The organism is Streptomyces sp. NBRC 110035, from assembly GCF_000829695.1.
GTDB lineage: Bacteria > Actinomycetota > Actinomycetes > Streptomycetales > Streptomycetaceae > Streptomyces.
This window is the reverse complement of the sequence record NZ_BBNN01000045.1, coordinates 1-57,174: the sequence shown is the minus strand read 5'-3', so window position 1 is coordinate 57,174 and position 57,174 is coordinate 1. Positions and strand designations below refer to the sequence as shown.

Here is a 57,174-nt window from a genome sequence, read left to right as displayed (position 1 = left end):
GTGTGCGCGAGGACGTACGGGTCCCGGCCGCCTCGCTCCACCGCGACGTGGACGACGGTCGCGACGCGGCAGCGGGCGTCCCGGTCCTTGGCGCCTTCCTCCAGGGCGGGCAGCAGGGTCCCGGCGACGTATCCGGGCGGGGTCATCCAGGTGATGGCGACGTCCGCGACGCCGCCGGCGGTGCGGGCCATGTTGGGGCGCAGCACTCCCACGCCGACCTCCACGCCCGGGTGGTCCATGGGGATCAGCCGCCCCCGCAGCGCGTGGTAGTCGCCCGCGTGGTCGACGATCTCCCCGTCGAGCAGCGAACGGACCGTGCGCAGGTAGTCGGCGGCCATCGTGCGCGGGCTGGGACAGGTCCGTCCGTTGAGGCTGCGCACGAACGCCGGTGCGCCGACGCCGTATCCGGCCACCACCGTCCTCCCGGTCAGCAGGGCGAGGGAGCGGGCCTGCAGGGCGGCCTCGTAGGGATGGCGCAGCGGCATCAGGGTCACGCCGGTGCCGACGGGGACGCGCACCCCGGCGCCGGCGAGGTGGGCGAACGCCTGGTGGGTCTCCACCTTGAGCGACTGGCCCGTCCACAACCGGCGCGCGCCGGTGTCGCGCACCAGTTCGGCGAAGGGCCACAGGGCGTCCGGGGTGTCGGGCATGTTCGGCACGAGCACGCTCGGGAGCACGTCGGTCACAGGTAAGCCTACCTTCCCGTAGCTGTTTCTTGACGAGCTGTTGTGTTAGCACTACATTTCCTCGCATGAGCCCAGTGAGCCATCGCGAGGGAATGCCGATCTACAACCAGCTGAGAGTGCTGCGCGCGGAGCGCGGTCTCAGCAGGGTCGCGCTGGCCGAACTGGTGGAGGTGCACCCGCAGACCATCGGCGCCATCGAGCGGGGCGACTACTTCCCGAGCCTCGATCTGGCCTTCCGCTTCAGCGACGTGTTCGACCTTCCGGTCGAAGCGATCTTCAGTCGTCGACCCTTCACCCCGCTGTCTGCCCAGCTGTACAAAAAGGAGGAACGCACGTGAGCCGGGAAGGTTCCGACGTGACGACGGGCCCGGTCCGCAGCCCCATGCGCCCCGTGGCGCTCTCGCTCTGCGCGCTGAGCGCCGCCATGGTGGTGCTCTCACTGGTCTCGGACGGCAACGCGTTCTCCGACTCGTGGTGGCTCGTGGGATTCGCCCTGTGGCTGCTGCTGTGGGGCGTGCTGCGCTCGATGACCCGGGGCGTGGCCGAACGGCCGGTGGCGGGACTGGACGAACGCGAGCGCGGGCTGCGCGACCGGGTCTCCTTCATCGGGTACCAGTGCGCGATCGCCTCCGGCATGGCCGTCGTTCTGCTCATGGTCGTCTTCCAGAACGCCCCCGGGGTGATCGAGCGGATGCCCGGGCTGCTGACCACGCTGATGCTGACGTCGTCGGCGCTGCCCTCCATCATCCTGGGGCTGTCCGACACGGGCGTCGAGGACTCCGAGTCCTACCAGGACGAGTGAACCGACCGCCGGGAACCGGCGACCCGCTATCGTGCGACAGGGCGGGTGCCCACCGATTGCGGCGGTGGGCACCCGCCCTGCTTCTCAGCGGATCACGCGATTCAGCAGGAGTGGTCGAAGGTGTTGTCGATCGACACCGCCGAGACGGCGGACGCGGCGGAGATGCACGCCTGCGACGAGGTGGTGATGGTGATGGTGGCGCCCGGGGCCTCGACCGCGGGAACGATCTCGTCGGCGGCGGCGTAGGCGGAGTAACCGGCGATGAGGGACTCGGTGTTCATGTTCACTCCCATGGGTGTGAGCGGAATCGGATGGTGACCGGATCGACGATTTCGGTGATCACGTTCTCCGGCCGTGCCAGAACCATTTCCCGGCCGGTGTCGCGATGGCAATGGAGTTGGCCGCATGCGGACACTGGCCGTTATCGGTCAACTCCCGCCGTTGAGTGGGAGGTTGCCTCGGCCTATGCTCGCCCGGGTGATCCGGACTCAGTTGCGCCGCCTGGAATTGGACAATGGTCTGCGGGTACTGCTGGCACCGCATCCCGTCGGCGCCTCGGTCGGCCTCGCGGTGCACTACGGCGTCGGTTTCCGGACCGAGCCCGAGGAGCACACGGGCCTCGCGCACCTCTTCGAGCATCTTGTCTTCCAGGGTGGCCGGGGTGCGGCGCCCGAGGGCTATCTGCCCCGGCTCCAGCGCGCCGGCGGTGTCGGTGACGCCAGAACCCGCCAGGACGTGACGGTCTACTACGCCGCCGCGCCGGCCTCCGCCGTGGAAATGCTGCTCGCGCTCGAAGCGGACCGAATGCGCGCCCCTTGCCTTTCCGCGCGGACCCTGCGCACGCAGACCGCGGTGATCGACGAGGAGATCCGCCTCATGGTGCGTAATCGTCCGTACGGCGCATTCCCCTGGGTGCTGCCGGGCGCCCTGCATTCGCGCCCGGAGAACACCAGGGACGGTTACGGCGAAACCGCCGATCTCGCGGCCGTCGGCATTCCGCGGTGCGAAAGGTTCTTCGCCGACCACTACGGGCCCGGAAACGCCGTGGTGACACTGACCGGCGCGTTCGACCCGGGGTCGGCGGAGCGTCTCGTGCGCGGCCACTTCGCATCCGTGCCGGCGCGTCCGTCGGTGGCCGCGCCGGACACGCACGAGCCGTCACCGGATCGGGAGCGGCGGCTGACGGTCGCCGACCCGCACGCCGGGACGCCCGCCGTGGCGGTGGGTTACCGGATGCCGGACCCGGTGACCGAGCGCGCCGACTACCTCGCGCACCTGGTCCTGGCCGCGCTGCTCGGCCAGGGCAGACAGGCCCTGCTGCGTCGCGGGCCGGCCGCCGCGCAGGTGACGAGCCTCTCGGTGGGCTGCGGCCTCTTCGGGCTGCCGCTGGACACGAAGGGGCCCGATCTGCTGACACTGTTCGCCGTGCACGAGCGCGGCGCCGAGGACGTCCTGGCCGCGCTGGACGGCACGCTGGAGACACTGGCGAAGGACGGGGTCGACCCGGGCCTGCTGCGTGCCACGACCGCGCGCTGGGCCGCGGGGGCGCTGCGCGAACTCGGCGATCCGGGCACCCGGGCACAGCTGCTCGGCCTGCGCGAAGCACTGTTCGGCGAGGCCGAGTTGACGCAGACACTGCCGGAGCTGGTACGGAGCGGGGTGACCGGGGAGCAGGTGAGCCGGGCCGCCGCCCGGCTCGCTTCCTCGCACCGGGCGGTCGTGCGCTTCGTACCGGCCGGGGTACGCGGGAGGGCGGCGTGACCGGGGGCTCGGGGCCGGGCCCCGCGGGCGGGCGGCTGCCGCTGCCCGACGTCGACACCACCCTCCTCAACGGACTGCGTGTGGTGGTCTGTTCGGCCCCCGTCGTCCCCGTCGTGGAGATCCGCCTCACCGTCCCGTACACCGCACGGGAAGCCGGTGAAGTGACCCGGTGCCAGCTGCTGGCCACGACCCTGCTGCGGGGGACCGCGCACCGGGACGCGGACGCCCACGACGCCGCTCTCGCCGCACACGGCGCCACCCTGGACGCCGCCGCGGACGCGCACCGGTTCACCTTCGCCGGGCACACCATGGCCGACGCCCTGCCCGACGTGCTCGCCCTGCTCGCCGAGACCGTCCGCGAGCCGCGGCTGACGGAGGACGCCGTCCGCCCCGGACGCGAGGCGCTGGTACGCCGTATCCGGCTGGCCACCCACCAGCCGGCGGCCCTCGCGCAGCACGCGCTGCTGCGGCGGCGGTACGGCGACGGGACCGCCGCCCTGCGACAGCCGTCACCCGGACCGGCAGCCGCCTGCACACCGGACGACCTGGCCGCACTGCACGCGCGGCATCTGGGCGCCCGGGGCGCGGTGCTCGTGCTGGTCGGTGACCTGCGGCCGAAGGACGCCGTCGCCGCGGTCACGGACGTCTTCGGGTCGTGGGAGCCGGGGCCGGCGGGCGACGGGTCCGACGCGTCGTCGTGGTTCGCGGGCGGACCGCTGCTGTGGGTGGACCGGCCCGGCGCCGTCCAGAGCGTGATCCGGCTCGCCGCCCCCGCGCTGCCCCGCACGGACCCGGGTTACCCGGCCCTGCATCTCGCGCAGTTGGTCTTCGGCGGATCCTTCGCCTCCCGGCTGGTCGCGTGCCTGCGGGAGGAGAAGGGGTACGCCTACCAGCTCGGTTCGGGCGTGGAGTCGGTGCCGGGGGCCTCGACGCTGATGGTCGAGGCCGACACCGCCGCCGAGCACACCGCGCCGGCCCTCGCGGTGATCAGGGCGGAGCTGGAGCGCATGGCGGCCGAGCCGCCGTCGGCGGGGGAGGTGGACGCCGCCCGGAGCTACGCGGTCGGCTCCACCGCTACGGCGATGTCCTCGCCGGGCGCGCTGGCGTCCGGTCTGGCGAACCTGCTGCACGTCGGTGTCGGTTCGGACTGGCTGCACAACTGGGGACCGCTGCTGGGGGGCGTACCGCACGACGCGGTCGTCGAGGCGGCCCACCGGTTCTTTTGCCCCGCCGGTTTCACGGGCGTGGTCGTCGCCGACGAGGCAGCGGTGGCACCGCTGCGCCGGGGTGCCACCGGCGAACTCGGCTTCTGACGGATCGAGGGGGCTGTGCCCGCGCGTGGTCCACGCGCGGGCACAGCCCCCTCGGGGACGTGCGCCGATCGGGCGGGTCAGCCCCGGCTCTTCTTGATCCCCGCGATCACGGCGACGGCGAGGGCGATGGCGATGACGATCCAGAGGGTGGTGCTCATGAGGTACTCCTCAGTTGTCGGATGGCCCGGCGGGCCGGGTGGGTGTGGTGCGAACAGGGGTGGGGGACGAAGAACCGGAGTGGGGGACGAAGGACAGGAGGGGGAGGTGACGGACCGGAGCGGGGAGCGACGGACAGGAGCGGGCGACGGGCAGGAGCGGGCGACGGGCAGGGAGCGACGGACAGGAGGCGACGGGCAGGGGGCGGCCTCCTCAGCGCAGCCTCAGTGCCTCGGCGAGCGGAACCCTGGAGCCGCTGCGCAGCACGCTGTTGGCGTACATCCGCCCGGCGACCCGGGTCATCGCGGCCAGCGCGGCGGCCGCCAGGGCCAGGGAGAGGGCGATCTGCCAGACGGGGGCGGTACCGAGCAGCATGCGGGCCGGCATCAGGATCGGGCTGAGCGGCGGTACGAGCGACAGCCACTCGATCAACGGGTCGTGCGTGTTCTTGCTCAGCAGGGCTATGCCCAGCACGAACGGCGTGGTGATGAGCAGCATCACCGGTTGCACCACCCCCTGGAGGTCCTCCTGCCGTGAGACGCGCGCGGCCGCCGCGGCCAGCATGGCGGCGAAGAGGAAGAAGCCGAGCAGGAACCAGACACCCAGCGTCACCAGGGCCCCGCCCGGGGCGGTCGGCAGGGTGACGGTGCCGGTGCCCTGCGCGAGGGCCACCGCCGCGCCGCCGAGCAGCACGAGCTGGGTGAGACCGGCCACGGCCACCCCGATCAGTTTCCCGGCGAGGAGCTGCCAGGGGCGAATGGTGGAGAGCAGCAGCTCCACGACGCGGCTGGTCTTCTCCTCCACCACGCCCTGCGCCAGCATGATCCCGTAAAAAACGAAGAAGAAGTACAGCAGACCGGTGGAGGCGAGGATCAGCGCGAACTGCTCGGCCGCGCTGTTCTCCGAGGAATCCAGGGCGTCGACCTGCACCGTGGCCGAGGCCACGCGTTGCCTGAACTCCACGGGGTCCACGCCCGCGCGTTCCAGTTCCCTGGTGGCGCGTTCCTCGGCGGCCGCGGCCCGTATCACGGCGAGCAGGTCCTCGTCGGCCTCGTGTTCCACGGACAGGGTGAGCTGCCCGTCGGCTCCGCCGCCGATCACGGCGGAGAGTTCCCCGTCGCGCAGGAGCCGATCGGTGCGGTCGCCCTCGACGGGGACGAACTCGAAGTCACCCGTCTCCTCGGCCACCGCGGCGAGCGCCGGGCGCAGCGCCGAGGCCTCTCGTTCGACACCGACCCTGGCCGGCCCCTCCTGGGCGACGACGACGACCAGGGCGTAGGCGGCGAGCCCGAGCAACAGCCCCAGGGTGCTCAGGACGAAGGACTTCGTCCGCATCCTGCTGCTGATCTCCCGCCGGGCGACCAGGCCGACCGCCCTGCGGGCCGACAGCGCGCCGGGGCCGGCCTGCGGGCCCGCGGTGTTCCGGTCCGAGGCGGGGTTCCGCTCCCCGTCCGGTGTGTCGCGGCCGGTGGCTCCGTCCGGCGTCCGTGTCGTCGCGCTCATCGCTCACCGCCCCCGGGCCGCTCGTCCGTCCCGGTGACCAGGTCGCGGTACAGCTCGGTCAGCGGCGGGTGTTCGGACACGAAGGCGGAGACCGGCCCGGTGGCCAGCGCCGCGTGCAGCACCCGCTGGTCGTCCGCGCCCTTCGCCAGGCGAAGCCGCGTACGGGTGCCCTCGCGGCTCACGACCTCCACGCCCGGCAGTCCCGCGGCCCAGTTCCCGTCCGCCTCCGGGGCGTCGACCAGCAGCCGGCGGCCGGCGTTCTCGCTCAGCTCCCGGACCGTCCCGCAGGCGATCAGCCGCCCGCCGCCGACGATGCCCACCCGGTCACAGACCCGCTCGACCAGCGACAGCTGGTGGCTGGAGAACATGACGGGCACTCCGTCGGCGGCCCGCTCGGCAAGCACCTCGCGCATGACGTCCACCGCCACCGGATCGAGCCCGGAGAACGGTTCGTCGAGCACCAGCACCCTCGGTCCGTGGACCAGCGCGGCGGCCAGCTGCACCCGCTGCTGGTTGCCGAGGCTCAGGTTCTGGACCTCCTCGGACGCGTGGGGGGCGAGCTCCAGCCGCTCGGTCCACCGGTCCGCCGCGACCCGCGCGGCGGCCGGTGACAGGCCGTGCAGCTCCCCGAGGTACCGCAGGTGTTCGCCGACCTTCATCCGGGGGTAGAGGCCCCGCTCCTCCGGCATGTAGCCGAACTGCCTGCGGGCGTCGAAGCCGACCGGGCGGCCGAGCCAGCGCACCTCTCCCGCGTCGGGCGTGAGGACTCCGAGGACGATCCGCATCGTGGTGGTCTTGCCGGCCCCGTTGCTTCCCACGAAGCCGAACAGCTCGCCGGCGCGGATGTCGAAGGACATGCCGTCCACGGCCCGGCGTCTGCCGTAGCTCTTCCGTACGCCATCGACCTCCAGCGTCGGCCCAGCCATGTCACACACCTCCCGATGCAACGCGTTGACTCACTGGAGTATTGCGTTAACACAACATCCCGTCAAGTTAGTCACACGCTTTGGCGCTCCACCACATAGACGTGTTTCTCCGCCCGGTCCGTGACCGGGCTGCGGTCCCAGTCGGCCCAGCGGCCGGTCACCCGCAGTCCCGCGAGCCGGGCCATCACGTCGAACTCGGCGGGCCAGGCGTAGCGGCTGACCTCAGGCACCTTCCGCAGCCGGCCGGACTCCATGATCGTGTGGACGACCAGGACGGACTGGAGCGACTGGTTCACCTGGATCGTGTCGAGCAGCAGCGCGTCCGGCGCCGGATGGCCGACCCGGGTCGTCGCCTCGGTGAGCCGGTGGTAGACCTGCGGGTTGTACGTCTCGAAGACCGCGGCACCGCCGTCCGCGAGCGCGTCGTGGATGCCGCGCAGGCAGTTGATCTGCTGCTCCTGGGTGGGGAGCATGAAGAAGGTGTTGAGCGCGGTGAGGACGAGGTCGTACCGCTCCTGGACAGCCAGCGCGCCGAAGTCGCCCACCGAGGTGGTGACCTCGCCCGTGGGGTCGTTCTCGTGGAGTTTCGCCAGCATCGCCGGGGACGCGTCCACGCCGTGCACCCGGTAGCCGTGCCGGGCCAGCGGGATCGCCAGCCGCCCGGTGCCGACCCCCAGTTCGAGCAGCGACGCGGGGGCGGGGCGCAGCTCCCGCAGGAAGGCGACCAGGGAGTCGACAGCCGGCCCCGAGGCGGGGTAGAGCGAGTCGTAGACGTCCGCCAGCGACTCCCCGTACGCGCTGCTGTCCTCGGAGGCCGCCCGCTGCCGGGTCTGCCGGGGTGTTTCGGTGGTCATGCGTACCTCCGTGAGGTGTCAGGCGGGTGCGTGTTCCTGCTCGGGCCCCGTGCGGCCGCCGGGGTCCGGTGCGTCGAGCGCCGCCCGCAGCCCGTCGGCCGCGGCCAGGACCTCGGGGAAGGACGCGTGCGTCCACGCCTCGCGCTTCCCGCTGGTCGTACTGCGGCCGGGGTGGGGCGGGACGACGACCACGTTGCGGCGCGCCCGGAGCCGGGCGGTGTGGTCCGCGTACGCCGCGCTCTCCGCGCCGCCGGGCGGCAGCGCGGGCGCGAGCGCGATCGCCGCGCGCGTGCACTGAAGCGCGAGGACGGAGGGCGAGTCGCCCAGCCCGGCGGCCAGCCTGGCCAGGTAGTTGAGCGTCGCCGGCAGCACCACGACCGCGTCGGGCCACTGGGCGAGGTCGACGTGCCGGGCCCTCGGCTCGGGCTCGTCGGGCCACCGGTCCGCCAGTACGTCGCAGCCGCCGATGGCGGTCAGCGCGTCCCGGGTGACGAACCTGGTGGCCGCCTTGGTCAGGACGTAGCGCACCTGTGTCCCCGGGTGCCCGGCCTTCAGCCAACTGGCCCAGAAGGGCAGATGCGCGGCGGTCACGGATCCGGTCCCGACCACCAGCAGGCGGCGCGCTCCCACAGGTTCCCCCGCGTCCGCCGTACCGGTCACCGGGACACCGCCCCGGCCACCGGAGCGGACGGCACCGGGCCGCCGGACGGCGCGGCGCCGGGATCCGCCGGGACGGCGCCGGCCGTCCGCCTCGCCGGGTCGCGCAGCGACTGCCCGTGCACCAGTTCCTGGTAGAGCGCGGAGCGCGTCAGCAACTCCTCGTGTGTGCCCCGGTCGACGAGGTGCCCCTCGTCCACGACCACGATCAGATCGGCGTCCTGCACCGTGGAGATGCGGTGCGCGACCACGATCACCGCGCGCTCGGCGGCGAGGGAGCGCATCAGCACCCGCAGCCGTTCCTCGTTCTCGCTGTCGAGCTGTGAGGTCGGTTCGTCGAAGATGACGACGCGGGTGTCCCGCAGCAGGACGCGGGCGGCCGCCAGCCGCTGCCGCTGGCCCCCCGACAGGTCCTCGGCCCGTCCCAGTTCGGTGTCGAGACCCTCCGGCAGCGCTTCGACGGCACCGCGCAGCCCCAGCGTCTGCAGCGCCCGCCACAGGTCCGCGTCCGGCAGGTCCTGGTCCTGTCCGAGCTGGAGGTTCTGCCGCACCGTGCCCTCCACCAGGGTGAAGCTCTGGTCGACGTAGCTGATCTCGCCGCGCAGCTGGTGCAGGGGCCACTGCTCGACGGGCCGCCCGCAGACGGAGATGCGGCCCGACTCCGGCAGGAGGAAGCGCTCGGTGAGCGCGAGCAGTGTCGTCTTTCCCGCTCCCGACGGCCCGACGATGGCGGTGAGCCCCCGTGCGGGGGCCGCGAAGGCGGCCCCGTGGATGAGGGTGCGCCCGCCGTCCGTGTAGGTGACGTCGTCGAACTCCACCGCGGGCGCGGTCGGCGACGGCTCGACCGGGGAGGCCGCCCCGGAGCTCTCCGGGGCGACGGTGAGCACGCTGTTGAGCCGTCCGCGTGCGGCCAGGCCGCTCTGCATCCGGGCCACACCGGAGACCAGCAGGGTCAGCGGCGCGACGAGTTGCAGCAGGTAGACGATGAAGGCGGCGAACTCGCCGATGCCCAGGTCCCCGGAGGCCAGCCGGGCGCCGCTGGTGACCATCACCGCGATGATCGAGAGCTGCTGGCCGAACTGCATCGTGGGTCCGACCAGGGAGGTCACCCGCGCGACCGACACGGCGGCCCGGCGCGCGTCCTCGATGCTGTGGCCCAGCGTGGACGCCACCTGGCGTTCGGCGAGGAACGCCTTGACCGTGGGCAGGGAGAGGACGGCCGCCGTCATCTGCTGCGACATGGTCCCGATGGCGTTCTGCTGGCGCTCCACACCGCTGCGGATCGAGCGGACGCACAGGAAGATGCCGGCACCGGCGACCGAGAAGGTGGCGAGCACGACGAGCAGCAGGACCCAGTCCAGCACCCCCATGGCGATCAGGGTGCCGACGGCCAGGAAGAGCGAGGACGGTATCTGCGCCACCCCGACGTCCACCACGGAACGCAGCTGCGTGCTGTCGGAGTTGGCGCGCGCGACCAGGTTGCCGGCCCCTTCACGCCGGACCCACCGCAGCGGCAGGGTCAGGATGTGCGAGACGATGCGGAAGCGCGCCTCGGAGACCAGGCCCTCGCCGGCACGGGCGAGCAGGTAGGAGGAGAGCGCCGTCGCCAGCCCGGCGCCCACCGCGAGGCCCGCCATCATGAGCAGCGGGCCGACGGGACGTTCGTCCTCGGCCAGAGCCATCACCAGATCGCGGACCTGGAGGGGAAGGACGAGGGTGGCGGCGGCGGACAGGAGGCTCAGCACCACCGCGGCGGCCACGGTGGTCCTCCGGCCCTCCAGGAGCTGGGTGAAGACCCGCAGTTCGTCGGTGCCGTCCGGGCGTGTTTCTCTGGCCATGCTGCTGGACCTCCTGCGGGATGCGGTCGGGTCGGGCCACCGTCGTTCGCGCGTCCGGCGGTTCAGGCCGGCCGGGGGGCCGTGTGCCACGGCCAGTCGCCCGAGTCGAGGTTGCGGGCGGGGTCGGCGGGGTCCACGTTCGCCGCGACGCACGCCGCCGCGAGCCCGGCGGCCGTCGGACGCTCGCGCTGCTGTTCCGCGGCGGCCACGAAGGCCCGCGCGACCACGTGCGCCCGGTGTTCGCCGAAGCTCAGTCCGCGCATGCCCGTACGGTCGTCCTTCGGTTCCCACGCGGCCGTCACCCCGGGCGCGACCTCATGGGCGAACGCGGGGGCGGGTCCCTCCGGCAGACCGGTGGCCAGGGCCTCCTCGGTCACCGCGCCGACGGCGTCCCAGGAGCCCTGGCTCAGGTAGACGACCATGCCGTCGTTGCGCGGCAGGCTCGCCGGATTGGAGATGATCTTCGCTCGGTAGGTGACGGAGCGGCTCTCCAGGGCGCTCAGTACGGCACGCCACAGCTCGGGGGCCGCGTCGGCGTCCGCGACCCGCAGGTAGAGCCGCAGCAGATCACCGCCGCCGGTGCGGCCCGTACCGCTGTCCACGAGGAAGAAGCCGGGCGAGACGAGCGGGCGGGCCGACGGGAGGTTCATCAGCACCACCGGGCGACCGGTGCCGCCCGCCGTGCGCCCGGTCTCCCGCAGCGTCACCGAGTCCGGGACGCCCACCCGCAGACCGTCGATCTCCACGACCCGCCGGCCGGTGGCCGAGCGCCGGTCGGTGAGGATCCCCGCGGCGACCGTCTCCGGATGCGGCGTCGCCTTCGCCAGCCGTGCCTCGTAGCCGGGTGCGCGCAGGGTCCTGGGCGCCTCGCGGTCCTTGACCCCGCGCCCGGTGTGCAGCACCTCGTACAGGGTGCGGGCGAGGGCGAAGCGCATCGCCGACGGGGACTCGGCGGTCACCTCGTCGTCCCGCACCCGGGCCGTCCGGCCGTCCGGCGCGATGTGCACGTCCTCCAGCGCGAGGCGGAGACCGGCCGACAGCACCGGTGCGGGCGCCCCGTTCGCGGCGGGCCGCTCCACCGCCCGCTCCCCGTACGGGACGGGCTCTTCGGTGGTCGTGCTCACGAGGCCTCCCCCAGGCCGACCGTGCGCACGAAGCTCCGCGGGTCGAGCAACGCGGTCCTGCCGATGCCCGCCGCCGCCCGGACGATGGCCGACAGCCGGCCGCTCTCCCTGGTCGAGGCGATCAGCCGGTCGATCAGATGCCACCCCGCGTAGGACGTGGCGCGCACCACGAGTCCGTCGTCCTCGGGGCCGCCGCCCTCGCGGTAACCGCGGTGGAACGCGGAGATCAGCGGCAGCACGCGGGCCAGTTCCTCGCTGCCGCGCGCCACGACCTCCTCGTGGGTGAGCACGGCCGAGAACGCGTCGTCCGTCTCCTGCGCGGGAATCCGCAGCACCGCGCGGTGCAGCCATTCTCCGACGTACGCCCCGACATCGCGTGCCGGGTCCCCGAGCCGGAACTCCTCCCAGTCGTTCACGTGGAACGCGGTGTCGGCGAGCAGGAACTGATCCAGCCTCAGGTCGCCGTGGACGGGGACGCGGGCGGCCCGGTCCTCGGCCGCCCGCAGCCGCTCCAGTTCCTCGAGCAGCGCGGCGTCGCGCTGCAACAGCCCCCACGCCTGGACGAAGGCGCCGGTGGCGTGGACGTACGTCTCCAGCGGCAGCGACCGCAGGTCGTCGACCGGCGGGAACGGATGGGGGTCCGGCTCGGGGAAGTCCTCTTCCCGGAAAGGGAGTCGGTGCAGCGCGGCCAGGGTCCGGCCCGCCCGGGCCGACATGGACTCGGTGAACTCCTTTTCCGCGGCGAGTTCACTGCCGGACCTGATGTCGTCGAGCATCCGGAACACCAGCAGTCGGTGCCCCTCGTCCCCGCCGAGGAACTCCGGGCGGGGAAAGGGGCGGGCACCCCCGTTGGCGAGGCGCTCGAACGCCACGATCCTTCGGTATCGCTTCCGGGATTCCCCGGGGCTCCCTTTGAGCCGTTTCACGAATACCGAATGACCGGTGTCCGTGACACCGGCCCAGTTCTCGTTCCGGCCGGGATAGGAAGAGACCTCCGAAGAACTCAGGGAACCCAACCGGAGCCGCATCAGGAGCTGTTCGACCGATGCGTCCACGGGACTGTCGACAGCCGACGCGGAAGGCCGGCCCTGCGGGTATGTGCTCGTTTCGCCTGCCACAGACGTTTTCTATCGCGGGGCGGGGCCGACGGACAACGAAGTGACCGGAATCGGCCACCGACGACGAGGGTGTGCACGCCGTGCGGGACAGCCGCCGACGGCGCGACCGTCACCGGGCCCGGGTACGAGGCGGCGGCCGTCGACGGTTTCCTCCCGTCGCCGGCCGTCGCCGCGCACGCTCTCGCGTCCCTGCGCCTCCTCCGCCCGCGCCGCTCAGATGATTCTTCGACGCACGGCCCAGACCACTGCCTCTATCGGGGTTTCCACGTCGACGCGGTCGCATATGGACCGTACTTTGCGCCGCAGGGTGCGGTCGCTCATCTCCATGCGGCGGGCCACCTGCGTCATGGTGCAGCCCTGGGAGACGAGTTGGAGAATTCTCAAGTGATCGTTTCCTAGCCTGAGGTGGGAGTCTCTTAAGGAAGTATGACGATTCACCTATCAACCTCGTGGTCGTCCGACGGTGGGGCGCCGGGTTCCGATGCAGTGGAACACTCGAGGAAGGAGATGGCTCACGCCTGCCAAACAGCCATCAGCACCAATTGCGTTGACGGTCAGGCGAGGGCCGGAGGAGCCGTGTCATTCTGGTCCGTCTTACTCAGCGGCATGAGCTTCCCCCTCGACTGAGACCTCGTGAAGCGGCGGTCAATCCGCGGCACCGAGCGCGCCGCCAGTATACGAACCACCGGATCCACTTGATCAAGGCTTTACCCATGTGTCCGGCGTCACATCGCGATTACGTGCACGGAATTCGAGGTTCCGAATGTGGCGGCCGACTTCCCGGGGCCCGCAATTTGGCGCCGCGTTTCTCGCTATTCACCGGATTGAGGAGCGCATATCAGAGAGCACCGCGGCGCGAACGTGCCGGGCGACGGCCGATGAGTACCTTCCCACCCCCCGGTCAAACATCACGCCGGTGCGCCACGGGCGCAGAACGTTCATGCGGCGGCGAGGAACCGCAGACGTGTGCCCCGACCAGCACCGCCCTGGACCTCCGCCCCTTTGAAGTAGCAGGTCAAGGCACTGGTGCGATCGGCTCTCGGGGCGCTCGTGCCGGTCGTGGGCGAGAGGCCGCGGAAAAGGCCGTGCGTCAGCGGTCGACTCCGAGGCCCCTCGGGACGAACAGGGCGCGCAGGGGGGCGGGGGCCCGGGCGGGGTCGGTGCGGAGTGTGGTGGGGGTCCGCCCGTTCTCGAGGCGGGCGGCCCCGTGCCCGGGCGGTGCACGTCCGACGGCGAGGACCTGGTGGGCTTCCTGCCGGCCCGGGGTGGGCCCGCGGTGACGGCCGGCGGCGCAGCCGACACCGGCTCCGGCTCGTCAGGGTGAGGTCGGGTCACCGAGGCGAGGCCGGTACCGGTCATGGGACCGTCGAGGGTTTCGGGCCGGTACCGGAGTGTCTGAGCAGGTGTCGGGCAAAGGCCCCCCAGCGGTCCAGGGTGACTACGGCGGGGTCCGCCGGGCTGCGCTTGACGTGGGTCCGCACGCCCCCGGTGCCTCGGCGCCAGAGGCTGTGCGGGCGGCGAAGCGGACCCGCGGCGCGGTGCCGGTGCCGCTCGCGCGGCCGTGGCGTGCCCGGCCGGTCCGCGGGCCGCGGGTGCGGGTTGGTCCTTGCGGTGCCTGTTCAGCGGCCGTCCAGCGTGGCGGACGTGCCTGCACCACCGTGGCCGTGATGATCGGACGGACACCGGACGAGGCGCCGTGCGGGGAACCGCTCCGGCTGCCGCACAACCCTCCTGGATCGGCCATGCCCCGGGGGTACGCGGCGGGACGACGCGGGTGGAAGGGAGTACACGAGATGGCTCGGGCGGAAGCCCCGCCGGTCGGGAGTTCCACAGGACGTGTGCCTCCTCGTGCGCCGGCCGCTGTGGTGAGCGGTGGCACAAGGTGAGCGGCTTCACGGCAGCACTGTCCCTCCTGGGTGTCGCCGCGCTGGCCGTCGCCGGTGTGTACGGGGCCGCGTGGATGCTGCGGGTGACGCAGACTCCGCTTGTCGCACAGCCGTTCGGGTCGGGTCTGGAGCCCGACGAGCATGCGGTGAGCCGGTTCCATGTGCGCTGGTACACGGTGACGATGCTCTTCCTCGCCTTCGACATGGAGATGGTCTTCATGTACCCGTGGACGCTCGTCGTCTCCGTGATGGGGCCCAGCGCGGTGATCGAGATGTTCGTCTTCCTCGCCGTCCTGCTCACCGGGGTCGTCTACGCGTGGCGGGAGGGGGCGCTGCGGTGGACCTGACAGCCGCCCTGCTGCGTCTGGCCTCGGCCCGGCCGCGCGTGCTGCTGGTGACCACTCCGGGAGGGACGGCGGTGCGGCTGGCCGCCGAGAGCGAGTTGCGGCTGCGGGGCTGGCCGCCGGCCTCCACTCCTGCCGGGGCCGACTTGATGGTCGTCGCGGGTCGCGACTGCTCGCGGCTGCAGTCGGCGCTGGAGCGGCTGTGGCAGGACATGCCGCAACCGCGTGCACGCGTGTGGGCGACGACGCCTGGTGAAGTGCCCTCGTTGCTCGATGCCGGCCGCGCCCGGCTGGGCACACCGGACCGTCGGCGCGCCGACGCCCGCCGGGCCACCCGCGAGAACGGACACCGCGAAGACGACCCGGACGGCGGCGGCCCGGGCGAGGAGCACGAGAACGGTGACACGCGCCACGAAGGTCACGACCAGGACCACGCCGGTCACCGGGACTCACCCGACGCGTCGGAGCAGGGGGGCCGCGGCCGGGCGGACCACGACGAACACGACGGCCACGACGGCCACGACGGCCACGGCGGTGGGCACGGCGGCCAGGGGGGCGAGGGCATGGAGATGCCGGGCGGGTTGCCGATGGCCGAGCGGGGCGAGGACCGTGACGGCCTGACGCTGGACCGTCTGCACCTGCCGCTGGGGCCGTTCCTGGCCGACTGGCCCGCAGGACTGACCCTCCGCGTGGTGCTGCAGGGCGACGTCGTCCAGCGGGCCGACCTCGACGAGCCGCCCACCGGGAGGCCGGCCGATCCTTTCTGGAGCCGGCCCTGGAGCCGGGCCGCGGCAGGCGAGCCGGTGAGTACGGGGCAGGCCGCCCGGCGGCGGGCGGCGGCGCACCTGGACAGTCTGGGCCGGCTGCTGTCCGTCGTCGGCTGGCCCGCCGAGGCAGTGACGGCCGGGCGACTGCGTGACGACCTGCTGGAGGAGGCACCCGCTCCGGTGGTCCTGCCCCGGGTGGAGCGCTTCGCCCGGCGGGTCGGACGGTCACGGACCCTGTACTGGCTGACGCGCGGTGTCGGCCTGCTGAGCGCGGTCGACGCCCGGGCCGCCGGTGTCACCGGCCCGGCCGCACGGGCCGACGGGGACGTACCGGCCCGTTACCGGCAGTGGCTCACCGACGTCGTGGACGACGTACGGCAGTTGGACGGGACAGCACCCCTCGATCCTGCGGTACGGGAGAGCCCGCGCGGCCGGTGGGACGCCGGTCGCCCGCCGTCGGCCGCCCTGGCCGAGCTGCTTCCCCGCCTGCTGGTGGGTGCCGAGCTGGGCGCGGCCCGTCTCGTCGTCGCCAGCCTCGACCCGGATCCTGACGAGCTGGCCGGCCGCCCGGCGGAGGTGGTCCGTGGCTGAGGCGGGACCGTGGTGGGCGCTGCTGGCCGCTCCGGCGATGCTGCTCGGCTTCGCAGTGCTGGCCGTGGCCGGCAACGCGGCGCTGGAGGCCCGCGGCGCGGGCCGGCCGGTCACCCCGGGAACTGCGGTGCGGCCGCTTCTGGATGTGCCGCGGGCGCTGCTGGCCCAGCCGCGGCGGCTGCCCGCACCGGACCGGTTGCTGTGGCGGCTGGGGGTGGTCACCGTGCCGGTGGCCGCGGTGCTGTCCACGCTGGTGGTCCCGTTCGGGAACCACGCCGTCGCCGATCTGTCGGTCGGGGTGGTGTGGTTCAACGCCATGGAGGTGCTGACCTGGGCCGGTCTGTGGCTGGCCGGCTGGGGTCCCAACTCGGCGTTCTCCCTGGTCGGCGGTTACCGCTTCCTCGCCCAGGGCCTGGCGTACGAGCTGCCGTTGATGTTCGCGCTGATCTCGGCCGCCACCGGCGCCCAGTCGCTGCGGGTGGGCGACATCGCCGGCGCCCAGCACGGCCTGTGGTACGCGGTGTGGATGCCGTTCGCCTTCGTCGTCTACCTGGCCGGCGTACTGGCCTTCAGTTTCCTGGGGCCGTTCTCCTACCCGGCCGGGCGGGACGTCGCCGGCGGCGTGCTGGGCGAGGCCTCCGGGGTGGACCGGCTGTTGCTGCAGGCCGGGCGGTGGCTGTGGCTGGCGGCCGGGGCGGCGATGGCGGTGCCGCTGTTCCTGGGCGGCGGGGCCGGACCCGGCCTGCCGGCCTGGTCCTGGTCCCTGGTCAAAACGCTGCTGGTGCTGGCGGTGCTGGTGTGGGTGCTGCGGCGGCTGCCGGTGCTCCGCGCCGACCGGTACGTGGAGTTGGCCTGGGTGGTGCTCCTGCCGCTGGCCGTCGTCCAGGCCCTGGTGCCGGCCCTGGTCCATCTCACCCTCTAGGAAAGGAGCGGGTCATGGGCACGACGGGCACGGTGCTGCTGTGGGTGCTGGGCCTGCTTGCCCTCGTCTCCGGCGTTCTGGTGTTCACGCTGGACTCGATGGCCCGGGTCACCTTCGCGCTGCTGGCGTCGCTGGTCTGCGTGGGGGGCGTGGTGACGGTGTTGGGACTGCCGTACCTGGGAGTGGTGATCGTGCTGATGATGGTCATGGAGATGGTGATCATGGCCGTGTTCATGATCGCTTACATGATGAACCCGGCCGGCCTGATGCCGATGTCGATGCTGCACAACAAGCGCGGCGCGTCGGCCGTCAGCGGCGTCGTGTTCGCCGCCCTGGTCGCGGGGATCTTCCTGGTGCCGTGGCCCGACCGCGCGGGCACCCGGCCGGCGGACACGACCTTCCAGGTCGGCATGTCCCTGATGAAAGAGCAGATGCTCACCATGGTCACCCTCGGGTTCGTCCTGCTGGCCACCATGGTCGGTGCCACCGTGCTCGCCACCCAACGGGGCCGTTACGACCGCTTCGGCGACGACCTCGGCCGAAGGCCCGCGAACGACCCGGCCGGCGGGGGCGTGGGCCGATGACGTTCGAACTCCTGCTGGTCCTCGCCGCCGGGCTGTTCTGCACCGGCCTGTTCGGCGCGCTCTCCCAGCAGTCCATCGTCATGATCATGATGGGGATCGAACTGATGATCGGCGGGATCATCGTGGCCGCCGCCGGCTTCTGGCACTTCCTCGCCCCGGCCGTCGCGAGTGGTCAGGTGGTGATCGTGGCGGCCGTGGTGGCGATGGCGGTGGAGATGGCCATGGGCTTCGCCGTCACCACCGCCATCTACCGCGCCCGCCGGGTCGACATGACCGACATGGCAAGGGAACTGAAGGGATGAACGGCTTGGTATGGCTGCTGATCGCCCTTCCCCTGGGTGGGGGTGCGGTGCTCTCTCTGGCAGGGCCCCGCCACCGACGCGGTGTTCCCGCCCTCGGTGTGGTGGTGGCCGTGGCGACGCTGGGCGTGGCCGTCGCCGCCGCGGCGACCCGGCCGAAGGACGACGCGCCGCTGTTCGCCGGGATGCGGGCGGGGCTGGCGGTGGACGGTCTGTCCGCGGTGATGGTGGTCACCGTCGCCGCCGTCACCACGGCCGTCCTCGCCTTCGCCGTGGGCGAGTTCACCGCCGCCGAGAACCAGGGCCGCTTCTTCGGGCTGATGCTGGTCTTCGCCGGCGCCATGCTCGTCACCGTCACGGCGACCACACTGCCGCTGCTGCTGATGGCCTGGGAGGTGATGGGCGCCACCAGCTGGGCGCTGATCGGCTACTGGTGGCATCAGCCCGAACGGGTGCGGGCCGCCGAGGTCGCGTTCCTCACCACCCGCGCCGCCGACCTCGGCCTGTACCTGGCCGCCGGTGCGGCCATGGCCGCCGGCATCGGCTCACTGCGCCTGGACGCCCTGCCGCACGCCGGTTCGCCGTGGCTGCACCTGACCACCGCGGGCGTCGTCGCGGCCGCCCTGGGAAAATCCGCGCAACTGCCTTTCTCCTTCTGGCTGTCGCGGGCCATGCAGGGACCTGGCCCCGTCTCCGCGCTGCTCCACTCGGCCACCATGGTCGCCGCCGGCGCCTACCTGCTCCTGCGTCTGCACCCGCTGCTGGCCGCCACCGGCTGGGCCGGTCCGCTGGTCGCCTGGACCGGAGCGGTCACCGCCCTGGCCCTGGGCGTGGTCGCCGTGGCCCAGAGGGACCTCAAACAACTGCTCGCGGCCTCCACCTCCGCACAGATCGGCTTCATGGTGCTGGCCGCCGGCAGTGGCGGAGTCGCCGCCGGCACCACCCAGCTCGTCGCCCACGCCGCCACCAAGTCGGGGCTCTTCCTCGCCGCGGGCGCCTGGCTGACCGCGCTGGGCACCAAGCAGCTGCCCGCCCTGAGCGGCGCGGCGCGTTCCCACCGCCTGGTCGGCACGGCTTTCACCGTCTGCGCGCTCACCCTGGCCGGGCTGCCGCCCCTGTCGCTGTGGGCGGCCAAGGACGAAGTCCTCGCCGCCGCCCGCGCCGAGGCGACCGGTCTGTACGCCGTGGGGCTGGCGGCGGCGGCCGTAGCCGCCGTCTACAGCGTCAAAGCCCTCTGGTACGTCACCCGGCCTCTGCCCGGGCACCCGGAGGCCGGATACGACACCGAGCGGCCGGGGGACCGCACCGCCCGTACGCCACCCGCTCCGCTCCTCGCCCTCACCCTCGCCGCGGCCGCACTGGGGGTGCTGGCCCTGCCGGGGCCGGCGTCGTGGCTGAGGCAACTGGTCGGCGACCCGGGTGAACCGTCCCCCGAGCCGTGGGAGCTGGGCCTGTCCGCCGGCGTCGCCCTCACCGCCGCCGGTCTGGCGTGGTGGGGGGCGTCCCGCCCGGCGCCCGTGCCCGGCGCTGCCGTGCGGGGGGCCGAAGGATGGCTGTACCTGGAGCGGGCCGCGCAGGCCGTCGTGGTCCGTCCCGTGCTCGGGCTGGCACGGGCTCTGGCCCTCTTCGACGACCGCGTCGTCGACGGCGCCGTGCGGCAGACGGCGCGCGGCGGTCTCGCGGCGGCCCGGCTCGCCCGCCGTCTGGACGACGGCGTCGTCGACGGTGCCGTGCGCCGGACCTCCCGCGGAGGACTCGCCGCCGCCCGGTTCGCCCGCCGCGTGGACGACGACGGCATCGACTCCGCGGTCCGCTCGGTCGCCTCGGGCGCCCGGAACCTGGGCCGATGGGCGCGCCGCCCGCAGACCGGACTGCTGCACCAGTACTACGCGCAGGCCGCCGTCGGCTTCGCCGTACTGGTCCTGATCATCCTGTTGGTGAGGTAACCCCTGTGCTGAGCGTTGTCACCTTCCTGCCGCTGGTGGTGTGCGCGGCGCTGCCGCTCCTGCCGCGTGCCGTCCCCGACCGGGCATGCGTCTGGATCTGGATCGGCGCCGCCGCCGCCGACCTGGCCCTGGTCGTCGCGCTGTGGGCGGGCTTCGACGCCGGCGGAGGGATGCAGTACGAACAGCGGGCGCGCTGGATCCCCAGCGCCGGGGTCGGCTACCACGTGGGCGTCGACGGACTGTCCCTGCCTCTGGTGGCGCTGACCTGCCTGCTGTTCCTGGCCGTCGCCGTGTACTCGCTGAAGGAGAGGCGGCGGGTGCGCTCGTACGTGTGCCTGTTCCTCTTTCTGCAGACCGTCAGCCTCGGCCTGTTCGTCGCCCTCGACCTCATCCTGTTCTTCGTCTTCTTCGACCTGTCCATCGTCGGCATGTTCTTCGTCATCGCCGGCTGGGGCCACGGCGAACGCGCTCGCGCGACGGCACTGAAGTTCTTCCTCTACACCTTCACCGGTTCCCTCGCCCTGCTGCTCGGCTTCATCGGCCTCTACCTGGCCGCCGCCCCGCACACCTTCGACATCGTGGACCTCACCAGCGCCAACCCGCTGGCCGGACACGGCCTGTACGCCGGTCTCGTCCTGCTGGCGATCGGCGTCGGCCTGGCGGTCAAGACACCGACCGTGCCCTTCCACACCTGGCTGCCGCCCGCGCACACCGACGCCCCCGCCGCCGGCTCGGCGATCCTGGCCGGGATCCTGCTGAAAATGGGCACCTACGGTTTCGTCCGCATCGCGATGCCCCTGCTCCCCGGCAGCTGGCGCCACTACGCCCTGGTCATCGCGATCGTCGGTGCCGTGTCGGTGGTCTACGGCGCCCTGGTGGCGCTGGCGCAGACCGACTTCAAGCGCATGATCGCCTATACGTCGGTCAACCACATGGGGTACATCGTCCTCGCCGTCGGCGCCGCCGGGACCCTGGCGGGCACCGATGCCCAGGCCCGCTCCCTGGCGGTGACCGGAGCGGTCACCCAGATGGTCAGCCACGGCCTGATCACCGGCGCACTGTTCCTGCTCAGCGGCGTGCTGTACGACCGCGGGCGGACCTACGCGATGGACGCCTACTCCGGCCTGGCCGCACACACCCCGCGTTTCGCGGCGGTGACCGGCGTCGCCGCGTTCGCCGGCCTCGGCATCCCCGGCTTCTCCGGCTTCATCGCCGAGTTCCAGATCTTCACCGGCTCCCTCGCCTCCCAGACGGTCGCCACCGCCATCGCCCTGACCGGCGTCCTGCTCACCGCGGCCCTGTTCCTGACCGCGCTGCGGCGCCTGTTCCTCGGCGTGCCGCGCCTGCCGCAGACCATCCCCACCGGCGGCATCGCGGACCTGCACCGCCACGAGGCCCTGCCCACCATCACCCTGCTCGCCCTGGCGCTGGTGATCGGCGTCGTACCCCGCTGGCTCCTGGACGTCATCGAACCGGCCGGCCGCACCCTCACCGGGCTGGTGGCACGGTGAACGAGGACCTGACCGCGCTCGTCCCGGAACTCTCCCTGGTCGGCGCCGCCGTCACCGGTCTGCTCGCCGGCTCCTGGCTGCCCCGCCGCCGCCAGTGGATCATCGGCGTCCTGGCAGCCGCCGCCTGCGCGACCGGGCTGGCGGCCACCGCGGTCACCATGGCCACCGACCGCGAACAGACCGTTTTCTCCGACGCGTTCGCCGTCGACACCGCGACGGGCGTCGGCCGTCTCATCGTCCTCGCCGCCCTGCTGCTGATCATCGGCATGTCCGTGGAGACCGTACGGGGCCAGAAGCGCGAGGCCGAGTACTGGGTGCTGCTGTGCCTGACCGGGGCGGGCACCCTGGCCCTGATCGGTGCGAACGACCTGCTGATGCTCTTCGCCGCCTACCTGCTCGCCGGCATCCCCGCATACGCGCTCGCCGGCTTCGCCAAGGACGCCTCCGGCACCGAAGCCGCCCTGAAGTACTACCTGATGGGCGCCCTGCTCGGCACCACCATGCTCGCCGGCACCGCCCTCCTGTACGCGGCCGGCCACGCAACCCTCTACCGCGAGCTGAACACCACCCTGCCCACCGCCCCCTACGGCCTCGTCGCCGTCGGACTCGTCGGCGTACTCGCCGGACTGCTGTTCAAGACCGGCGCGGTCCCGGCCCACTTCTGGGTGCCCGACGTCACCGACGGCGCACCCGCACCGGTCGCCGCCTACGTCACCACCCTCCCCAAGGTCGGCGGCCTGATCGCCGGCTACCGCCTGCTCCACCAGGCGCTTTCCGGCAGCGACGTCAACTGGCCGCTGCTGCTCGCGGTCCTCGCCGCCGTCACCATGACCCTGGGGAACCTCGCGGCGTTCTTCCAGACCTCCGTCAAACGCCTGCTCGCCTACTCCACCATCGGCCAGGTCGGCTACCTCCTCATGGCCCTGGCCGTCGCCACCCGCACCGACCTGGCCCAGAGGAGCCTGCTGTTCTACCTGGCCGCCTACGCCGCCACCCACCTCGGCGCCTTCGCCGTCGTCGCCGAACTCCCCCACGCCCGCACCCTGGCCGACTACCGCGGAATCGCCCGCCACCGCCCCGGTCTCGCGGCCGTCCTCGTCGTCTGCCTCCTCGGCCTGGTCGGCACCCCGCCCACCGGCGTCTTCCTCGGCAAGCTGGAGATCTTCAGCGCGGCCGTCGACGGCGGCTACGCCTGGCTCGCGGCCCTCGCCGTCGTCAACACCGTCGCCTCCCTCTTCTACTACCTGCGCTGGCTCGCCCCCCTCTTCGTCACCGCGGAGCCCGCGCCCCTCGGCACCCATGCGGTCCTGGGCCGCTGGGCCGCCGTCACCTCCTACACGGCCGGCGCCGTCTCCCTCGCCCTCGGCGTCGCCGGCGAAGCCCTCCTTCCGCTCTCCTCGGGGCCCCTCCTGCGCTGACGCGCCGGGTGCGGTGCGGATCCCACCCCTGCCCGGGGCGGGATCCGCACCCTCCTTCCGGAAGGCGACGGAAACCCTCCGACCGCGTTCGAGAGGGGGGCCTACGCCTCGCCGCGGCACCGCGCGAGGCCGCGTGCCTCAGGCCTCACCGTCCGCTCCTCCACCGTCGGAGGACGGCGTTGCGGACTCGGGCAGCCCCGCCATCCGCGGCAGCAGTTGTGCGGCGATCAGCGTCGAGAGGGCGGAGTGGTCGCCGCTGCCCCCGTCGGTGCGTACGACCACCGGCTGCGGTGCCTTCAGCACCAGTTCCGCTCCCACCTCGAGGCGGCGACGGGCCAGTTCGTACTGCAGCACCGCGCGGTTGTCGCGGTAGGCCTGGGCGAGGGCGCGCTGGGCGCGGGCCTCGTTCTCGGCGGAGATCAGGCCGCTGCGGCCGCGGGTCTCGATCTCGAAACGGACCCGCTGGGCGTTGGTCTCCTGCTCCTCGAGCAGCTGGGCGACCTGCTCACGGGCCCTGTTCAACGCGGCCTTCACCTCGACGATGCGCGCGTCGCGCACCTTCTTCGCCCGCTCGATGTCCATGCCCAGGCTGTCGATACGGCGCTTGCGGATCAGGCCCCACTCCTGCTCGTACGCCGTGCGCTCCTTGGCGATGCGCTCCCTGGTGGCCAGGTGCTGCTGGTACTGGGTCGGCAGCTGGACGTCCGGGATGTTGGAGCCGGTGATGCGCACGCCGTAGCGCGAGAGCTGGCTGTTGAGCAGCTCCTGCATGTCGGCCACGTCCGAGCCGCGCAGGTCGTACGCCCGCTCCGTGCGCATTCTGCGCGCCCGCTGCCGGATGGCGTCCTGGACCGCGCTGGACAGGACCAGGTCGAAGTTGCCCGCGCCGATGGTGCGGACGAACAGCACCGCGTCCGTGATGCGGAACTTCAGGAAGAACTCGATCGACCGCAGCGGGACGTTCTCCTGCGTCGGGCAGGCCATCACCGGGGCCGAATACGGGATCTCGGTGGCCACGTCGACCACGAAGTCCACCCTCGACCACGGGTGCCAGAGGTAGTGGCGGCCGGCGTCCAGAGTGCCGGTGACCGCGCCGTAGCGGGTCAGGACGCCGTGGGTGCCCTGCTCGATCTCGACGATCGAGGAACGCCACCACCAGAGCCCGCCGGCCAGGAGCAGGACGACCCCGGCGGCGTAGGAGAGGGTGGCGAGCGCGCCGTACGCGATGTCCGCGGCGCCGTCGGCATCCGCCTCGCGCAGGGTCAGCATCACGCCCGTGAGGAGCGCGAACAGGCCGAGCCACAGGGGCAGCATCCACCACAGCCTGCGCCGGTGGCGGGGGATGATGACCGGGGTGAGGGCGCCGGACTCACCGCCGCGCAGCAGTTGGGCGATGTCGCTCCAGGGCGCCACCGCCTCGGAGATGACCGACCTGCGGTTCATACGTGCGGTACTCACTGACCGGCCTCCTCGGAGAAGTCGGTGGCGTCGGGGTCCTCGTGCTTCTCGGCATGGTGCCGGGCGGTCCGGCCTGCGGTGTCCGCCGTACCCGCGGTGGTCGCCGCACCCACGGTGTCCGCCGCACCCGCGGTGTCCGCCACACCCGCGGTGTCCGCCGTCTCTCCGATCGGCGCCGACGGGACGGTCGGCCGCTCGGCCTCCAGCAGCGTGCCGATCTCCGCCTGGCGTCCGGCGATGCGGTCGGCGACCTCGGTCAGCCGCGACCGTACGGCGGCCATGTCCGCCTCGGTGAACAGCTCCTCCCCGCGCTCGCCGACCAGCTCCCGGGCCAGCTGCAGGAAGTCGACTCCGACGGCACCGCTGCCGTCCACCGAGCCTCCGATGCGGACCAGGCGCGGCAGGCGGTCGGCGACCTGCTCGAGGGTGTCGAGGATCTGCTGCTGGTAGCGGTACTCGAGGATCTCCGGAGCCTCGGCCGCGGTCATCGCGCGGATGTCGAGGGCCTGTGCCTCCAGCAGTGCCGCGTTGGCCTTCGCCTCGGACTCGGCCTGGACGTAGCGCTGACGGGCCAGCGCCTGGGCGCGGTTGGTCTCACGCTCCACGGCGGTGTCCATCTGCGCCTGGTACTGCGCGATGTCGGCCTCGATGGCGGAGAGCGTCTCGTGGCTGGTCGCCAGTTCCTTGCTCAGGTCGCCCTCGTCCTGCTCCTTGCGGAGCATCAGTGCGTACTCGTGGGTGTACGCCTCCTTCGCCATCCGCACCATCTCCGGCGCGGCCAGGTCCATGCGGTACGCGCGGTCGGACGGCTCGGCGTGCGTGATGTTGGCGTTGGTCAGTTCGACCGCGGGCCGGAACTGCTGGTTCAGCTGCTCGAGGAGCCGGCCGGTGTCCTCGCCGACCATGTCGTAGATCCCGGCCGCCTCCTGCTCGTAGATGAGGCTGCGGATCGTCTCGCTGACGGCGTTGCTGAGCTTCTCCTCGAAGCCGCGTACCGCACCCAGTGTGTAGACGAACTCGGTCGGGTCACTGATCCGGAACTGGATGAACAGGTCGATCGAGGCCTTCACGCCGCCCTTGGTCGGGGCCTCGCGCACCGGAGCGTTGAACGGGTACTCGCGGGTGGTGTTGAGGATGTACGAGACCCGCTTCCACGGGCTGATCAGGACGACCCGGCCGGGGCCGACGACCTTCTCCAGCTTCCCGAACCGTGTGATCAGCGCCTGGCAGCCGTCCGGGACCATCACCATGCCCTGCCGCCACCACACGAACAGGACCGCGAGCACGGAGATGATCCAGTAGTGCAGCCCGAAGAGCGGGTTGGTCAGCGGGCTGTCGTCCGCGGTGGACACGACGGCGGTTCCCACCACGCCCAGGACGAGCAGCGACAGCACCGGCAGCATGCTCAGGAAGGAGCGGCCCTTCGGCAGCACCATGGGGCAGATCGCATGGACCTGCTCCCGGCCCTCGCGCTGCTGCTCGCTCTGGTTGAGCGCTTCGCCGGCCTCGTCGAGAGCGACGGTCTTCTGGTGCATGACCGTGGCGATGGAGCCGCCCTGTTCGCGGGCGGCCGGGAAGTCCGCGGGGTCCATGCCCTCTTCCTGCGGCGGGGACGCGTCCCTGCCGGAGCCGTCCTGCCCGTGGTTCTGCTGCCGCCCGGTGCGCTGCTGGATCTCCTCTTCGGCGACCTGCCGCGGGTCGGCACCGGACGCCACCGTCGAGGCCATCCTGCGTAGGTTCTGGGTCCTCGTCTGTGCCACGGTTCCCCCCTTTTTTCTCGTTCGTCTTTTCGTTCGTCTCGCTTCAGGACTTACCGCTTGTGTGTGATCTCGATCGTGCTACATGGTCCTGGTCATGTCACACCACGGGCGCGGGTGCGAACGTCCGGGAGACCGATCGTGACCACACTGTTGAAGAGAGGGATGCTCACCGGCGGCGTCGACGGACATCGGAAGGCATGGCGTCGCGGGTACTCCCCGGACCCTCGACGTCATCGGACCGCGCCACCGGCCCGGGCCTCGCCACCGGACCGGCAACGGCTCCGCGGCCTCCTCGGATCCCTCGGAGAGCGGTGGGGCGGTGGGAGGACGCCGGTAGGGTGGGCCCTTGTGGACGTGGGGGCAGAAAACGGGATGGTCGCCGTCCCGCCGGGACGGGTGACGCTGTCGGACCGGCGGACGCAGAGCAGTTGGCCGGTCGAGGTCGCGCCGTTCCGGATGTCGGCGTTCCCGGTCACCCAGTCCTGGTACGCACGGGTCACAGGCCGGCGGCCGAGCAGTACCCGAGGCGAGCGGCTGCCGGTCGAGGGTGTTTCGTGGTGGGACGCGGTCCGGTTCTGCAACGCCTTGTCCCGGCGCGAGGGGCTGATGCCCGCGTACGACCTGTGCGTCGACGCCGGGACGGCCGAGTGGGACGTCTCCGCGGACGGGTACCGGCTGCCGACCGAGGCCGAATGGGAGCACGCCTGTCGTGCGGGGACCACGGGCGCGAGGTACGGCCGGCTCGACGAGGTCGCCTGGTACCAGGGCAACTCCGACGGGCGGATCCATGCTGTCGGCGGCAGGCAGCCCAACGCATGGGGTCTGTACGACATGCTGGGCAACGTGTGGGACTGGTGCTGGGACGTCTACGACGCCGAGGTGTACGGCACCTACCGGGTACTCCGTGGCGGTGGATGGGCCGACGAGCACTGGAGCTGCCGGGCGTCGGTGCGGCGGCGCAGCCACCCGACCTTCCGGATCGACGACGTGGGTTTCCGCGTCGCGCGCTCCACACCCCCGCCCCGGCCATGACAGCCCCGTTCCGAAACGGTCGGTCGAGCGGGTGTGACGGGCTCCGATGCCGGGCGGCGTGCCCTCCCTGGAGTGGACCCACTGCTCCGCCCGGTGACGGCAGGGTGTGTGCGTCGCATGGTGAGAGGCCGCATGGGGGCGCATGGGGGGGGATCGCAGGGGGGTACGCATTCGCGGCTGAAGCCCGCAGCTCGATGACGCTCAGTGGGCGGTCAGGGGGCGACCCGATCGTCCCCGTCGACAGGCGCAGGGGCCGGGCGCCCGGCGTCGCCGGCATCTCGCGCGCACTCGGCCGCACTGCTGGCCGTGGGGCCGCCGGTCCTCCCCGCCGGGCCGAACGTCACTGGCCGCCGGAGCGGCGCGGTGGTGTGATGAGCAGGGAAGACGGCGTGGACGAGCCGGCAGGGGCGCGGCCGCTCCGTCGCACAGCGGAGGAGTCCGATGCCATGGTGCTGTACCGCCGCACGGTCGGTGACGTGATGACCGAGGAGGTCCTCACCTTCCGCCCCACCACACCACTCCAGGAGGTCGCCGCCCTGCTGGACGCCAACGACATCGTCGCGGCCCCGGTCATCGACGACGACGGCGTTCCCGTCGGCGTCGTGTCCGCGTCCGACGTGCTGCGCCACGAGACCGGCATGCCCGATCCGCAGGGTCGGGACGGGAACGACGTGCACGCCTGGAGCAAGGCCCAGGCCCGAACCGCGGGCGCGCTCATGAGCAGCCCCGTCTTCACCGCCCGCGCCGACTGGACGATCCCCCGGGCCGCGCGGGAACTCCGCAGGCGGCACGTCAAGCAGCTGCCGGTGGTCGGCGACGACGGGCTCCTCACCGGCATCGTCACCCGCAGCGACCTGCTGGACACCTTCGTCCGCTCCGACGCCGAGATCCGCGGCGAGGTCGAGCAGGACGTCCTGGGGCGCATCCTCGGTCTGGGCGAGGGCACCGTCGCGGTCGAGGTCCGGGACGGGGTCGTCGTCCTTCGGGGACACCTCCCGGAACCGCGTCTCGTTGCGGTGGTCGTAGGCCTCTGCCAGGGCGTCGACGGTGTCGTCGACGTGGACGCACACCTCTCCGCCGCCAGGGCTGATTGAGTGTTCTGCCCCGGGAGGGCCGGCCGGTCACCAGGGGCGGCCGAGCAGATCCCGGCACGAGGCCGTCGCCGCCCACGACCGCTCTCCGTCCGTCGCATCCGGTGCGAGAGACGGAGAGCGGTCGCCGCGGTGACGACGGCGGAACAGCGCCGGGCCGCGTCCGCGCTGGAGTCGGCGCAGGGCGAGCTTGTCGTGCAGGGTGGGCCCGGCGGTCGTGATCCGGTGCGCCACGAAGGTGTCCCCCGGTGTGGTGGCGTGAGGGCCCGGCGCCGCGAGCGTGGCCGGCGGAACCGGGATCGCCTGGCTCGACCCACCGTCGCGCGCCCGGGACGAGGCGGATACCGGCGCGGCCGGACCGCCCCGCGACGGGAGTGGCCGGGCGCCAGGGGCCGCCTCGTGTCCAGTGACCGGCCGCTTGAACCGCGGGACCCGAACCGAACGGGTGACGGCCCCGGCCCTCGTAACCTCTTCCCGTGGGCGACAGGGGCACCTCATGTCCAGTGACCGGCCGCTTGAACCGCGGGACCCGAACCGAGCGGGTGACGGTCCCGGCCGACGTACCCTCTTCCCGTGCCAGCCTCCCGCCTGCATCGCGTCGCCGTCCTCGTGCTCGAGGGGGCGAAGCCGCTCGATGTCGGCATTCCCGCGCAGGTGTTCACGACCCGCGCGAGCATGCCGTACGAGGTGCGGGTGTGCGGGGCGGCACCCGGTCTCGTGACCGGCGGCGACGGCCTCGCGTACCACGTCGCCCACGGCCTCGACGCGCTTGCGTGGGCCGACGTCGTCTTCGTCCCCGGCTACCGGTTCCCGGACCGCGACGACCCGCCGCGGGCCGTCGTCGAGGCACTGGTCGCCGCCCACGACCGGGGCGCGCGGCTCGCCGCCATCTCGACGGGTGCCTTCGCGCTCGCCGCCACGGGCCTGCTCGACGGCAGGCGCGCCACGACGCACTGGCACTACACGCGGGCACTCGCGGCCGGGCATCCGCTCGTCCAGGTCGACGAGAACGTGCTGTTCGTCGACGAGGGCAGCGTGCTCACCTCGGCCGGCGCCGCCTCCGGCATCGACCTGTGCCTGCACATCCTGCGCGGCGACCTCGGAGTGGCCGCGTCCCACCACGCGGCCCGGCGTCTGGTCGCTGCCCCCTACCGCAGCGGCGGCCAGGCCCAGTACGTGCCGCGCAGCGTCCCCGAGCCGCTCGGCGAGCGGTTCGCCGCCACCCGCGAGTGGGCGCTGCACCGGCTCGGCGAGCCCCTCACCCTCGACACACTGGCGCGGCGGGCGGGGGTCTCGCCGCGCACGTTCTCCCGGCGCTTCGTCGAGGAGACCGGCTGCACGCCGATGCAGTGGGTGATGCGCGCCCGCATCGACCTGGCCCGCGAACTGCTCGAGCGCTCGCAGCGCGGCGTCGAGCAGATCGCCGCCGACGTCGGGCTCGGCACCGGCGCGAACCTGCGCCTGCACTTCCAGCGCATCCTCGGCACCACCCCGAGCGAGTACCGGCACACCTTCACCCGGGGCGAGTGACCCGTCCGGCACCGCGTGGCGGGATCCTTTTGAACCGTGGCGATCCCGCCACTGTCAGCGGCGCGGGCCGTGGGCGAGCCTGGTGGGGAAGGGAAGGGACACCACTCATGACTCGCATCGCCATCAACGGATTCGGCCGCATCGGACGCAATGTGCTGCGCGCCCTGCTGGAACGCGACAGCACCCTCGAGATCGTCGCCGTCAACGACCTGACGGAGCCCGCCACGCTCGCCCGGCTGCTCGCCTACGACAGCACGGCCGGCCGGCTCGGGCGCCCGGTGACCGTCGACGGGGACGCCCTCGTCGTCGACGGCCGTCGGATCACGGTGCTGGCCGAGCGGGAACCGGCGCAGCTGCCGTGGGCCGAACTCGGCGTCGACATCGTCCTGGAGGCCACCGGCCGCTTCACCTCGGCCAAGGCCGCCCGCGCCCACCTCGACGCGGGCGCGAGGAAGGTACTCGTCAGCGCGCCGTCGGAGGGCGCCGACGTCACGCTCGCGTTCGGGGTCAACACCGAGGCCTACGACCCGGCCGTGCACACGATCGTCTCGAACGCCTCCTGCACCACCAACGCGCTCGCGCCGCTGGCCGCGGTCCTCGACGAACTCGCCGGTATCGAGCACGGGTTCATGACGACGGTGCACGCCTACACGCAGGAACAGAACCTCCAGGACGGTCCGCACCGCGACGCCCGTCGCGCCCGCGCCGCCGGCGTCAACATCGTGCCGACCACGACCGGCGCCGCCAAGGCGATCGGCGTGGTGCTGCCGAACCTCGACGGCAGGCTGTCGGGCGACTCGATCCGCGTACCGGTGCCGGTGGGCTCGATCGTCGAACTCAACACGACCGTCGCCCGCGACGTGACGCGCGACGACGTGCTGGCGGCGTACCGCGCCGCAGCGCAGGGGCCGCTCGCCGGCATCCTCGAGTACTCGGACGACCCACTCGTGTCGTCCGACATCACGGGCAACCCCGCCTCGTCGATCTTCGACTCGGCCCTCACCCGCGTCGACGGCCGCCACGTCAAGGTGGTCGCGTGGTACGACAACGAGTGGGGCTTCTCGAACCGCGTGATCGACACGCTCGAGTTGCTCGCCACCCGCTGACCGGACGCCGGGGCGGTGCCCCGCCTCGGGCGACCGCGCCGGCCGGCACTTCCCAAGAAGCCCGCCCCGAAGAAGCCCACAGCGAAAAGCGCCGCCCAGCAGCCGAACCCCGCGCCCGTGCGCGATCTCGGTGACCGCTTCATCAACCGCGCGCCCCTCGGCCACGGCCCCACGGGCGGGACCAAGGGCTCCCGAACGCGGTGAGGGCGTGCCGTCCGCTGCTCCAGCGGACGGCACGCCCCCACGTCGCTCAGTGCTCCGACGCGAACCGCACGAACCGCACGAACCGCCCCCAGCCTTCACGGCCGACGGCGAAGGCGGGGCGGGTCACGTCCTTGGAGTCCCGCACGTGGACGGCCTGTGCGGCGATCGCGACCTCCACGCAGTCGTCACCCTGGGTGCCGCTGTAGCTGGACTTGAACCAGGCGAGTTCCGATGTACCGCTGCTCATAGCTCTCCTCGCAGTCGCTCCAGCAGGTCCCGGGATTCCCTGGGGTTGAGGGCCTGCGAGCGCAGTGTGTCATAGCGTCGGCAGAGCAGAATCATCTCTTTCGGGTCGGAGATCAGCCGCCCGTTCTGCTGGCCCTCGGAGTACCCGAGCCGCCGCCCCTCCGGAGATTCCAAGATCCGCATGGGCCCGTCCAGACACCCGTGGAACTCCAACTCCAACGGCACCACTTGCAGCGTCACGTTACGCGGCGCGGTCAGCGCAAGCACATGGTCCAGCATGCTCGTCTGCACCTGCGCCCCGCCCAGCCCGCGTCGGAAAACCGACTCCTCCACGATGAAGCCGAACGGCACGGTCGGCCGGTCCCGCATTATCGTCTGCCGCTCCATTCGGGCGGCGACCTGCGCCTCCGTCTGCTCGTCGGTCAGTAGCGGAATGCTGTTGTCGAACACCGCCCGCGCGTACGCCTCCGACTGCAACAGCCCCGGAACCAACCGGCACTCGTACGTGCACAGGCTCACCGCCTCCCGCTCCAGCCGAGCCCACCGCCGGAACCACGCCGCAAGCCCCGCCTCCCCCCGCGTCAGATGCCGCGCGGCCTTCCGCAGCGCACCGGTGTTGCCGAGCGCCTCCTCCGCCCGCTCCACGAACGCCTCGTCCGGCATCCGCCGCCCCAACTCCACCGACTCAACCGTGTGTTTGGAGTACTGGACCCGGGCGCCCAGGTCGACCCGGCTGAGTCCCGCGTGCTCACGTAGCGCCTGGACGACGGCGCCGAACGTCCGCAGGCTGTCCGACGGATGCGGCTCCCGCTCCCACTCCCCCACCGGGACCGCCCGCGCACCGGCGCTCACGGCCCCGGCCGCCTCCCCCTCGACTCCGACGACGTCCATCCGCCACCCCTTCCCTCTCCTCCGTACCGCACCACGACGGCTCCTCACGCCGCCCGCGTTCGCCTCCAGCCTGACGGAAAATCAGACGTACCGTCCACTCTTCGTGTCCGTACGCCGACTCAGCGTGCGGGCTGCCACACTCGTCCCCGCCCCGTCCGACCGCCACTCTGAGGTCACGGAGAGCGAGGAGGAACCGTCCGCGTCCGCCGGTCACCTGCGGAAACACCCCGGCGACCGTCTCCCCTCCCGTGAACTCCCGCCCGGAGCGGGCGGCGGCGGCCGGACCCGGCCGCGTTCGGACGAGCTGGAAGGTGCAGTCATGCAGAACGGAACCACCCTGTACGCGCTCGACATCAGCGGTGCCTCGTTCACGAAGGCGTGCGGCGGCCCCTGCACCGAGGGGTGCGTGACCCTCGCCCGGATAGGTGAGGACGCCTGGGCCCTGGGCGACAGCAAGCGGCCGGACGCGCAGCCGCTGCGGTTCACCACGGAGGAACTGGACGCCACCGGTATCGGCCCGGCGCGCTTCGGCCTCGGCACCTGACCCCTCCCTCCCCCTCTCCCCACCGCCGGCCGGGCCGGGCCCCTCCCCGCGCCCGGCCGGCCCCTCTCGAAACGGGAACGGCTCGTGCACCACCACGCCTACCTGTGGACCGGCCCGAAGGAACGCTTCGACGACGAGGCCATGCGGCGCCCCCCGCACCCCGATCCGCCCCCGGCCGGGAGCAGGCCGGAACTGATCGAGCGCTACCGCCAGGTGGCCGCGGAGTTCCGGACGTCGGACCTCCCGCCCCTGGAGACGGCGTACTGGCTCCTCAAGCCCCGCTCACTGGTCCGGGGCACCTGGCACGAGGCGAAGGAGGCGGCGGCCTGGCTCGGTGAACGGCTGGCCGAGTACACCCCCCGGTTCGCGCTGGAGGGCGACCGGGACACCGCGCGCCTGGCCCGACTGGTGGACTCCGCCGCCGAACGCCTGCGCTCGGGCGCCGACGTGTCGTACGGCTGCTACCTCGAACGCCCCTCGTACCTCTCCCTGGCCGTGGTGACGTGCTCCCCGAACCGCGCGGCCCCCGAGTCGGCCTGCCCGTGCGCCTAGGGAATCCGGCGGACCGACTCCTCCGCGCGTCCGTACGCTCGCTCCGCGTACGGGGCGCGGCACTCGCCCCGGCCCGCCTCCGGCCGCCACTCTGACGCCATGAACCACGCAACACCTCACGTCGGCACCCCCGTCGGCACCTTCACCCAGCTGCTGTCGTCCACGCGGCGCGGCGCCCGGCTCGCCCGGCTCCTCGCCGTGACCGAGCTGCGCTCCCGGGGCGCTTCGCAGGACCTCACGGAGCGTGCCGAACTCGTCGTCGCGGAGCTGGCCGCCAACGCAGTCCTGCACGGACGCGTGCCCGGCCGCTGCTTCCGGCTCACGCTCGTCCTCGACCCGGGCGCCCGCCGCCTCCGGGTCGAGGTCAGCGACGCCCGCGGAAACCTCCACCCGAGGCCCCTCCCCACGGACACCGCACCCGACGCACTCCCCACCGGCGGACGCGGCCTGACCCTCGTCACCGCCCTCGCCGACCACTGGGACTGCGTCCCCCACCCACCCAGCGGCAAGACCGTCCGGGCCGTGCTGACGACGCCGCTCGATGCGTGACGGCACCGGCCGAGGAGAGCCGGAGCCCACGCGCCTGTGCCTCCGCGGGGAGCGCGGGGAACACGACCACCGAGCCGTCCTTGTTGCGGGCGATCTCGATCGCCACGTCTGTCGTACGGCCGTTGACCGTGACGCCGTCGCACAGCCTGCGGATCCGGTGTGCCACGCGCATCAGGCGATCGACCTCACCGGTCGTGAAGACGGGGCGCAAACTGTTCGGGCGTGCCGGCTCCAGCGCCGACAGGCGTACCAGGACACCGGCGATGCCCGCCTCCAGTTGATCGAGGCGCTGCTGGTCGCGCTTGAGTGTGCGGGTGAAGTTGGGGCCTCCGTGCCCCGGTGGGACTCGAGTTCCGGGTCAGGGACGGGCTCCCGGCGGAGGCTCGAGCGCACTTGGTGGTAGAGGTCCGTGGACGGTGATGCCGAGGTCGAGGCGCATGTCACGGCGCAGGTCGTGCAAGAGGCCACGGGCGGCGTCGAGATGAGCCCGGACCTGCCGGGGGTCGTCCCGCTCGCGAGGGGTTCCCGCGTGCAGCCGCTTGAGGTTCCCGTAGGCCTGGTTCAGTTCACGGTTCACGGCCGAGGCGACGGTCAGTACGCTGTCGGGCACCACCATCTGGGCCTCCGCATAACAGGCCCGGTAGGCGATGCGTACCTCCTCCAGGTCTGCAAGCTCCTCCATCGGCTCCGGGCCGGCTCCGCCTCCGTCCGAGGGCAGCCGGTGAAGCTCGTTGGCGAGTGCCCCGAAGTAGCGACGGGCGGCCTGGTTCAGGGCGATGTAGTTCGCCCGGCGCAGCTCGTACATCCGTTCTTCCTCGCGGGCCTTGCCCTCAGCCCGCCGCAGGTGTTCGGCGTCGCGGCGCTCCGCCTCCCGCGACCGCTCCGCGCTGCGCTGGGTCAGCCATGTCGCGCAGAGCGTCCCGCACACACCGACGACAGCCGCGATCAGCACCTCCATCGAAGTGCCCTCCTCCCGGTCGCCGGTCTCGCACACGGTCGGCGTGCCTCTGTCGGCCACCATGCCCGCTGAAGGGAAAGGAAAGCCCAAATCGGCCCGGCACGCTGGCCGTTGCGGAAAGAAGCCTCGGGTTCCGGTGTGCTTTCGTGGTCCACGTCGGTAATCTGTGGACATGAACCGCGACTCGGCGAAGAGCGACGGGGGCCCCGGCCGCGACGTGCTGGAATCCGGCTTGGCGCTGTTGCGGAGTCACTTACCCCGCGCCAGTTCCGTGGAGATCGTGAAACCGCTCGCGGGCGGTTACACCGATGCCCGGGTAATGCTGTGCGACATCGCCCAGGCCCCGCTCGGTGACGGCGACGGGGTGTTGAACGGCCAGTACATCCTCAAGGCCGGGTTCTCCACCAGGCGTCCGCAGGCCGACGCCCACAACGCGTTCGTGCAGGGCCTGGAGGGGTACGGCCGTACTCGCGTTCCGCAACTGGTCCAGTCGCTCCAGGAATCCGGCACCAGCGTCGACGTGTACGACATCGCCGGTTTCAGCCTCGACCATCTGCGCTCGGCCGAGCACGTGGACGCCGAAGACCGGGAGGAGACCTGTGCCCGGGCGTCCAGGGAACTGCTGAACGCCCAGCTCGCCGTCACGGGCCCCCCGGACTACCAGGGCACCGTCGGCTCGGTCCTGCGGGAGTGGCTCGGCAGCACCTTCCCCGACAACCAGCGCGGCTCCCGCGTCCGCGAGGTGCTCGGCCCCGTGCAGGGGGCCAGACACGTCTTCCGCCACGAGGGCGAGTTGCTGCCGAACCCGCTTGTCCTGCTCGATCCCCACGTCGGCCTCTCCGGACGGGATCTGGCGTGCTTCCGCGGGCCGGCCCACGGCGACCTGCATCTGCGCAACGTCCTGGTCCGGGGCTCCCGTCTGACGAAGGACCTCGCGTACTGGCTCATCGACGTCAACTGGGACGCCCCCACCCCGCTCCTGTACGACCACGCCTACCTGGAGCTGTCCGCGCTGCTGTTCGGGCTGGGCCACTCCACCAGCGGCCGGGTGCTCCCCCTGCTCGCCCGACTCGACGAGCAGCCCCTGACGGTGCCCGTGGAGCTGGATCTCAACGACTCCGGTCTCATCACTCTGCTGCGCCGTATCCGCACCGAGACACGGAGCGTTCTGACCACCCGCGAGCAGAAACGGGAGGACGTCTGGCAGCAGCAGATGCTCATGGCCCGTGTCGCCGCCGGCCTCAACTGGGCCGCCAAGCCCCTCGATGACATGTCCCTGCGCCACGCCGCCCTGGCCAGCGCGGGCTGGGCGGCGCGGCTGCTGTTGCGGGACCGCCACGCCAAGGTGTGGTTCGAGATGGCCAAAGAGGACCCCATCGGCACCGTGGGCCTCGCGACCAGCTCCAGCGCCACCCCGGTCACCGCGGAGAAGGCCCTCCGCCTGTGGAAGCCCTTCCGGCAGCCCCACTCGGGCATGGATCTGTTCCTGGTCTCCGACAGTGTGGCCGCCAAGCCCGAACTGGCCGCACTTGCGCACTGCGGCTGGGCAACGGTGATCGACCTCGATCCGGACAGCGACGACAACGGCCTGTCCTCGCTCGTCGTGTCCGATCTCACCGAACGGCGCCACGTCAGCGTCTTCGGCGAGAACCTCGATCCGGTCCCCTCCGACCACGCGACCAACTGGCTGATGGCGAACGGCTGGACGAGTCATGACGAGCCGAGCGCCGACTCCGACGATCTGTGGCGCCGCCGCGGCCACCTCAAGCGCGTCAGAGAGCTGGTGGACGCGACCCACGAAGGCACTCCGAACCAGTCCGCCGCCGTCCTGGTCCTGCGCTCCGGACACCGGGACCAGCAGATCGACCGTGTGCTCGACTACATCGACGAACGGTACGACGGCATCGCCAGGAAACTCGACCTGGCACAGTCTCCCGCCATCAACGGGATCGACCTCGACGCCTTCATCACCGTCGTCGCCGAGTCCCTGCCCCTGGACAGGAGTGGCACCTCCCCGTCACTGCCCGGTCTCGACGGGAAGCGCTGGGCTCTGAGATGGTCCGATCTCCAGCGCCTTTCGGTCGATCTGGAGGTACTGCACTCCGAAATCCTCTCCGACGGCGTGCCCGCCCAGCAGACGGCGGACGAGTTCTGGCGCGGCCGGCCGCCCACCTGGCAGGAGCTGGAAGTCCCGGTCGATGTCAAGCGTGATGCCTACGACGCCCTGGAGAACGAAATCACCCAGCGGCTGAACGACCACCAGCTCGCCACCGTGCGTCTCGATCACTCCCCCGGCGCCGGTGGCACGACACTGGCCCGCCGGGTGGCCTGGAACCTGCACCGCACCTATCCGACCGTGCTCCTTCGCACCTACTCGGACACCACGGCCGACCGCATCGACGAGATCTATCAGGAGACCGGTTACCCCGCACTCGTGATCGCGGAGTCGGCGATCCTCCCGGACTACGACCGCGACGAACTGGTCCACACCCTGGCCCAGCGCAACACCCGGGCCGTTCTCCTCTGGGTGAACCGCACGAACATGCGGCGTAAAGGCGGGCACCAACTGCTCGATCCGCTGCAGGGTGCAGAGCGCAGCCGTTTCCTCAAGAAGTTCCGGGAGCGCGCGGACACCGACCGGGCGCGCCGGCTCCTGGACAGCCTGTCCGAGGGAGCCACCGACGAGGTGGCCGTGCAGAAGCTGTCTCCGTTCTACTTCGGACTGTGCGTCTACGAGGAGCAGTTCGAGGGCATCGCCCCGTACGTACGCAATCACTTCTCCAAGCTGACCCGGGAACAGAAGGAACTCGCCCGCCACCTCGCCCTGCTCACCCGTTACGGCCAGGAGCTCGGCCTGTCGATCGTCATGGTCGATTCGTGGATGCGACGCGAACGGCCGGTCTACTCGCCATTGACCAACACCGAACTCGGCGAACTCCTCGGCCCGGACCTACGTCATCTGGTCGTGACGGAGCGTGGCGCGCTGCGCCTCCTGCATCCCCTGATCGCGGAGTACGTCCTCAAGGAGGAACTCGACGGCGAGCAGTACAGCCTCGGCAAGATCTCCGTGGACTTCATCAGGCGGACGACCAGCCTGCTCGGTCCCGACAACAGGACCACCGCGCACCTGCTGAACGAGCTGTTCATCAGGCGCACCTACACGGCCAGGGACGGGCAGAGGCCGGACAACTTCTCGGAACTCATCGAGAGCATGTCGCCGGAGGCCGGCGCCGAGGTGTTCGAGGTGCTGACCACCGAGTGTCCGGACAACGCGCACTTCTGGAACCATCGGGGCCGTTTCGCCATTTACAAGGTGCGGGCGGACTTCGGCGCGGCCGAGAACTTCGTCCGCACCGCCGTGGAGAAGTCCAGCGGGCGGGACGCGACCCATCTGCACACCCTGGGCATGGTCCGCCGGTTCTGGATCGAGAACACGCTCGAGCAAATACTCAGGGACGGTGAGCGTCACACACCGGAAGAGCTGCTCGCATCCGTGGAACCGCTGTTCGACCGTGCGATGGAGGCCTTCACGGACGCCGCCAAGTACAAGAACACCGACTACACGTGGTCCACCCCCATCCAGCTCATCGCGACCGTGGTGGAACGCCTCTGGAAGGCCTCGGGTGAGGCGAGCCTCGCGGAGTTCATGGAGAGCGACGCTCCCTCGGCCGTATGGGTGACCGAACAGATAGGTCGGGCCGAGGAGCTCCTCGACAACCTCCGCAACATCAACGCCGAGGGTAACTACTACAAGCGGCTCGACAACCAACTGACCCTGCTGTACGGGGACGTCGAGCGGCTGGTCGAGCAGTGGCAGGAGCTGCGTCGGCGTGGCACGGCTAATCCTGAAATGGACCTGGCCATTGCCCGCACCTTGTACGCGAAGGCGGGACGGGACTGGTCGCAGCTGACCGAGAATCAGGTACGGACCATCGCCCAGATGGCGGAGGAGCCCGTCAACAGCGGCCGTGCCACCAACGCCGACCTGCGGTTGTGGTTCCAGTCCTATCGCAAACTCCCTGAGTACTCCGAGACGCACGCCCTCGAACGGCTCGCCTGGTTCGCCTCGGAGCGCAACAGCCTGGATGCGAACTACTACCTCTACATCCTGCACTTCCTCATCTGGTACCGCGGTGACGCGCAGGACGAGGAGCGCATCCGCTACTACCTCGAGGAATCCACGCGGCTGAGCCGTGCGCACCGCAGGCAGTGGAGCTTCGAGTGGCTCGGCGGCGATTCACGGCCGCATCCGCTGGTGCACTTCAGCGAAATGGGCCAGCAACGCCACGGGTCGACCGGCTTCTGGAGCCACCCCCAGGAGCTGGTGCGGGTGCAGGGCATCATCCAGGAGATCAAGAGCCCTCAGTCCGGAAGGCTGAGGATCAGGCGCGGACGCCTTCCGGCCTTCTTCACCCCCCGCAACCGTTTCCGGAAGACCCGTGACATCGAGGCGCCCGTCGAGTTCTATTTGGGCTTCAGCTACGAGGGCCTGCGCGCCTGGGAGCCCACTTATCCCGGGGAGACGCCCGAGGCGCTGGTCAACGCGGAACCTCCCAGGAAGTCGCCGCTCCCGGGTGCGTCGAGTCCAGCCCTGTCCGTCCCCGCGTCCACCTCCACGCCCACGGACATGAAGGCAACGCCCGAGCCGCACCCGGAGGAACCGCCGGCACCCGCGAGCACTCCGCCCGGCCCGAAGCCGTCTCGGGTCGATCCGGCGATACTGCGCTCGCTCGCCGCCCGCCGGCGTGGCCGAGGGGAACCCGCGGACTTCCGAGAGGTCGTCCTCGGCCTGGTGCAAGAGGCCCGAGGGGAGGAACGCACCTTGACCTCACTGGAGCTGGGCAAGTCGCTACAGACCCTGTTCGGGATGGACACCTACAAGCAGTTCCTCAGGGACACGGGCAGAGGAAAGCTGAAACTCGCCGTGCAGACCCTCGGCTTCAGAATCACGCCGACCCCGCAGGGCTTCGACATCGACCTGCCCTAGTGTCCTGAAGCTGGGGAAAGCTGTCTTTCCAGGGTTTGGGGCTCGGTAGGCGGTGCAGGGAGCCGATGACCTCGCCCGTGGCGGCGTTGAGCGCCGCGAACAAGGTGGTGACGGGCGACTTCGGCGAGCCGCCGGCTCAGCTCGTCGGCCTTGCACGGGCCCCCTCGAACGCGGACAGGGCGCCGCCGGGCTCGGTGTGCGCACAGGCGTGCTGGAGCCGGGCCGGCTCCCCTTCGGCCTTGGCCGGGATACCGGGTTCCCGGCGGGGACCGGGTACCGGGCTCGTCCGAGTCCAGTGCGGTGCCTCCGACCCTGCGGATTCCGCGGCTCCGCCGTTCTCCCCACCCCTGCCCCTGGGGGCCGCACCTGCACACCATCACCCTCGGAGCCGGCCCCCGGCTTCCTGCTCATCCCCGCGGGAAGGCTCCGCGGGATGGTTCTGGACGCACGGCACGGGGAGTGTCATGATCGCCACCACCCGCCGCAACTGATCCTTCACCCACAGGAGCCCCGTCGCCGTGACCCGGCGCTGGATCGGCCTGATCCTCTTCTCCCTCACCCTGCTCCCGGCCGGGCCGGCCGTGGTCACCGGCCACGTGCCGGAGCGTCTGCGCCTCCGGCTCGCCCCGACGCCACCGCGCGGCTGGGCCGTCCTCGCGCTGTACGCCGCCGCGCCTCTCAACGCGATCCCCCGTCTGGCCGGCGCCTCACCGGCGATCACCCCGGCCGCTACCGCCGCCGCGGGCGTAGTGGCCGCAGGCGGGTGCGCGGTGGCGGCCATCGCGCTGCACCGCGCGGCAGGCCCCGCGTCCTGACGAGGGCACGGTGCCGGCGGCGCGGGATCGGATCGGTCGGCCTCTGGTGAGCCACGCCCACCTTCGTACTCCGGTTGCCGAGTTGTCCCGTGGGCCGGCCCACGGACCGGCCCACGGACCTCCTGAGCTGCGCCGCCCCCACAGCGCTGCTGGTCACGGTGAGGAAGATCGGGGACCGGCTACGCCGACACCGGAACGAACACCTCGCGGTCGAGGCTCCCTGGCCTCCGGTCACCCCGCCTTCGGGAAGGGCGCGTGGGAGTCCCGCTGCGACGCGTGACGCGGGTCCGGCCCCGGTGGTGAGGGCCGCCCACCCCTCGGGCCCGTCCCGGGCGCCCCGGACGGGCCGGCGCCGCACGCCACCGTTCTTCTCCTCCTCGCATCCTCATCGCGGCCCGCAGCCCGGCCCGGGACCCGGCTTCCGGCGTCGCACCGCCCCTCTCCGGTCAGGCGTCGACAGAACCAGGATGCGGAAGAGACGTTTGTTCGGGCGAGATTGGTGCACACGATGAGCTAACACAGCCTTTACACGACGAAGCGGAGACACACCATGGGCATCATCGCGTGGATCATCATCGGCCTGCTCGCCGGCGCCATCGCCAAGGCCCTGATGCCGGGCAAGGACCCGGGCGGCATCATCATCACCATGCTCATCGGTATCGCCGGCGGTCTGCTCGGCGGCTGGCTCGGCAAGGTCATCTTCGGTGTCGACTCCATCGACGGGTTCTTCGAACTCTCCACCTGGATCGCCGCGATCGTCGGCTCCCTCATCCTGCTCGCCCTCTACCGCGTCATCGTCGGCAACCGGAGCTCGCGCCGTCACGCATGACCCTTCGGAGGCGTACGCCTCCGGACCCACTTGGACGGCTCCCTCCCCTGTTCGCAGGAGCGGGAGCCGTCAGGGTGTTCAGGGTGCGGGGAGCGGCGGCCCGCTCTCCCCGGTCGGCCGCCACCGCGAAGGGCTGCGGCACGGCTGTGGTCGTGGCCCTCACCGGTTGCACGCTCCGGTGAATCCCTCCGGTTCCCTGCCCACCGGTTCGTACGGCAGCGCCCCCTTCACCGCACCACACGGATTCGGGTGTGCGGCGGTGCGCCCGGTGCCGACCGGGGTGGGCGGTCGTCCGGGGCGCGGGTGGCCCGCCGGGCGGTGACCACGGACGCGCGGACCGACCCCGTACGCCTCGGCCGCGTCGCTCCGGGCGCCCGCCGTCATCCGGGTACCCCGGCCTCGTCCATGACCACGGCCATCTCACCCGGGGGAAGGGCCGGGTTGGCGCCCGCGCTGGAGGCCAGCTCGGGCAGGGCGAGGGCTTCGAGGAGGCGGGGAAGCGGCAGGCGCGGGTCGCGGGCCGCCGCCTGGCGCGTCCAGACATCCGGGTCGTGGCTGAGCCGCTCGATCAGGTCGGGGCCGGCGGCGGGGTCACGGACGGCCAGCTGCCGGTAGATCCCGTCCGGATGGTCCGCGTAGCGGGCGGCCAGCCCCTCGCGGGGGAAGCGGGGGTGGCCGGTCGCCATCCAGGCGGAGAACGTCCCGCCGAGCCGTGCGTACACGCTCATCAAGACCTCCTCCGGGGTGTCGGGGTGGTATATGGCCAGGTGGGTGTGCACGATGACGTCCGTGTCCTCGGCCAGGAACCGCAGGAGATCCGGGGGCAGATGGGGGCTGCGGGCCGCGGCGCGGCGCAGCAGGGGATGGGCGGAGGCAGCGGCCCGCTGCAACACCTCCCGGTCGGCGGTGCCGGCCGCCACCCAGTCCACGTCACCCCGTGCGTGCGGGGCCACGGTGAAGTCGATCGCGGCGCGTCGGGCTTCGGTCAGCTCGGGCCGGAGGGAGACGGCGAGCCGCACCCCGTCGTCGGGGTCGACGGCGAGCCGGTCCACGAGGTCGGCCGGCAGGGACGGATTAACGGCGAGTTCGACCAGGTGGACGCCCTCGGCGAGGAACCGCTCGGCGTCCGCGCGGTCGAGAAGCCCCCGGCGCAGCGCCTCGGGCAGGGTGGCGGGGTCGCGGAGCAGCGCCGTCGTGAGCCGTGCGTCGTGCGGACACGCGCACAGCGCGGCCGACCGCCGTACCTCGGGGTCGGGGTCGTCGAGCAGCGTGGCGCGCCCGTCCGCCGTCAGTTCGTCCCAGACGCGCAGGGCGGCCTGTCGTGCGGCCGGATCGGGGTGCCGGGCCAGGGAGGCGAGGAAGGACGGCGCCAGGTGGGGCGAGTGCAACAGCGCGCTGCGTACGGACGGTTCGGGGTCCTCGAGGAGGCGCCCGCACACGGCGTCCGGCAGCGGACGGACCTTCGTCCGGGGATCGTGCGTCCATTCGGGCCCGTTCGCGACGGCGGCCCGCACCTTGGGCGAGGAGTCGTCCGCGAGCCGGGCCCGCTGCTCGGGCTCCGCCTGGCCGCTCGTCGCGAACTGGACCCGCGTGTCCAGGACCGGGTGGGTGAGGATCACCGCCACGGCCGGCTCGGGCAGCCCCGGTCGGTGGAGGGCCTGGAAGGGCGGGCCGTGCCCCCCGCCGTCGAAGGCGATCAGCCGCAGCAGCAGCGCTGTGGGGAGGGCCGGGTTGGCGGCGACTCCGTCCAGCGCGGAGGAGTGGAAGGCGACCATGTCTCAGCTCCCCGACCCGTCGCTCTGCGTGCAGCCTCTCCTGTGGACACCTACACGGCCTCGGCCTTTCGGGTCGACATGCCGTCATCCTGGCACGGTCCGGGATGCCTCCGCGCGTGATCACCGAGAGCCCTCGCCACGTCACGGGGCGACGTCGGCCTTGGAAGGGATCCTGCGGGCAGGGTGGCCGTTCGCATGCTCGCGGTCAGTCTGCCGTCCGCTGTCCGCTGTCCGCTGTCCGCTGTCCGCTGTCCGCCGGGATCTTCACCGGAGTCCCGGCCGACGGATCCCGGAGGACCGCGTTGTCTCCCGATGCACCGAAGGAGCGACATGGAGTGCGCGGGTTCAGGGGAGGGCCTTCGCCGGACAGCGCGGCGAGGGCGGCCGCGGGACGCACGCCCGTCCACGCCGGCAGGGTTTCTACGCGACCCTGACCACGTACTTGCCCCGAACGCCACCTGCCTCCAGCGCCCGGTGTGCCGCTGCTGTCTCCTCCAGAGGGAAGACCGTGTCCACCGCCGGACTCAGCTTCCCCTCGACCACGTGGCGGGCGAGGTCGTCGAAGTGCTCCTGCGTGGGGTTGCCGCTGAAGAAGCGCACCCGGCCGTGTCCGTGGACCGTGCTGGCCGCGAGGTGGCCGAGCGACACAGCGGGCCGTTTCAGGTCGAAGGCGATGGTGACCATCCGCCCGTCGGGATTCAGCAGGCGCCGGAAGGCCCGCAGGTCGGTCCCGCGGCGTCCAGAACCACGTCGAAGCGGCCCAGGTCCGCCGGCCGGACGGTCCGGTGGTCGAGGGCCCGGTGCGCGCCGAGCCCGCGGACGAAGTCGACGTTGGCGGCGCGGGCGAGGGCCGTGACCTCGGCGCCGTACGCCCGCCCGAGCTGGACGGCGGCGTTGCCGACGCCGCCCGCCGCGCCCCGTACGAGCAGTCGTTCGCCGGGGCGCAGCCCGGCTTTGTCCCGCAGCGCGGTGACGGCCGTGGTGGCCACCGGCAGTGCGGCGGCGTCCACCAGGTCCAGTCCGTCGGGGACCCGGCCGACCCGCTCGGCGGGCACGGTCACGTACTCGGCGGCACTGCCGAACCCGGAGGTGCGGCCCAGGACCCCCCATATGCGGTCGCCGACCGCGAACCGCGTTGCTCCGGCGCCCAGTGCGGTGACCTCGCCGGTGAAGTCCAAGCCGACGCGCTGGGGGAATTTCCGACCGGTGAAGAGACGGAGACGGCCGGCCCGGGCTGCCAGTTCGCCGCTGTTGACGCTGAACGCGCGCACCTTCACAAGGACCTCGCCGGGGGCCGGCTCGGGGCGTGGCACCCGGCCCACGCAGAGCACATCGGGGCCGCCGTAGCGGTCGTAGAGCACTGCCTTCATCATGCGGTCGTTCATCGTTCCGCCTTTGCCGCCGGTGGCCGTACAGGGATCTGACATCGACCGTAAGCTCTCAAGTGGACGCAATCGTCCGCTTGGACCGGAAGCGAGAGACAGTGATGGCGGAATCCTCTCGGATCACAGCCCGGGACGGGGTACGGGCGGACGCCCGGCGCAACCGGGAGCGCGTCCTCGTCGCCGCCCGCACGGTCTTCGCCGAGCACGGGATCGACGCCCCGATGGCGACCGTGGCCCGCCGGGCCGGGGTCGGCGTAGCGACGCTGTACCGGCATTTCCCGACCCGGGACGCCCTGGTGCGGGGCGCGTTCGCGCAGCAGATGGAGACCTGTGCGCGGGCTCTCACCGAGGCTCTGGCCGCCCCTGACCCATGGCAGGGCTTCCAGCAGCTGGTCGAGACGGTCTGCGAACTCCAACGGGAGGAACGAGGGTTCCCGGCCGCGTTCGTCGCGGCCTTCCCGGAAAGCACGTCAGAACACGCGCAGGCCCGGGAACAAGCCGAGCGGGACTTCATGACCCTAATACGCAGGGCTCAGACGTCGGGCGCGCTGCGGGCCGATTTCCACCCTTCCGACCTCGCCGTGGTCCTGTTGGCACACTGCGGTCTGGTGACCGCCCTACCGGGTGACGGTGCGGCGTCCCGGCGCCTGGTGGCCTACCTGCTCCGGTCGTTCCGCGCCGACGCGGCCGGCCGACCGCTGCCTCCGCCGGCTGCGCTGACCCTGCGCAGTCTCCCGATCGCAGCCGACAGTCCCCGGGGGCGGCGGTCCTCCGGAGCCTGACACGAAGCGGTACCTGCGCGGGGCACGTCCAGTCCGACACCTCCGCTTCCGCGACAGGCCCGGTGCGGGCAGAGGGCCTCGGGCCGCTTTCGCTCGCCTTCCGGGGTGAAGACGAAGGCCTCACGGAAAGGACCCTCACCGCATCGCACCGCGAGGAGCAGCGGCTGCCCGTGCCGCGTTCCGGACGGCCTCGCCTGCCCCGGGAGGCGCTCACACCCGCCGGCGCGATCTTCACTCGGCCGGACCATCCCGTGGTGCCCCGCCGGTCGGCGGAACGCAGTGTCGTCATGCAGTCACTCCCCGGACGTTCCCCCGGACATTCCCCTCGGAGAAAGAGTGGTCATGAAGCACATACGGCACGCCGCCCGGCGGGCACTCCCCCTGGCCGTCCTCCTTCCCGCCGCCGCCCTGATGGCCGCCGGCCCGTCCGCGGCCTCCGAGAGCGTCGGCGGTGGTGGTGAACCCCGTGAGGGCGCCAAGCCGACCATCGTGCTGGTGCACGGTGCCTGGGCGGACGCCTCGTGCTGGAACGAGGTCATGCGGAGCCTCCAGGCCCAGGACTATCCGGTGGTCGCCGCCTCGAACCCGCTGCGCAGCCTCTCCGGCGACGCCGACTACCTCGCCGACCGACTGAAGTCGATCAAGGGTCCCGTCGTCCTCGTCGGCCACTCCTACGGCGGTGCCGTGATCACCAACGCGGCGGCCGGGAACCCGAACGTCAGGTCCCTCGTCTACGTCGCGGGATTCGCCCCGGACCAGGGCGAGACGGTGCTGGAGCTGATCGCCCGGCACCCCGGCAGCCACCTGACGGACGACCCCGGGGCCCCCGTCCCCACCGCGCTGGACGCGGTGCCGCTCGGCGGCGGCCCCGAGGAGACCGACCTGTACATCAAGCCGGACGCCTTCAGCGACGTCTTCCTGAGCGACCGGCTCGACGCCGCCCGGGCGAACGCCATGGCCGCCTCGCAGCGGCCCGCGAACGCGGCCACGAGCGGCCAGCCGAGCAAGGGGGCCGCGTGGAAGACGATCCCCTCCTGGTCCCTCGTGGCCACCGACGACCGCACGATCGGTACCGAGAACCTGCGCTTCATGGCCGAGCGGGCGGGCTCCACCACCGTCGAGGTCGACGCCCCGCACGCCGTACCGGAGACCAACCCGGATGACGTCACCGACCTGGTCCTGCAGGCCGCGCACGGCTCGCGCCCCGGCCTCGCCGAGACGGGTGCGGGCGAGCAGGCCGCGGTGCTCGGCGGTGCGGCGGTCCTCGCGGTGGCCGGGGGCACGGCCCTGGTCGTCCGGTCCCGGCGCGTCTGAGGCGGGAGCCGAGAACGTGCTGATGGCCTGCCCGCGGTCCGCGGGCAGGCCATCGGGGAGGCCGTCATCCCGTGTCCCACGCTTCCGGGGCGGGCAGCGGCACGTCGAGGCGGCCGACGGAACTCGTCCACCGTGGTGCCGAAGGTCTGGGTGCCCCTGACTCCCCGAGGGGGTGGTGTCGAAGACCGCGGGGTCCGTGCGGACGCGGTCGGCGCAGCGCGGCCCGGCAACCCGGCGGGCGGACAGGTGCGGTCGGGTACCAGCTCGAGGACACCGCTCTTCGTGAAGAGCGGTGTCCTGACGAACACCCTCCCGGCGCCGGTCGCCAGGCCCATGGCCCCGCCGACGACGGGGGCGGCGGGGGTGAGGGCGGGGGCGGCGGGGATCGCGTCCGGAGCCCTTGTGCGCCGGTCGGCCCGGTCACCGGTGGCCGGCTTCCGGAACGCGCCCATGACACAGCTGTCCGGACGCCGGACCCGGACGCCAGGCCCAGATGCCAGCCGGCCGCCGCCGCAGGCCCGGGCGAAGGCCTCGCGTCGCCGTCGCTCACCTGCCCGGCCCGGCCGCCCCGTCGGACGACTGGAGCAGCGCGGCCAGCTCCGTCTTGAGCACCCCACGGCCTCCTGGACGGTCATCAGATAGCGCGTCACCTCGGGATGGGTGACCGTCACCGGTGTACCGGCCGCGATCTGCCGGGCGAAGACGTCGAGAAAGGACCCCTGGCAACCGAGCACGTTGCCGAATCGCACGCTCACGTACGGCCTGCCCGCCTGGATCGCGGCCGCCGCGGTGAGTCCCTCTGCTATGCGTTTCGAGTATCCGAGCACCCCGACCGGGTCGACCGCCTTGTCGGTGGAAATGTTCACCAGGAACGCGGCGTCCGCGGCCAGCGCCGCCTCGAGTACCGCCCGGGTACCGAAGACGTTCGTCTTCACGGCCTCTCCGGGGAACTCCTCCAGGATGGGCACCCATTTGAGGGCCGCCGCGTGAAAGACGATGTCCGGCCGGCACCGGCGGAACAGCCGGGTGAGCCCTCTGGAGTCCCTGATGTCCGCGAGGAGGATGACGGGCCGCACCGACGAGGAGCTCTCGATGCCGCTGGCCGCCAGGTGAAGGGCCGTCTCGTTCCGGTCGAGCATCATGAGGCTCTCGGGCCCCCACCGGCTGAGCTGCCGGCACAGCTCCGACCCGATGTAGCCACCGGCTCCGGTGACCGGGATCCGCCTGCCGCGCAGGAAGCCGGCGCTGCTCTCGAGACCGGTGCTTGTCCGCGGCCGGCCGAGAATCCTCTCGAGATCCCAGGCGCGATGCCCGCTGTCCGGCAGGTGCGCACCGTACCCTGCGGAATTATCGTCAAACATGCAGTCACACTTCCTTTTTGACAAGAGCCATGACTGATGTGCCGACCAATACGGCGGGTTGGACCGACGTATCGCCTTGGTGCTTTCTTCGCCGACACCTCACGCTGCCTCCCCGGACGCACCTGCGTCCGGGGACCACATTCCGGCGGCCGGTCCGCCACCTGCCGAGCCGGCTCCGTCGACGTCGGGCATGGCCTCGTTGACGTCCGGGGTGGCCGGGAGAATCACTTTATCGAGAGGCGGCACGGTGCGGGTGAATTTCCTCGACTGCCGCTTCACGCACCGGAAACGCCACGACCGGGGCACTCGGTCCCGTGGTCGCGGGCCCCGTCGGGAAGGCGGCCCGTTCCCCGGCGCGGTCCGCCCGGCGCACCCGGCCGCGCCGGGTGGTGGGCCGGGCCGGCTCACGGGCCGCCGGGGCCGAGGAACTCACGCGCGCCCCGCAGACGGGTCCGGAGCCGGTCCTGGGTGGCGTCGGTGACGAGACGAATGTCGAGGTCTCCCGGCGGGGCCACGTCGCTGCGCAGGCCGACCGGCAGCCGGGCCGGATCCAGTCCGTCCCGCCGGGCGATGAGGACGCCCAGGTCGTGACGGTTCATCGCGTCGGGTCCCGCCACGTGGAACACACCGGATCCGTCCGACGTCGTGATCTCCAGAAGGGCGGAGGCCAGATCGTCGACATGCACCGGACAGCGGGTGTCGTCCGTGAACAGGACACCGGTGCGCGTGCCGGCCACCAGGGCGTGCACGGCCTTCTCGTGGGCGGACCGTCCGTGTCCCACGATGAGCGACGTGCGCACCACGGCGGCCTCGGGTACCGCCACCCGGACGGCCGTCTCCGCCGCGGCCTTGGCGGCTCCGTACGGAGTGACGGGGTCGGGGAGTGCCTCCTCCGGGTAGTGGACGTCGGCTCCGGAGAACACCGCGTCGGAGGAGACGTGGACCAGCCGGCAACGGGCGCTCGCCGCCTCCAGGGCGAGCCGGGCCGCTCCGTCGGCCGTGACCGCCCAGTCGGCGTGTCCGCTCGACGCGTTGATCACCGCGGCCGGTCGGGCCCGGGCCAGCACCTCCTCCATCCGGCCCGGGTCACGGAGGTCGGCCCGGTACCAGGCGACCGACGACAGGTTCCGGGGGCTGGTCCGGTAGGTCGCGGCCACGTCCCGTCCGGCGGCGAGAGCCCGGCGGAGCACCTCGTACCCGAGGAACCCGCTTCCGCCGACGACAAGAACTCTCACGCATCCCCCCGACGTCCGGTCCGCCCCGCTCCGCTTCCAGGAGTACGGAACGACGGCCCGCGCGGCCGTGCCGAGCCCTGATCCCCGGGGCCCGATGCTACTGAAGGCCGTGTCCTGCGGGGAGGGTGCCGACGGTCCGTACCTCGTTCTTCGCGTGCCGGGTCCCGGGGACGCGTGCCCGGCGACGGAGTCCGGGCTCGGGGAGCCGTTGCCGGGGCCGGTGGGCCGGAGTCCTCAAAGCGTCCTCGTCATGAACGTGCTGCTCGGGTCGGGCCGGTAGTCCGCGAACGGCTCGCAGGGGGCGAACCCGAACTTCTCGTACAGGTTCCTGGCGGGCAGGAAGAAGTCGGCCGAACCGGTCTCCAGGCTCAGCCGCGTGAACCCGGCGCGCTCGGCCTCGGTGAGGATGTGCTTCAGCAGCAGGGACGCGATTCCGCTCCGCTTGCGCGTCGGAGTGGTGCGCATCGACTTCAGCTCCGCGTGGCCCGCGTCCAGCCTCTTGATCGCGCCACAGCCCACCAGGGTGTCGCCGTCGATGACCGACCAGAACGTGATCCCGGGCTTGCGGAGCGCGCCGAGATCGAGGGCGTGCTTGCTTTCCGGTGGTGTGATGGACCGCATCTGCCGGACGTGCTCTTCGAGGAATGCGGCGATCTCCGGGCCGGAGAGGTCATCCACCACGATCTTCACTTCGTTCGCCCTTCTTCGGGACTTCCGGGACCGGTCACGTTCCCGGGCTGCTCGAGGTCGTGACCGGTCCCCGTGCTCGACGAGTTGCCCCCGAACGCGGGCAAGAACCGGTACGGGTGGGCCGTTCGGGATCGATCGTGCCAGGTGAGGAGCGGGCCGCGAGGACCGGGCGCGGGCGGTGGGTCCTCGTGCCCGGTCCTCGCCCGTGTCTACGCCTTCGGGGCGAGCAGCGGCACGTCCAGGCGGCCGGCGAGCTCGTCCACCGTGGTGCCGAAGGTCTGGCCGACCCTGAGCCCTTCAGGGGTGATGTCGAAGACCGCGAGGTCCGTGTAGACGCGGTCGACGCAGCGCAGCCCGGTGAGCGGGTAGGTGCAGTCGGGCACCAGCTTGGGTGCGCCGGTCTTCGTGAAGAGCGTCATCATCACGAACACCTTCTTGGCACCGATCGCCAGGTCCATGGCCCCGCCGACGGCGGGGACCGCGTCGGGTGCCCCCGTGTGCCAGTTGGCGAGGTCGCCGGTGGCCGAGACCTGGAACGCGCCCATGACGCAGATGTCCAGGTGACCGCCGCGCATCATCGCGAACGAGTCGGCGTGGTGGAAGTAGGCGGCTCCGGGCAGTTCGGTCACCGGGACCTTGCCCGCGTTCGTCAGGTCGGGGTCGGCCTCGCCCTCCTTCGCCGCGGGCCCCATGTTGAGCATGCCGTTCTCGGTGTGCAGGACCACGCCGGAGCCGGCGGGCAGGTGGTCGGCGACGAGGGTCGGCTGCCCGATGCCCAGGTTGACGAAGGCACCCCGGGGGATGTCGCGCGCCACGAGGGCGGCCATGTCCTGCTTGCCCAGCGGGCCCTGACGGCTCGTCGCACCCTGGTTGTTCGACCCTCCCCGGTCACTCGTCCCGCCCTGACGGCTCGTCCCTCTCCGGTCGCTCGCCGCGCCCTGGTCGCTCGCCGCGCTCCGGTCGCTCGTCCCGCCCTGGTCGCTCGTCCTCGTCACTCGGGTCGTGGTCATGCGGGGTCGGCCTCCTTCACCACACGGTCGACGTAGATGCCGGGGGTCACGACGGTTTCGGGATCGATGGCGCCGGTCTCGACGATCTCGCGGACCTGCGCGATCACCGTGGTCGCGGCGGTGGCCATGACCGGGCCGAAGTTGCGGGCGGTCCTGCGGTAGACGAGGTTGCCCATGCGGTCGGCGCGGTGGGCGCCGATCAGCGCGACGTCTCCCTTGATCGGGTACTCCAGCACGTGGGTGCGGCCGTCGATCTCGCGGGTCTCCTTGCCCTCCGTGAGGAGGGTGCCGACGCCGGTGGGGCAGAAGAAGGCTCCGATGCCGGCCCCGGCCGCCCTCATCCGCTCCGCGAGGTTTCCCTGGGGGACCACCTCGAGTTCGATCCGGCCCGCGCGGTAGAGGTCGTCGAACACCCACGAGTCCGCCTGGCGCGGGAAGGAGCAGATCACCTTGCGGACCCGCCCCTCGGCGAGCAGCGCGGCGAGTCCGGCCTCGCCGTTGCCGGCGTTGTTGGAGACGACGGTGAGGTCCTTGGCGCCCTGACGTATGAGGGCGTCGATCAGGTCGACCGGCATGCCGGCCATGCCGAATCCTCCGACGAGCACGGTCGAGCCGTCCTCGGTCCCGGCCACCGCCTCGTCGGCGTGGTCGCACAGCAGGGTGGTCATCGGTCGTCTCCCGAGACGTTCTCCAGGACCACGGCGAGCGCCTGGCCGACTCCGATGCAGAGGGCGGCGACGCCCCACCGCTGTCCCGACTCCCGGAGCCGGTGGGCGAGGGTGCCCAGGATCCTGCCCCCGGAGGCGCCCAGGGGGTGGCCGAGCGCGATCGCGCCGCCCTTGGCGTTGACGGTCCCCGGGTCGACGCCCCAGGCGTCGACGCAGGCCAGCGACTGGACGGCGAAGGCCTCGTTGAGCTCGACGGCGGCGACGTCGGACCAGGTGATCCCGGCCCTCTTCAGCGCCCGGTTCGCCGCCTCCACGGGGGCGTATCCGAACATCTGCGGGTCCAGCGCGGACACGCCCCGGCCGGCGATGCGGGCGACGGGGTCGGTGCCGATGCGGGCGGCGGCCTCGCCCGAGCCGAGCAGGACCGCCGAGGCGCCGTCGCTCAGCGGGGAGGCGTTGCCGGCCGTGATGACACCGTCGGGGCGGAAGACGGGCTTGAGTCCGGCCAGCTTCCCGGCGGTCGAACCGGGGCGGATTCCCTCGTCCCGCGTGACGGTCGTGCCCTTGGCGTCCGTGACGACGGGCACCACCAGGTCGTCGTAGAAGCCCTCGTTCCAGGCGTCGTCGGCGAGGTTGTGGGAGCGGGCGGCGAACTCGTCCTGCCGGTCCCGGGCGATGGAGAAGCGGTCGGCGAGCTGCTCGTTCGCCTCGCCCAGGGAGACGGTCCACTCCTTCGGCATGCGCTGGTTGACCAGCCGCCACCCGAGCGTGGTGGACACGGCGGTCGCGTCCCCGGCGGGGAACGCGCGCGAGGGCTTGGGCAGGACCCAGGGCGCCCTGGTCATCGACTCGACCCCGCCGGTGAGCACGATGTCCGCGTCGCCGGTCTCGATGGCGCGGGAGGCGATGAGGGCGGCGTCCAGGGAGGAGCCGCACAGCCGGTTGACGGTCGTGGCGGGGACCGAGGTGGGCAGTCCCGCGAGGAGTACGGCCATCCTGCCGACGTTGCGGTTGTCCTCGCCCGCGCCGTTGGCGTTCCCCCAGACGACGTCGCCGATCTCCGCCGGGTCGAGCGCGGGGGTCTTGGCCAGGGCCCCGGTGACAGCCACCGCGGCGAGGTCGTCGGGCCGGACGTCGGCGAGGGCCCCCGAGAACTTGCCGAAGGGCGTTCTGGCTGCTGCGTAGAGGTAACTGTCGCTCACGCTCTCACGGTACGAGCGCCCGCTTCATCATGTCCAAGACCTGATCCGCATCGATTCATAAGGATGCCTTATAAAATGGAGTGCATGGAACTCCGTCAGCTCCGCTCCTTCCTCGCGCTGGCCGAGGAGTGCCACTTCGGGCGCGCGGCCGACCGGCTGCACGTGGCGCAGCCGGCCCTGTCCCAGCAGATCAAGCAGTTGGAGCGGGAGCTGGGCGTCTCGCTGTTCCACCGGTCCACCCGACGCGTCGAGCTGACCGAGGCCGGCCGTCACCTCACCGACTACGCACGCGTCCTCGTCACGGAGGAGGAACGCGCGCGGATCCATCTGCGGGAGCTCGCCACCGGTCACGCGGGCCGGGTCTCGGTCGGCTTCATCGGCACGGCCACCTACGACGTCCTGCCGAAGGTCGCCCGCACCGTGCGGGCGAAGCTGCCGGGCATCACCCTGGACCTGCGGGGTGAGCTGCTGTCCCCGCTGCTCGTCGAGGGCCTGCTCTCCGGCACGTTCGACCTCGCCGTCCTGCGGGGCACGGTATCGGAGGAGAACATCCGCACCACGCCGCTGCGGTCCGAGCCGCTGGTGGCCGTGCTGCCGTCCCATCACCGGCTGGCGGGCCGTCGGAGCATCCCGTTGGAGGCCCTGGCCGACGAGCCGTTCGTCATCCACCCCTCCCAGTCCCGGTCCTCGATGTACGACCTGGTCCTGTCCGCCTGCCGGCGGGCCGGATTCCGGCCCGCCCCGCTCATCGAGGTCGGCGAGACCGCCACCCTGGTCGTCCTCGTCGCGGCAGGGCACGGCGTGGCCCTCGTGCCGCAGTCGGTGCAGAGCCTGAGCCTCGACGGCGCGACCTACGTACCGCTCACCGACCCCGGATCCGTCGAACTGGTACTGGCCCAGCGCACGCACCGCGTCCCGGCCGCGGCCGAGCAGGTCGCCTCGGTGATCGAGGACTGCGTCCGCGGTCATCCGTGACGCACGTCCGTCCGGCCGACCGGCCGATCCGACCCGACCCGACGAAGGCGGGCCGCCGCACTCTCGCGGCAACCCGACAACCCGGCAACCCGGCAGTCCGGCAACCCGGCAGTCCGGCAGTCCGGCAGTCCGGCAGCGGGGCAGTGCGACAGCCCGGCGGTGCGGCGGTGCGGCAACCCGCCTCTCGTCCGTGGAGGTGTGCTGCGCGTCCACGTCACTGACGGGCGGCACCCCGGCGGCGGACGAGGAAGGCCACGGCGGCGGCCGCGACGAGGACCACCGCGACGCTTCCGGCCCAGGCCGCGGCGGACAGGCCGCCGTCCTCCGCCTCGCTGTCGGCGGCCACGGCCCGGGCGGACGGCGATGCCGTCGTCTCCTCGGCGGTCGGGGCGGGAGACGGGGCCGGGGCGCTTTCGGGTGCGGCGGGCGACGGGCCGACCGGTGCGGCTCCGGGGGCGGCGGCCTCGAGTTCGAGGACCGGGGCCTCGTTGCCGTGGCCGTGGCCGTGCCCATCGCCTTCACCGCCGGGCTCCGGCAGTTCGATCCACCGGTCGACGCGACCGTCGCTGTAGCTCTGGAGCGTCTTGAACGCCAGTTCCTCGGCGTCGGGGAGCTGGCGGACGACCACCGAGTACTCCACGTCCTCACCGGCCTCCGCGGCCGGGCCCGTGACGGTGTAGCCGTCGTCGGTGGCGGTGAGCTTCCAGCCCTCGGGGCCCTCGCCGTAGGTCACGTCCGTGGGCTCGATGCCCTCGGGCAGGACCACCCGCAGCCGGGTGATGCCCGCATCGGCGGACTCCGAGGCGGCGGCGAAGGTCAGCGTGACCTCCTGGGCGAGCGCCCGGGCGTTGTCGGACTCGACGTGGACGTGGGCGACGGCCGGCCCGGCCGTCAGAAGAAGGGCGGCGGCGGTTGCCGTGGTGACCAGGGCCGGACGGCGTACGGCACGCAGGCGGACGAGGGAGGGGACCACTGATACTCCAGGCGTGGGTGAGTGCGGGGCGCACTCATCATGGGGCATCGGGCGTCCACCTGACAGGCCGTCCGGCTCCAGGCCGGATCTTCGGCTCGAACCGTGCCTTCCGGTGCGCCGTCCGTTCGCCGTGGCCGGCCGGCTTCCCCGGGACCGTGACCGGGAAATCCCGCACGCCCGCCCAACCGCCCTTGCGCCTGTTTCCACCCAGCGGAAGGATGCCGCCCATGGCAGGCAACGCCGCGACCCCCGGACGCTCGGTGACCAGCCGCGCGCTGGCGGTCCTGGGTGCCTTCGACGGACGGCACCGGCAGCTCACCCTCACCGACCTCGCGACCCGGGCCGGTCTCCCCGTCGCGACCGCGCACCGGCTGGTCGGCGAGCTCGTCGCATGGGGCGCGCTGAGCCGCACCGACTCGGGCGAGTACGTCGTCGGGCGCCGGCTGTGGGACATCGGCCTGCTCGCGCCCGTGCACACCGGGCTGCGGCAGATCGCCTCCCCGTACCTCCACGACCTCTACGGCACGACCCTCGCCACCGTGCACCTGGCGGTGCGCGACGGCCGCCAGGTGCTGTATGTGGACCGGCTCTCCGGGCACGCCTCGGTGCCGGTGGTCAGCTCGATCGGCGCACGGCTGCCCCTGCACGCGACGGGCGTCGGCAAGGTGCTGCTCGCGCATGCCCCGGACGACGTACGGGCCGAGGTGCTCGCCTGCCTCCCGCGGATCACCCCGTACACCGTGAGCCGGCCGGCCCAGCTGCGGCGCCAGCTCGACAAGGTGCGCGAGGACGACTACGCCACGACGGTGGACGAGATGAGCCTGGGCGCGAGTTCCGTGGCCGTGCCGATCCGGTCCGGCGGAGACGTGGTCGCGGCGCTCGGCATCGTCGCACCCAGTCTCAAACGCGACCGGCCAGGGCTGGTCAGCGCCCTCCAGGTGGCGGCCCGGGGTATCGGACGCAGCCTGCCGGGACCGGTCGGCGGCTGAGCCGGGACCCCGCCGACGGGCGGACAGGCAGGCCGGTGAATAGGCAGACAGGCAGAACGACGGGCCACAGCGCGTATGCCCGAATCCGTCGGGGCGCGCGGCAACGGCTCTCCTCCGGCGGCGGCGCCGCACGGCCCCACCCGACCGGACCCGACCGGACCCGACCGGACCGGAGAGGCTCCGAGCGAGTACCGTTGACCCGTTCGCGAGTAATGGGAAGAACGTCCAGGTCTCGGTTCACTGATTCCCGGGTTCTCGGCACCCCGGCGTTGCGGTGTCCGCGGGACGTGGCACAACGAAAACCCCGCCCCGCCGGCCGTCCCCCCGCCGGGGCAGGTCGGGCGGACGGCCAGAGGTCCGGCGGAGATCCGGCGGAGGTCCGCCGGAGGTCCGGCGGACGGTGACCGTCCCGGGACGGCCCGGACCTCGTCGCGGAGGAGGTGAACGAAGCAGTGGCCGCACATTCCCGTCGTCCTCCCCCCACGTCACCCCGCCCCTTCGGAGGCCTCGCCGCACGCGTGCGGTCCGTCCGGCGCCGGGCCCGGAAGCGGGACCGCCGACAGGGGCGGCGGAAGGACCGGCAGCAGGACCGGCGCGGCGGCGGTTCCTGGTCCGCGCGTCCCCCGGGGAGGGCGCGGGTGACCTTCCCCTCGTAGCGTAGAGGCCGTGACTGCAGGGGAAGTTGGGAGTCATGGCGGAGAAGAGGCGGAAGTTCGACGCGGAGTTCCGTGAGGGGGCTGTGCGTATCGTGACCGAGACAGGCAAGCCGCTCGCGCAGGTCGCGAGGGAGCTGGGGATCAACGAGACCACGTTGGCCAGCTGGGTCTCTCGCGCCCGGCGGAACGGTGCGGCTGCTGGCGGGCGGAGCGAGAGCGTCCAGGAGGAACTGGAGCGACTGCGCAGGCGCAACACCGAGCTGACCAAAGAGAACAAGGAACTGGCCATGGAGCGTGATGTCCTCAAACGCTGCATGGTCCTGTGGGTGAAGCAGCTGTGGCGGACCCGGCGGCTCTCGTCGGGGTGATCAGCGACCAGAGGACCGGGCACGGCATCCCGCACACTGTCTCCTGCCGCGCGCTCGGCGTATCCGAGGCGTGGTTCCACAAGTGGCGACGTCGCCCGGCCGAGCCGACGAAACGCGAGGTCAGACGGGCGATGCTGGAGGAGAGGATCACGTACTTCTTCCGCCGCTCGGGCGAGACCTACGGGTCACCGAGGATCACGCTGGACCTGTGGGCCGCGGGCTGGCAGGTCTCG

The 57,174-nt window shown here is 72.1% G+C and carries 50 protein-coding genes and 4 pseudogenes (1 of these 54 only partly in view); 28 read left to right on the top strand and 26 right to left on the bottom strand.

Annotated features, from left to right (window positions below):
- A protein-coding gene (locus tag TU30_RS28595; protein ID WP_370626726.1) for an LLM class flavin-dependent oxidoreductase crosses the window boundary here: on the bottom strand, positions 1-686 show its 5' portion. It extends 292 nt beyond the left edge of the window; only the first 686 of its 978 coding nucleotides appear in the window; the start codon lies at positions 684-686; the stop codon falls past the left edge of the window.
- Between the two features lie 65 nt (positions 687-751).
- On the opposite strand from TU30_RS28595, the gene TU30_RS28590 reads away from it, so the two are divergent.
- Positions 752-1,024, top strand: coding sequence for a helix-turn-helix transcriptional regulator (locus tag TU30_RS28590; protein WP_042175384.1), 273 nt, complete (start codon positions 752-754; stop codon positions 1,022-1,024).
- A complete protein-coding gene (locus TU30_RS28585; RefSeq protein WP_042175382.1) occupies positions 1,021-1,488 on the top strand; it encodes a hypothetical protein in 468 nt (155 codons plus the stop codon). Before TU30_RS28590 ends, TU30_RS28585 begins: the two co-directional genes overlap by 4 nt.
- Positions 1,489-1,589: 101 nt before the next feature.
- Here the strand turns inward: TU30_RS28585 and TU30_RS36245 are convergent, their stop codons facing one another.
- Entirely contained in the window at positions 1,590-1,769 is a 180-nt protein-coding gene (locus TU30_RS36245) for a hypothetical protein (protein WP_042175381.1), read from the bottom strand.
- Positions 1,770-1,965: 196 nt separating this feature from the next.
- Here TU30_RS36245 and TU30_RS28575 point away from each other — a divergent pair, with 196 nt between their 5' ends.
- Together TU30_RS28575 and TU30_RS28570 are read left to right on the top strand one after the other, a co-directional pair.
- Complete coding sequence (locus TU30_RS28575; protein ID WP_158719385.1) at positions 1,966-3,249, top strand: pitrilysin family protein; 1,284 nt, start codon at positions 1,966-1,968, stop codon at positions 3,247-3,249.
- Positions 3,246-4,562, top strand: coding sequence for a pitrilysin family protein (locus TU30_RS28570; protein WP_042175377.1), 1,317 nt, complete (start codon positions 3,246-3,248; stop codon positions 4,560-4,562). Before TU30_RS28575 ends, TU30_RS28570 begins: the two co-directional genes overlap by 4 nt.
- A 369-nt stretch (positions 4,563-4,931) precedes the next feature.
- On the opposite strand, the gene TU30_RS28565 is transcribed toward TU30_RS28570, so the two are convergent.
- The 8 genes from TU30_RS28565 to TU30_RS34810 all read right to left on the bottom strand — a co-directional run bounded on the left by TU30_RS28565 (position 4,932) and on the right by TU30_RS34810 (position 13,122).
- Positions 4,932-6,221, bottom strand: coding sequence for an ABC transporter permease (locus TU30_RS28565; RefSeq protein ID WP_052479948.1), 1,290 nt, complete (start codon positions 6,219-6,221; stop codon positions 4,932-4,934).
- Positions 6,218-7,147 (bottom strand): ABC transporter ATP-binding protein, encoded by a 930-nt coding sequence (locus TU30_RS28560; protein WP_042175375.1) that lies wholly within the window; start codon positions 7,145-7,147, stop codon positions 6,218-6,220. The genes TU30_RS28565 and TU30_RS28560 overlap by 4 nt, the downstream gene beginning before the upstream one ends.
- Before the next feature lie 71 nt (positions 7,148-7,218).
- Positions 7,219-8,001, bottom strand: a complete 783-nt coding sequence (locus TU30_RS28555) for a bifunctional 2-polyprenyl-6-hydroxyphenol methylase/3-demethylubiquinol 3-O-methyltransferase UbiG (protein WP_042175371.1) — start codon at positions 7,999-8,001, stop codon at positions 7,219-7,221.
- Between the two features lie 18 nt (positions 8,002-8,019).
- Complete coding sequence (locus tag TU30_RS28550; RefSeq protein WP_078878573.1) at positions 8,020-8,631, bottom strand: flavoprotein; 612 nt, start codon at positions 8,629-8,631, stop codon at positions 8,020-8,022.
- A 26-nt stretch (positions 8,632-8,657) separates the two neighbouring features.
- Positions 8,658-10,496 carry an ABC transporter ATP-binding protein gene (locus TU30_RS28545; RefSeq protein WP_063837665.1) on the bottom strand — a complete coding sequence of 613 codons (1,839 nt, stop codon included), beginning with the start codon at positions 10,494-10,496 and terminating at the stop codon, positions 8,658-8,660.
- 62 nt (positions 10,497-10,558) lie between these two features.
- On the bottom strand, positions 10,559-11,620 hold the full coding sequence (locus TU30_RS28540; RefSeq protein WP_052479947.1) for a T3SS effector HopA1 family protein: 1,062 nt from the start codon (positions 11,618-11,620) through the stop codon (positions 10,559-10,561).
- On the bottom strand, positions 11,617-12,675 hold the full coding sequence (gene lxmK / locus TU30_RS28535; RefSeq protein ID WP_078878569.1) for a class V lanthionine synthetase subunit LxmK: 1,059 nt from the start codon (positions 12,673-12,675) through the stop codon (positions 11,617-11,619). Before lxmK ends, TU30_RS28540 begins: the two co-directional genes overlap by 4 nt.
- A 276-nt stretch (positions 12,676-12,951) precedes the next feature.
- Complete coding sequence (locus TU30_RS34810) at positions 12,952-13,122, bottom strand: LuxR C-terminal-related transcriptional regulator (RefSeq protein WP_234308007.1); 171 nt, start codon at positions 13,120-13,122, stop codon at positions 12,952-12,954.
- 1,498 nt (positions 13,123-14,620) lie between these two features.
- On the opposite strand from TU30_RS34810, the gene TU30_RS28525 reads away from it, so the two are divergent.
- Genes TU30_RS28525 through TU30_RS28490 form a run of 8 tightly spaced genes read left to right on the top strand, consistent with a single transcriptional unit; the run spans position 14,621 to position 23,006 of the window.
- A complete protein-coding gene (locus tag TU30_RS28525; protein WP_042175361.1) occupies positions 14,621-14,971 on the top strand; it encodes an NADH-quinone oxidoreductase subunit A in 351 nt (116 codons plus the stop codon).
- Complete coding sequence (locus TU30_RS28520; protein WP_042175359.1) at positions 14,962-16,326, top strand: hypothetical protein; 1,365 nt, start codon at positions 14,962-14,964, stop codon at positions 16,324-16,326. Before TU30_RS28525 ends, TU30_RS28520 begins: the two co-directional genes overlap by 10 nt.
- Complete coding sequence (locus TU30_RS28515) at positions 16,319-17,248, top strand: NADH-quinone oxidoreductase subunit H (protein WP_234308006.1); 930 nt, start codon at positions 16,319-16,321, stop codon at positions 17,246-17,248. Before TU30_RS28520 ends, TU30_RS28515 begins: the two co-directional genes overlap by 8 nt.
- A gap of 14 nt (positions 17,249-17,262) precedes the next feature.
- On the top strand, positions 17,263-17,832 hold the full coding sequence (locus TU30_RS28510) for an NADH-quinone oxidoreductase subunit J (protein ID WP_042175356.1): 570 nt from the start codon (positions 17,263-17,265) through the stop codon (positions 17,830-17,832).
- On the top strand, positions 17,829-18,134 hold the full coding sequence (locus tag TU30_RS28505; protein ID WP_042175353.1) for an NADH-quinone oxidoreductase subunit K: 306 nt from the start codon (positions 17,829-17,831) through the stop codon (positions 18,132-18,134). Before TU30_RS28510 ends, TU30_RS28505 begins: the two co-directional genes overlap by 4 nt.
- Entirely contained in the window at positions 18,131-20,077 is a 1,947-nt protein-coding gene (locus tag TU30_RS28500; RefSeq protein ID WP_042175351.1) for an NADH-quinone oxidoreductase subunit L, read from the top strand. Before TU30_RS28505 ends, TU30_RS28500 begins: the two co-directional genes overlap by 4 nt.
- A 5-nt stretch (positions 20,078-20,082) precedes the next feature.
- Positions 20,083-21,588 (top strand): NuoM family protein, encoded by a 1,506-nt coding sequence (locus TU30_RS28495; protein WP_042175349.1) that lies wholly within the window; start codon positions 20,083-20,085, stop codon positions 21,586-21,588.
- Complete coding sequence (locus tag TU30_RS28490; protein ID WP_042175347.1) at positions 21,585-23,006, top strand: NADH-quinone oxidoreductase subunit N; 1,422 nt, start codon at positions 21,585-21,587, stop codon at positions 23,004-23,006. The genes TU30_RS28495 and TU30_RS28490 overlap by 4 nt, the downstream gene beginning before the upstream one ends.
- Positions 23,007-23,144: 138 nt before the next feature.
- Here the strand turns inward: TU30_RS28490 and TU30_RS28485 are convergent, their stop codons facing one another.
- Together TU30_RS28485 and TU30_RS28480 are read right to left on the bottom strand one after the other, a co-directional pair.
- Positions 23,145-24,464, bottom strand: a complete 1,320-nt coding sequence (locus TU30_RS28485; protein WP_042175345.1) for an SPFH domain-containing protein — start codon at positions 24,462-24,464, stop codon at positions 23,145-23,147.
- Positions 24,461-26,224, bottom strand: a complete 1,764-nt coding sequence (locus TU30_RS28480) for an SPFH domain-containing protein (RefSeq protein WP_078878568.1) — start codon at positions 26,222-26,224, stop codon at positions 24,461-24,463. Before TU30_RS28480 ends, TU30_RS28485 begins: the two co-directional genes overlap by 4 nt.
- Positions 26,225-26,596: 372 nt before the next feature.
- Between TU30_RS28480 and TU30_RS28475 the strand changes: the two genes are divergently transcribed.
- Together TU30_RS28475 and TU30_RS28470 are read left to right on the top strand one after the other, a co-directional pair.
- Positions 26,597-27,256, top strand: a complete 660-nt coding sequence (locus TU30_RS28475) for a formylglycine-generating enzyme family protein (protein WP_042175341.1) — start codon at positions 26,597-26,599, stop codon at positions 27,254-27,256.
- Between the two features lie 371 nt (positions 27,257-27,627).
- Positions 27,628-28,350 carry a CBS domain-containing protein gene (locus TU30_RS28470; protein ID WP_234308005.1) on the top strand — a complete coding sequence of 241 codons (723 nt, stop codon included), beginning with the start codon at positions 27,628-27,630 and terminating at the stop codon, positions 28,348-28,350.
- A 27-nt stretch (positions 28,351-28,377) separates the two neighbouring features.
- On the opposite strand, the gene TU30_RS36240 is transcribed toward TU30_RS28470, so the two are convergent.
- The gene (locus TU30_RS36240; protein WP_158719384.1) at positions 28,378-28,581 is read right to left on the bottom strand and encodes a hypothetical protein; all 204 of its coding nucleotides are present in this window, start codon (positions 28,579-28,581) and stop codon (positions 28,378-28,380) included.
- Positions 28,582-28,920: 339 nt separating this feature from the next.
- Here TU30_RS36240 and TU30_RS28465 point away from each other — a divergent pair, with 339 nt between their 5' ends.
- Both TU30_RS28465 and gap read left to right on the top strand, forming a co-directional pair.
- Positions 28,921-29,877, top strand: coding sequence for a GlxA family transcriptional regulator (locus TU30_RS28465; RefSeq protein WP_042175339.1), 957 nt, complete (start codon positions 28,921-28,923; stop codon positions 29,875-29,877).
- Between the two features lie 107 nt (positions 29,878-29,984).
- Positions 29,985-30,983: a type I glyceraldehyde-3-phosphate dehydrogenase gene (gap, locus tag TU30_RS28460; protein ID WP_042175338.1), complete on the top strand. Its 999-nt coding sequence runs from the start codon at positions 29,985-29,987 to the stop codon at positions 30,981-30,983.
- Between the two features lie 250 nt (positions 30,984-31,233).
- Here the strand turns inward: gap and TU30_RS28455 are convergent, their stop codons facing one another.
- Together TU30_RS28455 and TU30_RS28450 are read right to left on the bottom strand one after the other, a co-directional pair.
- Entirely contained in the window at positions 31,234-31,434 is a 201-nt protein-coding gene (locus tag TU30_RS28455; protein ID WP_042175335.1) for a DUF397 domain-containing protein, read from the bottom strand.
- Entirely contained in the window at positions 31,431-32,324 is an 894-nt protein-coding gene (locus tag TU30_RS28450) for a helix-turn-helix transcriptional regulator (RefSeq protein ID WP_042175332.1), read from the bottom strand. The genes TU30_RS28455 and TU30_RS28450 overlap by 4 nt, the downstream gene beginning before the upstream one ends.
- Positions 32,325-32,643: 319 nt before the next feature.
- Between TU30_RS28450 and TU30_RS28445 the strand changes: the two genes are divergently transcribed.
- The 3 genes from TU30_RS28445 to TU30_RS28435 all read left to right on the top strand — a co-directional run bounded on the left by TU30_RS28445 (position 32,644) and on the right by TU30_RS28435 (position 33,969).
- On the top strand, positions 32,644-32,868 hold the full coding sequence (locus TU30_RS28445; protein WP_042175405.1) for a DUF397 domain-containing protein: 225 nt from the start codon (positions 32,644-32,646) through the stop codon (positions 32,866-32,868).
- 84 nt (positions 32,869-32,952) lie between these two features.
- Positions 32,953-33,420, top strand: a complete 468-nt coding sequence (locus TU30_RS28440; protein ID WP_042175329.1) for a hypothetical protein — start codon at positions 32,953-32,955, stop codon at positions 33,418-33,420.
- Positions 33,421-33,519: 99 nt separating this feature from the next.
- Complete coding sequence (locus TU30_RS28435; protein WP_042175326.1) at positions 33,520-33,969, top strand: ATP-binding protein; 450 nt, start codon at positions 33,520-33,522, stop codon at positions 33,967-33,969.
- A gap of 43 nt (positions 33,970-34,012) precedes the next feature.
- Here the strand turns inward: TU30_RS28435 and TU30_RS37745 are convergent.
- Both TU30_RS37745 and TU30_RS28430 read right to left on the bottom strand, forming a co-directional pair.
- A pseudogene (locus tag TU30_RS37745) lies at positions 34,013-34,291 on the bottom strand (hypothetical protein); the annotation flags it as partial.
- A 36-nt stretch (positions 34,292-34,327) separates the two neighbouring features.
- Positions 34,328-34,990 carry a hypothetical protein gene (locus tag TU30_RS28430; RefSeq protein ID WP_052479945.1) on the bottom strand — a complete coding sequence of 221 codons (663 nt, stop codon included), beginning with the start codon at positions 34,988-34,990 and terminating at the stop codon, positions 34,328-34,330.
- Positions 34,991-35,099: 109 nt separating this feature from the next.
- On the opposite strand from TU30_RS28430, the gene TU30_RS28425 reads away from it, so the two are divergent.
- The 3 genes from TU30_RS28425 (at position 35,100) to TU30_RS28415 (ending at position 41,558) form a co-directional block, all read left to right on the top strand.
- The gene (locus TU30_RS28425; RefSeq protein ID WP_158719383.1) at positions 35,100-39,914 is read left to right on the top strand and encodes a hypothetical protein; all 4,815 of its coding nucleotides are present in this window, start codon (positions 35,100-35,102) and stop codon (positions 39,912-39,914) included.
- A 518-nt stretch (positions 39,915-40,432) separates the two neighbouring features.
- On the top strand, positions 40,433-40,729 hold the full coding sequence (locus TU30_RS28420) for a hypothetical protein (RefSeq protein ID WP_042175321.1): 297 nt from the start codon (positions 40,433-40,435) through the stop codon (positions 40,727-40,729).
- Between the two features lie 550 nt (positions 40,730-41,279).
- On the top strand, positions 41,280-41,558 hold the full coding sequence (locus TU30_RS28415) for a GlsB/YeaQ/YmgE family stress response membrane protein (RefSeq protein ID WP_042175319.1): 279 nt from the start codon (positions 41,280-41,282) through the stop codon (positions 41,556-41,558).
- Positions 41,559-41,938: 380 nt separating this feature from the next.
- Here the strand turns inward: TU30_RS28415 and TU30_RS28405 are convergent, their stop codons facing one another.
- Both TU30_RS28405 and TU30_RS28400 read right to left on the bottom strand, forming a co-directional pair.
- Positions 41,939-43,333 carry a hypothetical protein gene (locus TU30_RS28405; protein ID WP_042175315.1) on the bottom strand — a complete coding sequence of 465 codons (1,395 nt, stop codon included), beginning with the start codon at positions 43,331-43,333 and terminating at the stop codon, positions 41,939-41,941.
- Positions 43,334-43,753: 420 nt separating this feature from the next.
- A pseudogene (locus TU30_RS28400) lies at positions 43,754-44,718 on the bottom strand (NAD(P)-dependent alcohol dehydrogenase).
- A gap of 101 nt (positions 44,719-44,819) precedes the next feature.
- Between TU30_RS28400 and TU30_RS28395 the strand changes: the two are divergent.
- Positions 44,820-45,500, top strand: a complete 681-nt coding sequence (locus TU30_RS28395; RefSeq protein ID WP_042175402.1) for a TetR/AcrR family transcriptional regulator — start codon at positions 44,820-44,822, stop codon at positions 45,498-45,500.
- A gap of 342 nt (positions 45,501-45,842) precedes the next feature.
- Complete coding sequence (locus TU30_RS28390; protein WP_042175400.1) at positions 45,843-46,814, top strand: alpha/beta fold hydrolase; 972 nt, start codon at positions 45,843-45,845, stop codon at positions 46,812-46,814.
- A 626-nt stretch (positions 46,815-47,440) separates the two neighbouring features.
- Here the strand turns inward: TU30_RS28390 and TU30_RS34800 are convergent.
- From TU30_RS34800 to TU30_RS28360, 6 genes and pseudogenes are all read right to left on the bottom strand, one after another.
- Positions 47,441-48,175: pseudogene (locus TU30_RS34800) on the bottom strand (SDR family NAD(P)-dependent oxidoreductase); the annotation flags it as partial.
- Between the two features lie 404 nt (positions 48,176-48,579).
- The gene (locus tag TU30_RS28380; RefSeq protein ID WP_042175309.1) at positions 48,580-49,410 is read right to left on the bottom strand and encodes a sugar nucleotide-binding protein; all 831 of its coding nucleotides are present in this window, start codon (positions 49,408-49,410) and stop codon (positions 48,580-48,582) included.
- A 234-nt stretch (positions 49,411-49,644) separates the two neighbouring features.
- Positions 49,645-50,100 (bottom strand): GNAT family N-acetyltransferase, encoded by a 456-nt coding sequence (locus tag TU30_RS28375; protein WP_042175307.1) that lies wholly within the window; start codon positions 50,098-50,100, stop codon positions 49,645-49,647.
- Between the two features lie 209 nt (positions 50,101-50,309).
- Positions 50,310-50,927 (bottom strand): 3-oxoacid CoA-transferase subunit B, encoded by a 618-nt coding sequence (locus tag TU30_RS28370; RefSeq protein WP_042175305.1) that lies wholly within the window; start codon positions 50,925-50,927, stop codon positions 50,310-50,312.
- A 179-nt stretch (positions 50,928-51,106) separates the two neighbouring features.
- The gene (locus TU30_RS28365) at positions 51,107-51,778 is read right to left on the bottom strand and encodes a 3-oxoacid CoA-transferase subunit A (protein ID WP_042175303.1); all 672 of its coding nucleotides are present in this window, start codon (positions 51,776-51,778) and stop codon (positions 51,107-51,109) included.
- Positions 51,775-52,980 carry a thiolase family protein gene (locus TU30_RS28360; RefSeq protein ID WP_042175301.1) on the bottom strand — a complete coding sequence of 402 codons (1,206 nt, stop codon included), beginning with the start codon at positions 52,978-52,980 and terminating at the stop codon, positions 51,775-51,777. Before TU30_RS28360 ends, TU30_RS28365 begins: the two co-directional genes overlap by 4 nt.
- An 84-nt stretch (positions 52,981-53,064) precedes the next feature.
- On the opposite strand from TU30_RS28360, the gene TU30_RS28355 reads away from it, so the two are divergent.
- On the top strand, positions 53,065-53,955 hold the full coding sequence (locus TU30_RS28355) for a LysR family transcriptional regulator (RefSeq protein WP_042175397.1): 891 nt from the start codon (positions 53,065-53,067) through the stop codon (positions 53,953-53,955).
- Between the two features lie 214 nt (positions 53,956-54,169).
- Here TU30_RS28355 and TU30_RS28350 read toward each other — a convergent pair whose 3' ends face one another.
- Positions 54,170-54,928, bottom strand: a complete 759-nt coding sequence (locus TU30_RS28350; RefSeq protein ID WP_234308004.1) for a DUF1775 domain-containing protein — start codon at positions 54,926-54,928, stop codon at positions 54,170-54,172.
- A 227-nt stretch (positions 54,929-55,155) separates the two neighbouring features.
- On the opposite strand from TU30_RS28350, the gene TU30_RS28345 reads away from it, so the two are divergent.
- The 3 genes and pseudogenes from TU30_RS28345 to TU30_RS28335 form a co-directional block, all read left to right on the top strand.
- Positions 55,156-55,917 (top strand): IclR family transcriptional regulator, encoded by a 762-nt coding sequence (locus TU30_RS28345; RefSeq protein WP_042175300.1) that lies wholly within the window; start codon positions 55,156-55,158, stop codon positions 55,915-55,917.
- A gap of 691 nt (positions 55,918-56,608) precedes the next feature.
- Complete coding sequence (locus TU30_RS28340) at positions 56,609-56,941, top strand: transposase (protein ID WP_042174380.1); 333 nt, start codon at positions 56,609-56,611, stop codon at positions 56,939-56,941.
- Positions 56,938-57,174, top strand: a pseudogene (locus tag TU30_RS28335) (IS3 family transposase); the annotation flags it as partial. The gene TU30_RS28340 and the pseudogene TU30_RS28335, both read left to right, overlap by 4 nt.

What these genes read in the sequence shown, in the direction of transcription:
- gap (WP_042175338.1), top strand. Translation starts at nt 29,985, where the DNA reads ATGACTCGCATCGCCATCAACGGATTCGGCCGCATCGGACGCAATGTG.
- TU30_RS36245 (WP_042175381.1), bottom strand. Translation starts at nt 1,769, where the DNA reads ATGAACACCGAGTCCCTCATCGCCGGTTACTCCGCCTACGCCGCCGCC.
- TU30_RS28365 (WP_042175303.1), bottom strand. Translation starts at nt 51,778, where the DNA reads ATGACCACCCTGCTGTGCGACCACGCCGACGAGGCGGTGGCCGGGACC.
- TU30_RS28425 (WP_158719383.1), top strand. Translation starts at nt 35,100, where the DNA reads ATGAACCGCGACTCGGCGAAGAGCGACGGGGGCCCCGGCCGCGACGTG.
- TU30_RS28590 (WP_042175384.1), top strand. Translation starts at nt 752, where the DNA reads ATGAGCCCAGTGAGCCATCGCGAGGGAATGCCGATCTACAACCAGCTG.
- TU30_RS28505 (WP_042175353.1), top strand. Translation starts at nt 17,829, where the DNA reads ATGACGTTCGAACTCCTGCTGGTCCTCGCCGCCGGGCTGTTCTGCACC.
- TU30_RS28545 (WP_063837665.1), bottom strand. Translation starts at nt 10,496, where the DNA reads ATGGCCAGAGAAACACGCCCGGACGGCACCGACGAACTGCGGGTCTTC.
- TU30_RS28415 (WP_042175319.1), top strand. Translation starts at nt 41,280, where the DNA reads ATGGGCATCATCGCGTGGATCATCATCGGCCTGCTCGCCGGCGCCATC.
- TU30_RS28370 (WP_042175305.1), bottom strand. Translation starts at nt 50,927, where the DNA reads ATGGCCGCCCTCGTGGCGCGCGACATCCCCCGGGGTGCCTTCGTCAAC.
- TU30_RS28405 (WP_042175315.1), bottom strand. Translation starts at nt 43,333, where the DNA reads ATGGTCGCCTTCCACTCCTCCGCGCTGGACGGAGTCGCCGCCAACCCG.
- TU30_RS28475 (WP_042175341.1), top strand. Translation starts at nt 26,597, where the DNA reads ATGGTCGCCGTCCCGCCGGGACGGGTGACGCTGTCGGACCGGCGGACG.
- TU30_RS28565 (WP_052479948.1), bottom strand. Translation starts at nt 6,221, where the DNA reads ATGAGCGCGACGACACGGACGCCGGACGGAGCCACCGGCCGCGACACA.
- TU30_RS28445 (WP_042175405.1), top strand. Translation starts at nt 32,644, where the DNA reads ATGCAGAACGGAACCACCCTGTACGCGCTCGACATCAGCGGTGCCTCG.
- TU30_RS28555 (WP_042175371.1), bottom strand. Translation starts at nt 8,001, where the DNA reads ATGACCACCGAAACACCCCGGCAGACCCGGCAGCGGGCGGCCTCCGAG.
- TU30_RS28355 (WP_042175397.1), top strand. Translation starts at nt 53,065, where the DNA reads ATGGAACTCCGTCAGCTCCGCTCCTTCCTCGCGCTGGCCGAGGAGTGC.
- TU30_RS28395 (WP_042175402.1), top strand. Translation starts at nt 44,820, where the DNA reads ATGGCGGAATCCTCTCGGATCACAGCCCGGGACGGGGTACGGGCGGAC.
- TU30_RS28340 (WP_042174380.1), top strand. Translation starts at nt 56,609, where the DNA reads ATGGCGGAGAAGAGGCGGAAGTTCGACGCGGAGTTCCGTGAGGGGGCT.
- TU30_RS28455 (WP_042175335.1), bottom strand. Translation starts at nt 31,434, where the DNA reads ATGAGCAGCGGTACATCGGAACTCGCCTGGTTCAAGTCCAGCTACAGC.
- TU30_RS28430 (WP_052479945.1), bottom strand. Translation starts at nt 34,990, where the DNA reads ATGGTGGCCGACAGAGGCACGCCGACCGTGTGCGAGACCGGCGACCGG.
- TU30_RS28390 (WP_042175400.1), top strand. Translation starts at nt 45,843, where the DNA reads ATGAAGCACATACGGCACGCCGCCCGGCGGGCACTCCCCCTGGCCGTC.
- TU30_RS28435 (WP_042175326.1), top strand. Translation starts at nt 33,520, where the DNA reads ATGAACCACGCAACACCTCACGTCGGCACCCCCGTCGGCACCTTCACC.
- TU30_RS28345 (WP_042175300.1), top strand. Translation starts at nt 55,156, where the DNA reads ATGGCAGGCAACGCCGCGACCCCCGGACGCTCGGTGACCAGCCGCGCG.
- TU30_RS28450 (WP_042175332.1), bottom strand. Translation starts at nt 32,324, where the DNA reads ATGGACGTCGTCGGAGTCGAGGGGGAGGCGGCCGGGGCCGTGAGCGCC.
- TU30_RS28500 (WP_042175351.1), top strand. Translation starts at nt 18,131, where the DNA reads ATGAACGGCTTGGTATGGCTGCTGATCGCCCTTCCCCTGGGTGGGGGT.
- TU30_RS28560 (WP_042175375.1), bottom strand. Translation starts at nt 7,147, where the DNA reads ATGGCTGGGCCGACGCTGGAGGTCGATGGCGTACGGAAGAGCTACGGC.
- TU30_RS28470 (WP_234308005.1), top strand. Translation starts at nt 27,628, where the DNA reads ATGAGCAGGGAAGACGGCGTGGACGAGCCGGCAGGGGCGCGGCCGCTC.
- TU30_RS28510 (WP_042175356.1), top strand. Translation starts at nt 17,263, where the DNA reads ATGGGCACGACGGGCACGGTGCTGCTGTGGGTGCTGGGCCTGCTTGCC.